The 56903-nt window shown below is 68.9% G+C and carries 52 protein-coding genes and 1 pseudogene (2 of these 53 cut by a window edge); 30 read left to right on the forward strand and 23 right to left on the reverse strand.

Going from position 1 to position 56903, the window contains the following annotated elements; all coding sequences use genetic code 11:
• The 3 genes in view from V9G19_RS20935 to V9G19_RS20945 are tightly spaced (at most 1 nt apart) and all read left to right on the forward strand, a layout consistent with a single transcriptional unit that may run on beyond the window.
• On the forward strand, nt 1–524 hold the 3' portion of the coding sequence (locus tag V9G19_RS20935; protein WP_462287341.1) for an enoyl-CoA hydratase/isomerase family protein. 283 nt of this gene lie to the left of the window's left edge; only the last 524 of its 807 coding nucleotides appear in the window; its start codon lies beyond the left edge, outside the window; it ends in the stop codon at nt 522–524.
• Nucleotide 525: 1 nt separating this feature from the next.
• Nucleotides 526–1353: an enoyl-CoA hydratase/isomerase family protein gene (locus V9G19_RS20940; protein WP_462287342.1), complete on the forward strand. Its 828-nt coding sequence runs from the start codon at nt 526–528 to the stop codon at nt 1351–1353.
• Complete coding sequence (locus V9G19_RS20945) at nt 1353–2411, forward strand: phosphotransferase family protein (protein ID WP_462287343.1); 1059 nt, start codon at nt 1353–1355, stop codon at nt 2409–2411. The genes V9G19_RS20940 and V9G19_RS20945 overlap by 1 nt, the downstream gene beginning before the upstream one ends.
• A 105-nt stretch (nt 2412–2516) precedes the next feature.
• On the opposite strand, the gene V9G19_RS20950 is transcribed toward V9G19_RS20945, so the two are convergent.
• Genes V9G19_RS20950 through V9G19_RS20965 form a run of 4 tightly spaced genes read right to left on the reverse strand, consistent with a single transcriptional unit; the run spans nt 2517 to nt 6289 of the window.
• Nucleotides 2517–3401, reverse strand: coding sequence for an SDR family oxidoreductase (locus tag V9G19_RS20950; protein WP_462287344.1), 885 nt, complete (start codon nt 3399–3401; stop codon nt 2517–2519).
• 6 nt (nt 3402–3407) lie between these two features.
• A complete protein-coding gene (locus V9G19_RS20955; protein WP_462287345.1) occupies nt 3408–4301 on the reverse strand; it encodes an SDR family oxidoreductase in 894 nt (297 codons plus the stop codon).
• A gap of 41 nt (nt 4302–4342) precedes the next feature.
• A complete protein-coding gene (locus V9G19_RS20960) occupies nt 4343–5479 on the reverse strand; it encodes an acyl-CoA dehydrogenase family protein (RefSeq protein WP_462287346.1) in 1137 nt (378 codons plus the stop codon).
• Nucleotides 5480–5488: 9 nt separating this feature from the next.
• On the reverse strand, nt 5489–6289 hold the full coding sequence (locus V9G19_RS20965; protein WP_462287347.1) for an enoyl-CoA hydratase-related protein: 801 nt from the start codon (nt 6287–6289) through the stop codon (nt 5489–5491).
• A 75-nt stretch (nt 6290–6364) separates the two neighbouring features.
• Between V9G19_RS20965 and V9G19_RS20970 the strand changes: the two genes are divergently transcribed.
• Both V9G19_RS20970 and V9G19_RS20975 read left to right on the forward strand, forming a co-directional pair.
• Entirely contained in the window at nt 6365–6721 is a 357-nt protein-coding gene (locus V9G19_RS20970) for a hypothetical protein (protein ID WP_462287348.1), read from the forward strand.
• Nucleotides 6663–7400 (forward strand): MBL fold metallo-hydrolase, encoded by a 738-nt coding sequence (locus tag V9G19_RS20975; RefSeq protein ID WP_462287349.1) that lies wholly within the window; start codon nt 6663–6665, stop codon nt 7398–7400. The genes V9G19_RS20970 and V9G19_RS20975 overlap by 59 nt, the downstream gene beginning before the upstream one ends.
• Here V9G19_RS20975 and V9G19_RS20980 read toward each other — a convergent pair.
• Nucleotides 7390–7896: a thioesterase family protein gene (locus V9G19_RS20980; protein WP_462287350.1), complete on the reverse strand. Its 507-nt coding sequence runs from the start codon at nt 7894–7896 to the stop codon at nt 7390–7392. The genes V9G19_RS20975 and V9G19_RS20980 overlap by 11 nt on opposite strands.
• Before the next feature lie 65 nt (nt 7897–7961).
• Nucleotides 7962–10517 (reverse strand): polynucleotide kinase-phosphatase, encoded by a 2556-nt coding sequence (locus V9G19_RS20985; protein ID WP_462287351.1) that lies wholly within the window; start codon nt 10515–10517, stop codon nt 7962–7964.
• A gap of 257 nt (nt 10518–10774) precedes the next feature.
• Between V9G19_RS20985 and V9G19_RS20990 the strand changes: the two genes are divergently transcribed.
• Nucleotides 10775–12025 carry an IS110 family RNA-guided transposase gene (locus V9G19_RS20990; protein ID WP_462287352.1) on the forward strand — a complete coding sequence of 417 codons (1251 nt, stop codon included), beginning with the start codon at nt 10775–10777 and terminating at the stop codon, nt 12023–12025.
• Nucleotides 12026–12036: 11 nt separating this feature from the next.
• Here the strand turns inward: V9G19_RS20990 and V9G19_RS20995 are convergent, their stop codons facing one another.
• On the reverse strand, nt 12037–13494 hold the full coding sequence (locus V9G19_RS20995) for a 3' terminal RNA ribose 2'-O-methyltransferase Hen1 (protein WP_462287611.1): 1458 nt from the start codon (nt 13492–13494) through the stop codon (nt 12037–12039).
• Between the two features lie 48 nt (nt 13495–13542).
• Nucleotides 13543–15018, reverse strand: a complete 1476-nt coding sequence (locus V9G19_RS21000) for a phospholipase D-like domain-containing protein (RefSeq protein ID WP_462287353.1) — start codon at nt 15016–15018, stop codon at nt 13543–13545.
• 91 nt (nt 15019–15109) lie between these two features.
• Between V9G19_RS21000 and V9G19_RS21005 the strand changes: the two genes are divergently transcribed.
• The 6 genes from V9G19_RS21005 (at nt 15110) to V9G19_RS21030 (ending at nt 22275) form a co-directional block, all read left to right on the forward strand.
• Nucleotides 15110–15562 carry a cobalamin-dependent protein gene (locus V9G19_RS21005; protein ID WP_462287354.1) on the forward strand — a complete coding sequence of 151 codons (453 nt, stop codon included), beginning with the start codon at nt 15110–15112 and terminating at the stop codon, nt 15560–15562.
• Nucleotides 15559–16986 (forward strand): phenylacetate--CoA ligase family protein, encoded by a 1428-nt coding sequence (locus V9G19_RS21010; protein ID WP_462287355.1) that lies wholly within the window; start codon nt 15559–15561, stop codon nt 16984–16986. Before V9G19_RS21005 ends, V9G19_RS21010 begins: the two co-directional genes overlap by 4 nt.
• Nucleotides 16983–17969: a methylmalonyl Co-A mutase-associated GTPase MeaB gene (meaB, locus tag V9G19_RS21015; protein WP_462287356.1), complete on the forward strand. Its 987-nt coding sequence runs from the start codon at nt 16983–16985 to the stop codon at nt 17967–17969. Before V9G19_RS21010 ends, meaB begins: the two co-directional genes overlap by 4 nt.
• On the forward strand, nt 17953–19653 hold the full coding sequence (locus V9G19_RS21020; protein ID WP_462287357.1) for a methylmalonyl-CoA mutase family protein: 1701 nt from the start codon (nt 17953–17955) through the stop codon (nt 19651–19653). Before meaB ends, V9G19_RS21020 begins: the two co-directional genes overlap by 17 nt.
• A 29-nt stretch (nt 19654–19682) precedes the next feature.
• Nucleotides 19683–21407: an L-lactate permease gene (locus tag V9G19_RS21025; protein WP_462287358.1), complete on the forward strand. Its 1725-nt coding sequence runs from the start codon at nt 19683–19685 to the stop codon at nt 21405–21407.
• 142 nt (nt 21408–21549) lie between these two features.
• Nucleotides 21550–22275 carry a FadR/GntR family transcriptional regulator gene (locus V9G19_RS21030; protein WP_462287359.1) on the forward strand — a complete coding sequence of 242 codons (726 nt, stop codon included), beginning with the start codon at nt 21550–21552 and terminating at the stop codon, nt 22273–22275.
• A 522-nt stretch (nt 22276–22797) separates the two neighbouring features.
• Here V9G19_RS21030 and V9G19_RS21035 read toward each other — a convergent pair.
• The 8 genes and pseudogenes from V9G19_RS21035 to V9G19_RS21070 form a co-directional block, all read right to left on the reverse strand.
• Nucleotides 22798–23880: an IS1634 family transposase gene (locus V9G19_RS21035; RefSeq protein WP_462287360.1), complete on the reverse strand. Its 1083-nt coding sequence runs from the start codon at nt 23878–23880 to the stop codon at nt 22798–22800.
• A 124-nt stretch (nt 23881–24004) separates the two neighbouring features.
• On the reverse strand, nt 24005–24715 hold the full coding sequence (locus V9G19_RS21040) for an ExeA family protein (RefSeq protein ID WP_462286564.1): 711 nt from the start codon (nt 24713–24715) through the stop codon (nt 24005–24007).
• Entirely contained in the window at nt 24670–26292 is a 1623-nt protein-coding gene (locus V9G19_RS21045) for a transposase (RefSeq protein WP_462287361.1), read from the reverse strand. Before V9G19_RS21045 ends, V9G19_RS21040 begins: the two co-directional genes overlap by 46 nt.
• An 87-nt stretch (nt 26293–26379) precedes the next feature.
• Nucleotides 26380–26814 carry a hypothetical protein gene (locus V9G19_RS21050; protein ID WP_462283544.1) on the reverse strand — a complete coding sequence of 145 codons (435 nt, stop codon included), beginning with the start codon at nt 26812–26814 and terminating at the stop codon, nt 26380–26382.
• A gap of 406 nt (nt 26815–27220) precedes the next feature.
• Nucleotides 27221–27580, reverse strand: a pseudogene (locus V9G19_RS21055) (IS1634 family transposase); the annotation flags it as partial.
• A gap of 70 nt (nt 27581–27650) precedes the next feature.
• Nucleotides 27651–28448: an IS21-like element helper ATPase IstB gene (gene istB / locus V9G19_RS21060; protein WP_462287204.1), complete on the reverse strand. Its 798-nt coding sequence runs from the start codon at nt 28446–28448 to the stop codon at nt 27651–27653.
• Between the two features lie 19 nt (nt 28449–28467).
• Entirely contained in the window at nt 28468–30042 is a 1575-nt protein-coding gene (gene istA, locus V9G19_RS21065; RefSeq protein WP_462283541.1) for an IS21 family transposase, read from the reverse strand.
• Between the two features lie 135 nt (nt 30043–30177).
• A complete protein-coding gene (locus V9G19_RS21070; RefSeq protein ID WP_462287362.1) occupies nt 30178–30543 on the reverse strand; it encodes a hypothetical protein in 366 nt (121 codons plus the stop codon).
• Nucleotides 30544–30919: 376 nt separating this feature from the next.
• Here V9G19_RS21070 and V9G19_RS21075 point away from each other — a divergent pair, with 376 nt between their 5' ends.
• Nucleotides 30920–31456 carry a hypothetical protein gene (locus V9G19_RS21075; RefSeq protein WP_462287363.1) on the forward strand — a complete coding sequence of 179 codons (537 nt, stop codon included), beginning with the start codon at nt 30920–30922 and terminating at the stop codon, nt 31454–31456.
• 55 nt (nt 31457–31511) lie between these two features.
• On the opposite strand, the gene V9G19_RS21080 is transcribed toward V9G19_RS21075, so the two are convergent.
• Nucleotides 31512–32549, reverse strand: a complete 1038-nt coding sequence (locus tag V9G19_RS21080; protein ID WP_462287612.1) for an enoyl-CoA hydratase/isomerase family protein — start codon at nt 32547–32549, stop codon at nt 31512–31514.
• 5 nt (nt 32550–32554) lie between these two features.
• Complete coding sequence (locus V9G19_RS21085) at nt 32555–33619, reverse strand: nitronate monooxygenase (RefSeq protein ID WP_462287364.1); 1065 nt, start codon at nt 33617–33619, stop codon at nt 32555–32557.
• A gap of 119 nt (nt 33620–33738) precedes the next feature.
• Here V9G19_RS21085 and V9G19_RS21090 point away from each other — a divergent pair, with 119 nt between their 5' ends.
• Nucleotides 33739–34443 (forward strand): GNAT family N-acetyltransferase, encoded by a 705-nt coding sequence (locus tag V9G19_RS21090; protein WP_462287365.1) that lies wholly within the window; start codon nt 33739–33741, stop codon nt 34441–34443.
• Between the two features lie 12 nt (nt 34444–34455).
• Here the strand turns inward: V9G19_RS21090 and V9G19_RS21095 are convergent, their stop codons facing one another.
• Complete coding sequence (locus V9G19_RS21095; protein ID WP_462287366.1) at nt 34456–36735, reverse strand: molybdopterin-dependent oxidoreductase; 2280 nt, start codon at nt 36733–36735, stop codon at nt 34456–34458.
• A gap of 100 nt (nt 36736–36835) precedes the next feature.
• Between V9G19_RS21095 and V9G19_RS21100 the strand changes: the two genes are divergently transcribed.
• Nucleotides 36836–37204 (forward strand): VOC family protein, encoded by a 369-nt coding sequence (locus V9G19_RS21100; protein ID WP_462287367.1) that lies wholly within the window; start codon nt 36836–36838, stop codon nt 37202–37204.
• A 71-nt stretch (nt 37205–37275) separates the two neighbouring features.
• Nucleotides 37276–38283 carry a lactonase family protein gene (locus V9G19_RS21105; protein ID WP_462287368.1) on the forward strand — a complete coding sequence of 336 codons (1008 nt, stop codon included), beginning with the start codon at nt 37276–37278 and terminating at the stop codon, nt 38281–38283.
• On the opposite strand, the gene V9G19_RS21110 is transcribed toward V9G19_RS21105, so the two are convergent.
• Nucleotides 38280–38696, reverse strand: a complete 417-nt coding sequence (locus tag V9G19_RS21110) for a Fur family transcriptional regulator (protein ID WP_462287369.1) — start codon at nt 38694–38696, stop codon at nt 38280–38282. The two genes, V9G19_RS21105 and V9G19_RS21110, sit on opposite strands and share 4 nt — an antisense overlap.
• A 74-nt stretch (nt 38697–38770) precedes the next feature.
• Here V9G19_RS21110 and V9G19_RS21115 point away from each other — a divergent pair, with 74 nt between their 5' ends.
• The gene (locus V9G19_RS21115; RefSeq protein WP_462287370.1) at nt 38771–39739 is read left to right on the forward strand and encodes a helix-turn-helix transcriptional regulator; all 969 of its coding nucleotides are present in this window, start codon (nt 38771–38773) and stop codon (nt 39737–39739) included.
• Between the two features lie 75 nt (nt 39740–39814).
• Here the strand turns inward: V9G19_RS21115 and V9G19_RS21120 are convergent, their stop codons facing one another.
• On the reverse strand, nt 39815–41251 hold the full coding sequence (locus tag V9G19_RS21120; RefSeq protein ID WP_462287371.1) for an aspartate aminotransferase family protein: 1437 nt from the start codon (nt 41249–41251) through the stop codon (nt 39815–39817).
• A gap of 121 nt (nt 41252–41372) precedes the next feature.
• Between V9G19_RS21120 and V9G19_RS21125 the strand changes: the two genes are divergently transcribed.
• On the forward strand, nt 41373–44528 hold the full coding sequence (locus V9G19_RS21125; RefSeq protein WP_462287372.1) for an alpha-mannosidase: 3156 nt from the start codon (nt 41373–41375) through the stop codon (nt 44526–44528).
• Here V9G19_RS21125 and lhgO read toward each other — a convergent pair.
• Entirely contained in the window at nt 44491–45693 is a 1203-nt protein-coding gene (gene lhgO, locus V9G19_RS21130) for an L-2-hydroxyglutarate oxidase (RefSeq protein ID WP_462287373.1), read from the reverse strand. The genes V9G19_RS21125 and lhgO overlap by 38 nt on opposite strands.
• On the opposite strand from lhgO, the gene V9G19_RS21135 reads away from it, so the two are divergent.
• On the forward strand, nt 45659–46564 hold the full coding sequence (locus tag V9G19_RS21135) for a DUF169 domain-containing protein (RefSeq protein WP_462287374.1): 906 nt from the start codon (nt 45659–45661) through the stop codon (nt 46562–46564). The genes lhgO and V9G19_RS21135 overlap by 35 nt on opposite strands.
• 118 nt (nt 46565–46682) lie before the next feature.
• Entirely contained in the window at nt 46683–47159 is a 477-nt protein-coding gene (locus tag V9G19_RS21140) for a universal stress protein (protein ID WP_462287375.1), read from the forward strand.
• A 101-nt stretch (nt 47160–47260) separates the two neighbouring features.
• On the opposite strand, the gene V9G19_RS21145 is transcribed toward V9G19_RS21140, so the two are convergent.
• Nucleotides 47261–47539, reverse strand: coding sequence for a hypothetical protein (locus tag V9G19_RS21145; protein WP_462287376.1), 279 nt, complete (start codon nt 47537–47539; stop codon nt 47261–47263).
• A gap of 68 nt (nt 47540–47607) precedes the next feature.
• Between V9G19_RS21145 and V9G19_RS21150 the strand changes: the two genes are divergently transcribed.
• The 10 genes in view from V9G19_RS21150 to V9G19_RS21195 are tightly spaced (each overlapping or abutting the next) and all read left to right on the forward strand, a layout consistent with a single transcriptional unit that may run on beyond the window.
• A complete protein-coding gene (locus tag V9G19_RS21150) occupies nt 47608–48363 on the forward strand; it encodes an iron-containing redox enzyme family protein (RefSeq protein ID WP_462287377.1) in 756 nt (251 codons plus the stop codon).
• A complete protein-coding gene (locus V9G19_RS21155) occupies nt 48360–49328 on the forward strand; it encodes an EamA family transporter (RefSeq protein WP_462287378.1) in 969 nt (322 codons plus the stop codon). The genes V9G19_RS21150 and V9G19_RS21155 overlap by 4 nt, the downstream gene beginning before the upstream one ends.
• Complete coding sequence (locus tag V9G19_RS21160) at nt 49325–49585, forward strand: phosphopantetheine-binding protein (protein ID WP_462287379.1); 261 nt, start codon at nt 49325–49327, stop codon at nt 49583–49585. The genes V9G19_RS21155 and V9G19_RS21160 overlap by 4 nt, the downstream gene beginning before the upstream one ends.
• Complete coding sequence (locus V9G19_RS21165; RefSeq protein ID WP_462287380.1) at nt 49582–51189, forward strand: amino acid adenylation domain-containing protein; 1608 nt, start codon at nt 49582–49584, stop codon at nt 51187–51189. Before V9G19_RS21160 ends, V9G19_RS21165 begins: the two co-directional genes overlap by 4 nt.
• A complete protein-coding gene (locus tag V9G19_RS21170; protein WP_462287613.1) occupies nt 51189–52352 on the forward strand; it encodes an acyl-CoA dehydrogenase family protein in 1164 nt (387 codons plus the stop codon). Before V9G19_RS21165 ends, V9G19_RS21170 begins: the two co-directional genes overlap by 1 nt.
• A complete protein-coding gene (locus V9G19_RS21175) occupies nt 52349–53473 on the forward strand; it encodes an acyl-CoA dehydrogenase (RefSeq protein ID WP_462287381.1) in 1125 nt (374 codons plus the stop codon). Before V9G19_RS21170 ends, V9G19_RS21175 begins: the two co-directional genes overlap by 4 nt.
• The gene (locus V9G19_RS21180) at nt 53470–54243 is read left to right on the forward strand and encodes a methyltransferase domain-containing protein (protein WP_462287382.1); all 774 of its coding nucleotides are present in this window, start codon (nt 53470–53472) and stop codon (nt 54241–54243) included. Before V9G19_RS21175 ends, V9G19_RS21180 begins: the two co-directional genes overlap by 4 nt.
• Nucleotides 54240–55484, forward strand: a complete 1245-nt coding sequence (locus V9G19_RS21185) for a cytochrome P450 (protein ID WP_462287383.1) — start codon at nt 54240–54242, stop codon at nt 55482–55484. The genes V9G19_RS21180 and V9G19_RS21185 overlap by 4 nt, the downstream gene beginning before the upstream one ends.
• The gene (locus V9G19_RS21190; RefSeq protein ID WP_462287384.1) at nt 55481–56572 is read left to right on the forward strand and encodes a hypothetical protein; all 1092 of its coding nucleotides are present in this window, start codon (nt 55481–55483) and stop codon (nt 56570–56572) included. Before V9G19_RS21185 ends, V9G19_RS21190 begins: the two co-directional genes overlap by 4 nt.
• Nucleotides 56554–56903, forward strand: the 5' portion of a protein-coding gene (locus V9G19_RS21195) for a thioesterase II family protein (protein WP_462287385.1). 439 nt of this gene lie beyond the right edge of the window; only the first 350 of its 789 coding nucleotides appear in the window; it begins with the start codon at nt 56554–56556; its stop codon lies off the right edge, out of view. Before V9G19_RS21190 ends, V9G19_RS21195 begins: the two co-directional genes overlap by 19 nt.

Below are 56903 nucleotides of genomic sequence, written 5' to 3' on the forward strand. Positions count from 1 at the left end.
GCCTGCATGCGCTACGCCACATCCGAGTGCCGTTGATCGCCGCGGTCAACGGGCCGGCTGCCGGCGGTGGGTTCTCCCTCGCGCTCGCCGCTGACATCCGAATCGCCTCACCCACAGCGCGCTTCAATGCCGCATTCGTGAAAATCGGACTGACAGCAGGGGATTTAGGTGTGTCCTGGCTCTTGCCGCGGTTGGTCGGCCCTGCCCGAGCCAACGAGATCGCGTTCACGGGAGCTCAAGTGGACGCCGAGGAGGCCGAGCGGATCGGCCTGGTCAACAAGGTCGTCCCCGCCGATCAACTCATGTCCGAGTGCCTCGCGATGGCCGAGCTGATCAAGGCCAACTCGCCCGGCGGGGTCCAACTGTCCAAGCGGGCCATTCAAAACAACCTGGAGGTTGCCTCGTATGCCGCCGCGATCGAGTTGGAGAACCGCGGCCAGGCACTGTTGACTCGCAGTGCCGATATGCCCGAAGCCCTGGCCGCCTTCCTCGAGAAGCGCCCCGCGAACTTCACCGGAGAATGACATGTCCGACACCCTCGCCAACTACGAGCCCGCGCAGCTGGAGACGCTGACCCTCGACGTGCTGCCCGGCAAGATCGCGGTCATGACGATCAACCGGCCAGACCGGATGAACTCCAACACCGTGCGGATGTTCTCCGAGTTTGGCCTGGTCGCCGATGCGTTGCGCGACACCGATGCTCGCGCCCTTATCCTGCGCGGAGCGGGCGATAAGGCGTTCTGCGCAGGCTTTGATCTCGACGAGATCGGCGTCATCACGACCATGGGCGTGCGCCAGTTCCTGAAGTTCCAGGAGACCGCGACTGGCGGCATCCAAGCCATCCGCTTCCTGCCGTTCCCCGTGATCGCCGCGATCCACGGCCCCGCCGCAGGCGGCGGCCTCGCCCTCGCCCTGGCCGCCGATATCCGACTGGGCGACCCACGGGCGAAGTTCAGTGCCGCCTTCGTCAAGGTCGGCCTGTCCGCGGGTGAGTTGGGGACGTCATACAACCTCGCCCGGCTCATCGGTCCCGCACGCGCGGCCGAGATCTGCTTCACCGCACGCTTGGTCGATGCGACCGAGGCCGAGCGCATCGGCCTGCTCAACCACGTCCATCCGACCGAGTCACTGATGGACGAGGCCGTGGCACTCGCCCACCGGATCAGCGCCAACAGCCCTGGCGGAGTGCGGTTGTCCAAGTCCGCGCTGCAACGCAACACCGAGAACGTCTCCTACGCCGCAGCGTTGGAGCTGGAGAACCGGGGCCAGGCCCTGATGACCCGAACGACGGACATGCCGGAGGCCCTCACCGCCTTCTTGGAGAAGCGCGAGCCGAAATTCACCGGCCAGTGATGAGCGAGCAGTGGACGTGGTCACCCGCGCAGCTCGACCGGCTGCGGGATTTCCTCGACGAACACGACGTTTTGCACGGGTCGCTGACCCTGCGCCCGATCGGTGACGGGCACTCCAACCTGACTTATCTCGTCACCGACGGCGAGCGCGAGGTCGTCCTGCGTCGGCCGCCGCCTCCACCGACCCCGCCGGGTGCCCACGACATGCTCCGTGAAGCCCAACTCATCGGCGCGCTGGAAGGCAGCGAGGTCCCGGTTGCCCGGGTGCTTGCGGTGGCGCAACGGGACGACGTCATCGACGTTCCCTTCTATGTCATGACCTATGTGCGCGGCCCGGTCGCGACGACAGGGTCGCCGCCGCACCTGGCCAACCCCGCCGAGCGACGCCGCGTCGGGGAGTCCCTGGTGGCGACGCTCGCGGCTCTACATGCGGTCGACTGGCGCGCCGCCGGACTGGAGAACATGGGTAAGCCGAAGGGCTTCAATCTGCGTCACGTCAAGCGGATGGCGGCGCTCGTGGCCGATGACGACGGCAACCCCCCCGACGATTTCGCGCCGGTCGACGCCTGGCTGCGCGCCAACGCTCCGGCGGAGTCGGGGGAGGCGATCATCCACAACGACTTCCGGTTGGGCAATGTCATCCTCGGGCCGGACACACCCGGTCGGGTCGTCGCCGTCCTCGACTGGGAACTGGCGACGATCGGTGACCCGCTGTTCGACCTCGGCTACTTCCTGTCGTCGTATCCCGTTGCAGGAGAGGAACGGACACCCACCGAAGATCTCGGAACGTCGCTCTTGGAGGACGGTTATCCGACGCGTGACGAGATTGCCGCAATGTATGCCGCTCGCACCGGCGCCGATCTGTCCGCGCTGCCTTGGTATGTCGCTATGGCGCAATGGAAACTGGCTGTCCTCTACGAATACGGCCATCGCCGAGCCATCGCCGGCGTCGGCGACCCCTACTATGCCGACCGCGGGCTCGTCGTGTCCTTCCTGCGCGCCGCCCACCGGGCAGCCGGTCTGCCCTGGTCGCGAGGAACTTCTGCTAGCAGCAGTTAGTCAACGTCTCCATAGGTTGCTGCCTATGGGGACGTCGACCACCTTGCGCTAAGTCGGCCGCAGCCGGCTCCGCGGCGGCCGGCGTCAGCTGCTCGGCGGCCGGGTTCAGGTCCTTGCCGTGGGATCCTCCTGGAGGATTCGGGGAATCGACCCGCGGTGGAAGCCCAAGAAGGGCTCGGTCTTGCCGCCCGGGGGGATCTCCCAGCCGCCGCGCCAGTTCGGCGTTCCGCCGTCGACGCGAAGGCAGGTGCCCGTGACATAGGCGGCAGCCGGCGAGAGCAGATAGACGATCCCTGCCGAGATCTCCGCCTCGGTGCCGAACCGCTTGAGCGGGATCACTGGCATGGCCTTCTCCTGGATCCAGCGGGTGCCGGCCTCGTCATAGGTGTCGAAGCCCGACGACGCGATTCCGCCGGGCGCGAGCGCGTTGACCCGCACCCCGGATTCGGCCCATTCGCAGGCCGCAGTCTCGGTCAATGTCCACGTGCCGCCTCGGGAGGCCCCCGAGTGGCCCATGCCGGGCCAGCCGCCCCAGATGTCCGCGATGATGTTGACGATGGCGCCGCCGTGCTCCTGCATCCACTGGGTGTAGGTCTCGCGCATCATCACGAAGGTCCCAGTGAGGTTGTTGCGCACCACGGCTTGAAAACCGTTGGTGGAGATGTCCTTCAAGGCGGCTCGATACTGACCGCCGGCGTTGTTGACCAGGCCGTCGATCCGGCCGCGCTCCTGCACGACCGCGGCCACGGTGGCCCGCACCGCGTCCTCGTCACGGATGTCGCACGAGTATGCCGATGCCGACCCGTCGTCCTCGGCGATCTCGGCGAGGACGGTGTCTAGCTTCTCCTGACTACGCCCGGTGATGACGACATGTGCACCGAGCGCGGCTAGCTCGTGGGCGGTGCAGCGCCCGAGCCCGCTGCCACCACCGGTGACCATGATCGTCTGCCCCTCGAAGAGCCCAGGCGCAAATATCGATTTGTAGGTCACGGGAAGTCACACACCTCGCTGGGTCTTGGCCGCTTCGCTGGCGGCTTGGCTCTTTGCCCGGGCCTCGGCCCAGTCGTCCTTCGTCATCGACGTCAAACTGGCGAATGTGCCGGGACCAGCGAGCATTTGGCCACCATCCATGGCAATCGTCTGACCGGTCAGGTAGTCGCACCCGTCGCCCATGAGGAAGATCGTCAGGTGGGCGAGTTCCTCGATGCTTCCCATCCGGCCCATCGGCACCGCATCCTCCTGCGTCGCGCCGGCGGACGAGGTATCCGTCGGGTTGAGCATCGCCCAGGCGTATTCCGTCGGAATGGGACCGGGCGCAACGGCATTGACCCGAATGCCATAGCGACCCCACTCGGCGGCGAGCGACATCGTCATCGCGTGCACGGCCGCCTTCCCCATTGCCGAGGGAACAACGAAGGCTGACCCCGTCCACACCCAGGTCGTCAGCGTCGACAGCACACTTCCCTTGTCGCCGTTCGCGATCCATCGCTTCCCGGCGGCAAGTGTGGTGAGGAAGGAGCCGTCCATCACGGTGGAGGAGACCGCCTCGTAGGCGCGCGGGCTGAGCGACTCCGTAGGCGCGATGAAGTTGGCCGCCGCATTGTTGATGACTCCGCTCAACGGCCCATGCTGGCTCCAGATCTCATCCATCGCGGCGTCGATCAGGTCGGCTTTGCGGACATCGACGACCTGCCAATGCACGACCCCGTCGCGACCGCCGGCCGCCTCCGCCGCTGCTTCTTCGAGCACGGCTGGCCGACGGCCCCACAAGTGGACCTGCGCACCATGTGAAACCAAGTGCGCGGCAACACCCTTGCCGAGGCCGGTGCCGCCCCCGGTGATCAGAATGCGTTTTCCGGCGAGGACATCGGTGCGGAATGGGCTCGTCACTTTGGCTCCCTGGTCGGTCGTGTGCGCGGTTGCCTCGGCGGTCACAGGCCGAGCGACTTGACGATGATTTCCTTCTGCACTTCGTTCGAGCCACCATAGATCGTCGGGGCCAGGTTGAAGCGGACCTGCTCTTCCATGCCGAAATCGCGGGCGAAGCCATAGCCGCCCATGAACTGCATGGCCTCCAAGACCGTGCGCTTGGCCACCTCGGTGCACTTGAGCTTGGCCATGGCGGCTTGGGCCTCGATGGCGTCCTCGAGGCCGTGGTCGATCTTGTCGGCGATGTCATAGACGAAGGCACGGCACACGGCGATCTCCGTAGCCAACTCGGCGAGCCGGTGCTGCACGGCTTGGAAAGAGCCGATGGACCGGCCGAACTGCTGCCGTTCGGTGACATAGGCGACGACATCGTCGAGGGCGCGCTGCGCGGCGCCGGTGGAGGTCGTCGCGATGATCAGCCGTTCGACGGCCAGCCCGCGGGTCAACGCCCGCCAGGCGTGGTCGCGCTCCCCGACGATCGCCGACGCGGGGACGCGCGCATCCGTGTAATAGACGTCGTTGACCGTGCGCGGCTCCATCGTGACGATCTCGCGGATCTCCACGCCGGGGGTGTCGGTCGGCACCATGAACAAGGTCAGCCCGTGGTGCTTGCGGCCGCTGGAGTCGGTGCGCGCCAACAGCAGCATGTGCTCGGCGATGTGGGCCACCGAGCACCACGTCTTCTGGCCGTTGAGGACGTAGTCGTCGCCGTCCTGAACCGCCTTGAGCCGCACCGCGGCCAGGTCGGATCCGGCCCCCGGCTCACTGAGCGAGATCGCCTCGACCTTGCCGGCGACGATGTTGCCGACGATGGTGTGCTTCTGGTCTTCGTTGCCGCACTTGAGATAGGTCTGCACCGCGACGAGACCGGTCGAGTAGCCCTTGATGGGGACCAGGCCGCGGGCGGTCTCTTCGAGGAAGATGCACTCATCGACCATCCCCGCCCCGTGCCCGCCATACTCCTCCGGAAGAGAGACACCGAACCACCCGTGGTCGGCGATCTTGCGGAACATCTCCGGGCTGTTGGCGATCGTGCCGCCTTCGGTCAGGGCGTCGCGCTGGGCCAGGGTCTTGCAGTGGCTGTCGGCGAACCGGCGAAGTTCTTGGCGGAAGTGCTCTTGCTCCTCGGTGAATCGCATGACCGGGCCCTAGTTGCCGCGGTAGGCGGAGAAGTCGGGGTGACGCTTTTCGTTGAACGCCGTGATGCCTTCCTTGGCCTCGTCGGAGTCGCCGAACATCTTCAGCGCGGTCGTCGCCATGTGGCCGATTGCCGCAAACTGCTCGGTGTCCATGTTGAAGGACTGCTTGAGCATCTTCAGGGCCGTCGGTGAGAGCTGGACGATCTCGGCTCCCCAGGCCTGGGCCTCGTCATGGAGCCGGTCCGCCGGAACAACCTTGTTGACCAGGCCCCATTCATAGGCCTCCTGCGCGGAGTAGCGGCGGCAGAGGAACCAGATCTCCCGAGCGCGCTTCTCGCCGACGACGCGGGCGAGGTAGCCGGTGCCGAAACCGGCATCGAAGGATCCCACCCTGGGCCCGTTCTGTCCGAAGACGGCGCTCTCGGCGGCGATAGTCAGGTCGCACAGGACGTGCAGGACGTGACCTCCGCCGATGGCAAACCCGTTGACTGCGGCGATGACCGGCTTGGGGACATCACGGATGACCCGGTGCAGGGCCTCGATTTCCAGCCATCCGCTCAGCGAGGGTCCGTAGTCGCCGGTCTCCATCCGTTGCTTCTGGTCGCCTCCGGTGCAAAATGCCTTGTCCCCGGCTCCAGTCAGGACGATGGCACCGACGTCGGCGCCGATCCAGGCGCGCTTGAACGCCTGGGTGAGTTCATCGACCGTCTGGGCGCGAAATGAGTTATAGCGCTCCGGCCGGTTGATCGTGATCCACGCCAGACCGTCGACCACCTCATACGTGATGTCGCTGTAGTCAGTGCCAGTCATTCCCGCCGCATCCTCTCGTTTTGGTCCAATCATACGCATGATAGACGACGTGCGGTATGGGGAGAGGATGGGGTCATGACGACGATCACCAACGAGCAGGCGTGGCGGGAGTGGCATCGGACCAGTCCCCAAGAGGTGCAGCCTGGAATTGCCCGGATCCCCCTCACCCTGCACATGGACGGCCTGAAGGCGGTGAACGTCTATGCGTTGACCGATGGCGACGGGGTGACGCTCGTCGATGGCGGGTTGGCGCTGGATGACGCGGAAGAGGAGTTGGTCGCCGGGCTAGCGAGCATCGGCGCCGGCCTTCGGCGACATCCGCCGCATCCTCGTCACCCACTTTCACCGAGACCACTACACCCTGGCCGCTCGCGTGCGCAGCAGGTTCGGCACGACGGTGTTGCTCGGCGAGGGCGAACGGGCCGGTTTTGAGGACATGCTGGCGAAGGCGCCGCCACCGGAGATCCCGCAGACTCCGTACTTGCGTCGAAGCGGGGCACCGACGCACGTGGTGGACGCACTGCGGCGGATGGGGGCGAACATCGACCTGAGCGTGTGGACTAGACCCGACGGCTATGTGGCCGACGGGGAGGTCGTGACGGTCGGGGACGCGCGCCTGACCGCGCGGCATACCCCTGGGCACACGCAGGGGCACTTCCTCTTCCACGATCTCGAGCGCACGCTGATGTTCACCGGCGATCACGTGCTCCCGCACATCACCCCATCGATCGGCTTCGAGCAAATCATTGCCGCCTCGCCGCTGCGCGACTATCTCGCGTCGCTGGAGCTGGTCCGGTCCTTCCCCGATGCCCTGCTCTTGCCCGGGCACGGACCGATCGGGCAGAGCGTGCACGACCGGGTGGACGAGCTGATCGCCCACCACGGCCAGCGCCTGGACGAAACCCTCCGGGCGGTCGATCGCGGAGCCGATACGGCGTATGCAATCGCCGAGCAGCTCACCTGGACGAGCGGCCATCGCCGGCTCGGCGAGCTGGACCCGTTCAACACCATGCTCGCCGTCTTGGAAACGCTGTGGCACGCCGAGTTGCTTGCCGAACGGGGACATGTACAAGCGCACGACGTCGGCGAGATCCGCCATTTCACCCGATGACGGCGTCTCGCAGGCGAATCACCTTGCCGGTGGGGGGCTGCCAGCTCGTGCGTCCCCGCGCAATCACGCGATCGACCCGCTCGGCGATGTCGAGCGGCATCGGCGCCGGCCGACGCGTGTCCATTCCGACATGCACGGCAAGGCTTTCGAAGGTTGCCGCCAATGAACCGGTGCTGAGGTCAACGACATAGGCCATCGAATGGACGGCCCTCGCCGAGCGGCCAACCACGTGCGCGTGCGCCTCAGCTTCCTGCCCGGCCAGCAACTCGCCGAAGTAGGCCAAGTGGTTCTCCGCGGTGAAAAACCCCAGCCGCCGATCCCGTCGATACTCGTCGGTGATCCCGAATTCGACGAAGAGCGCGGTGACCGCTCGTGAACCGAGGTCGAGATAGTGGCGGATGTTCACGTGTCCGTTGGCGTCCTCGAACTCCGGCGGAACCGTGAACGGCGGCACCTGACAGGGGAGTTCGCGGATCTGTCCCAAGCTCGGCTGCATGGGCGGAGCATATGGCCAGGCCGGCCGGACCGGCCCGTTGCCGCCCGCTGACTCGGTGTCGAGTCCTACAGCCGCGGGTCCACCGGCTCCGATTCGAGGGCGAGCACGGCAAAAACCGGCTCGTGAACCCGCCACAACGGCTCGCCCTCGCAGAACCGCGCGAGGGACTCCAGCCCAAGGGCGTACTCGCGCAGGGCCATCGACTGTTTATGTGCCAGCCGACGCGCCCGTAGTCGGGGAAGCTCGGCGAGATACTCGGGCCCGTAGACTATCCGTAAATACTCACGTCCGCGGACCTTCAGGCCGGGCTGGACGAGCTTGCCACGGCTCGTTCGCACCAGTCCGGCACGCGGCTTGACGACCATGCCCTCACCGCCGGCGGCCGTCAGGTCGAGCCAGCACTGGGCGGCACCGGCTCGCGACTGCTCGTCGTCCAGGTCGACGAAGCGCCGCTCGGTCCGCCGGAGCAAGCCCGAGTCCGCGGCCACGAGCCGATCGATCAGCCCAAGGTGCCAGTCGTGCGGGCGCTCCTCATGGGTGGCGCCCTCGCTCGCGAGGATCTGGAACGGGGCAAGCTGCACTCCGTCGAGTCCCGTTGTTGGCCAACAATATCGGCGGTATGCCGTGGTGAACGCGGCGGCGTCGTGCCGCCGCCGCGTGCTCCGCTCTCGCAACTCGCCGACATCGATCCCGCGCGCCCAAGTCGCCTGGAGGATCTCGTCGGCGGCGCGCAACGCCCGCCGGGCGCTGGCGCCGACTGCGGCATACTGCTCCCGCAGCAACCCCTGGGCCTTGAGCGACCACGGGAGGAGTTCGGCGTCGAGAATCAGCCAATCCGAGCCGAGTTCGTCCCACAAGCCGGCGGCGTCGGTGGCCGAGCGAAGCCGGGAGAGAAAGGCCTCCGTGCTTTCCTGATCAAAGAACGATCGGCCGGTCCGGGTATACACGGCACCGGAGTCGCCGGTGAAGGAGTGGAATCGACGGGCCGCCACATCGACTCCCCGGCACAGGACGACGACAGCGCGGCTGCCCATGTGCTTCTCCTGGCAGACCAGCTCGCGAACGCCGGCGCTGGCATAGGTGGACCAGGCCTGATCCGGGTGCTCCAGGAGATCGTCGTGAGTGGACGTTGGAACAGGCGACATCGTGGGCGGTAGGTAGGCCAGCCAGCGCGGCGCGATGGCGTAGCGGCTGATCACTTCCAGGGCGCCGGCTCCCTGCTCGGCGCGAACGGTGACGCGCCCGAGGTGACGGGTCTGGACGGCGTGCTGGCCAAGCACGTCGGCGACATCGAGTTCGTGGTCGCCCAGACCGGCGCGCGCACGCGACGGCTCCCCGGCCGGAAGGAGGGGGCGCACTGGCTCGTACCACACGCGCTCGGCCGGGACCTGGATGGTCTCCCGCTCGGGATAGCGCAGCGCGGACAACTGGCCACCGAAGACGCAGCCGGTGTCCAGGCACATGGTGTTATTGACCCAGTCGAGGGTCGGGGTGGGGGTGTGGCCATAGACGACCATTGCTCGTCCGCGATACTCCGATGCCCACGGATAGCGCACCGGGAGACCGAATTCGTCGGTCTCGCCAGTTGTGTCGCCATAGAGCGCAAAGGATCGCACGCGTCCACTGGCGCGTCCGTGATAGGCCTCCTTCAGGCCGGCGTGCGCCACCACAAGCCGACCGTCGTCGAGAACGAGGTGAGCGATCAGGCCGCGTAGCCACGCCCGCACGCTGCTGCGGAATTCCTCGCTCTCCCTGCCGAGTTGGTCCAAGGTCTCCGCAAGGCCGTGGCTGACCTGCACCTTGCGGCCGTCCAGGGCGCGCTCGAGCTTGTTCTCGTGGTTTCCGGGGATGGCCAAGGCATGCCTCGCTGCGGTCATCCCCATCACCAGCCGCAGCACTCCGGGCGAGTCCGGACCGCGGTCGACGAGATCGCCAAGGAAGATCGCCGTCCGGCCGCTCGCGTTGATCGCATCGATGGGACGACCGTGCTCGTCGCACCGCACGTCATAGCCCAACCGGCCAAGGAGCGTCAGCAGCTCGCCAAGGCAGCCGTGGACGTCGCCGATGATGTCGAACGGGCCGTGCAGATCCCGTCGGTCGTTGAGCAGCGGCGTGCGCACCACCGACGCCGAGTCGATGTCCTCGACACTGCGCAAGACATGCACGCTGCGGAAGCCTTCCCGCTCCAGCCCCCTCAGGCCGCGCCGCAGATCACTGCGTTGCCGCCGGATGACATGGTCGCCGAAGTCGCGGTCTGCGCGTTGATGGTGGCGTTGCAGGGCAACGGATTCCGGCACGTCGAGCACGATCGCGACCGGCAAGACGTTATGGTCCTTGGCCAGTTGAATCAGCGGGCGACGGTTCTCACGCTGGAGGTTGGTGGCGTCAACAACCGTGAGCAGCCCACGCGAAAGGCGCACCCCGGCAATGTGATGCAGCAGATCGAAGGCTGCCGCGCTGGCGGACTGGTCATTGACATCGTTGCTGACGATCCCGCGGCAGTAGTCGCTCGAGATGACCTCGAAGGAACCGAACTGCTCGGCGGCGAAAGTCGACTTCCCGGATCCGCTGGTGCCGATGAGGACAACGAGGCTTGTGGCAGGAATGCGTAGCTCGCTCACTGGTCTACCTTCCTTGTGTCAGTGATCGCCTGATCGCTGATGCACCCGTGGTGCCACCAGGCCATCGCCCTGCTCGCTCGACGCGTTGGATGTCCAGCATGAGATCTGCGGGGTCTGGTGGTTACCCGGGACGTACGGACCGTCGACAGGGCTGAGCGCCTCCGAGCGCCGATCAGTGAGCGAACCGGCAGCTGCGTCCCGGAACCATCGGCACATGCGGGTGCCTCCCCACTGGGATTAGCAGCGAGGAGGCTGACGTGAAGTCTGCCAGTAACACCCTGCCCGATACACCCCCGAACGCGGTGACCGCGGGCATTGATTGGGCCCGCGATGACCATGCCGTGTGCATCGTCGATGACCGCGGCCGTCAACGGGCCCGCACCATGGTCGACCACACCGCCTCCGGCCTGAGTGCGTTGGTGCGGTTCCTGGGCCGCCACGGCGTCGGTGAGGTCGCCATCGAACGCCCGGACGGGCCGGTCATCGACGCCCTGCTGGCGGCCAAGCTGACCGTTGTGGTGATCAGCCCGAACCAGGTCAAGAACCTGCGCGGTCGTTACGGCTCGGCTGGAAACAAGGACGACCGGTTCGACGCCTTCGTGCTCGCCGACACTCTGCGCACCGACCGGCCCCGGCTGCGGGCTTTGGTCCCCGACACCGAGGAGACGGTCGCGTTGCGGCACGCGTGCCGCGCCCGCAAGGACCTGGTCAATCACCGGGTTGTGGTCACCAACCAGCTGCGCGCCCACTTGCGCAACGTCTTTCCTGGCGCGGTTGGCCTCTTCGCGGCCTTTGACTCGGCCATCAGCCTCGCGTTCATCTCCCGGTTCACCAGCCAAGCCCAGGCCGACTGGCTGACCCCCACCCGGCTGGCCGCCTGGCTGGCCAAACACGGCTACTCCGGCAAGAAGGACCCCGCCGTCCTGCACGCCCACCTGACCGGCGCGCCCCGCGGCCTGACCGGGCCGACCGCCAAGACCCAAGCCGGGATCACCCGCGCCTACCTCGCCGTCGCCGCCACCCTGGCCGAGCAGATCACCACCCTCACCACCCAAATCGAGGCACAACTGGCGGCGCACACCGATGCCCACATCTTCACCAGCCTGCCGCGCTCCGGAACCGTCCGCGCCGCCCGGCTGCTCGCCGAGATCGGCGACTGCCGCGGCAAATTCCCCACCCCCGAATCCCTGGCCTGCCTCGCCGGCGTCGCCCCCTCCACCCGCCAATCCGGCAAGGCCCGCGCGGTCACCTTCCGCTGGGCCTGCGACAAACAACTGCGCGACGCCGTCACCGACTTCGCCGGCGACTCCCGACACGACAACCCCTGGGCCGCACAGCTCTACAAACGCGCTATCGACCGCGGACACGACCACCCCCACGCCGTCCGCATCCTGGCCCGAGCCTGGCTCTTCGTCATCTGGCACTGCTGGCAAAACAACACCGCCTACGACCCCGACCGACACCAAGCGCTCCAACGACTCCTCACCCAACAAAACAGGGCGGCTTGACACAGGGCTTCTCATGCGACACCGCCGCGGACAAGCTGGTCGCGCACGAATAGGCCTAGCTGCGTCGGTGGTCCGACTTCGGGGTCGCTGTCGCCAACTGGCCGGAACTCGACCGTGTAACCATGCTCTGCCGCAACGCTTTGTGCCCAGGACTGGAATTGGGCGCGGCTCCACTCAAAGCGGTGGTCGGGGTGGCGCAGGTCGCTGTGCCCGAGCCCCTCATAGCGGACGTTGTATTCCACATTGGTGGTGGTGACCACGACGCATCCGGGCCTGGCATGGACGAAGACCGCCCGCACGAGCGCCGGCAGCCGCTCAGCATCCACGTGCTCGATCACTTCCATCAACACGATGGCGTCGTATGCCGCCAAGCGCGCGTCGCGGTAGGTCGCCGACGTTTGCAGCAGGGTCAGCCGGGCCCGGTTCCGGTCGGACATCGTGTCCAACCGGAGGCGGCGCTCGGCGAGGGCGAGCGCACCTGCGGACACATCAGTCCCGACGACTTCGGTAAAGGTGTTGTCCCGCAATAGCTCATGCAACAGCGATCCGCTGCCGCAGCCAAGGTCGACAACCCGGTGAGCGCCGGTGTCGCGCAAGGCCTGGAGGACCGCGTCCTTGCGCCGCCGCACCAGGGGAACGGTCTTAATCGCCTCTGCGCCGATATCGTCGTTCCCGGTCGCTTCGCACTCCACGGGATCGGCAGCGACATCACTCGCCTCCGGGGCCTCGTCGTCGAGAGCGGCAAGGCGGGTCAGGGCATCGGTCACGAACTCGCGTTTGTGCGCGAGGTAGCGACGGGTGATCCAGGCCCGTTCCGGATGCTCAGCCAGCCACGTTCCGCCGCGACGGAGGAGCTTGTCGATCTCGTCCGGGCCCACCCAATAGTGTTTGCTGCCGTCGAGGACCGGCAGGAGCACGTAGAGGTGGCTCAACGCATCCGCCAGCCGCACGACCCCGGTAAGGGTGACATCGACATAGCGTGAATCACCCCACTGCGGGAAGGCATCGTCTAGCGGAATGGGGGCGGCCTCGACCGACCAGCCAACTGGCCCAAAGAGGCGTTCGACCTGGCCGGGACCACCCCGGCACGGCAGGACCGGCACGTGCACGGTCAGCGGTAAGGCCGCGTCGGCGAGGTCCTCGTGGCCGACGCAGGTGCCGCGCATCGCCGTGCCGAAGACCTTGCCGAGCGCGACCGCGAGGAGCGAGCCGGCGGCATACGGCCGATCATTGACATAGTGTGCGAGCGTGCCATGGTCGCTGAACCGGCGCCCACGAACGACCTCCACGGGATCGACCTCCAGCAGGAGCGCGACCGTGCACCGCTCGGCGCTCGCCTCGGGATAGAAGACGTGCGCCCGCCCGACAGAGAGGTCAAAGACCTGGGCACGACCGGGGTGTTTATGCAGCAGGAAGCCAAGTGCGGACGCGTCTGGGGCAGTGGAGGTCAGGGTCAGCAGCACCGGCATATTCTGCCTGGCCATCGGCCGCAGCGGCAGCGGTTTGCCGGCGGGCGCTCAGCCGTCGACGAGCAGGCCCCGCACCGGGCCTTCGAGACGGTCCATGCGGCGAGAGAGGCCCTCGATCCGGCGGACTCGATGGACGGGGTCGTCGCCGCGAGCGGAGACGGCGTCCTGGAGGTCGCACTGAGCGCGCCAGATGGTGTCGATGACTTCGGCCGGTGGGCCGTCAACCGCGTTCTCGGGCAGATGCAAATGTTCGCTCCACAGCCGGATCCGAGTCGATCGCGCCAGTGCAGGATCGAGGGTCAGGACGTTCATCTCGGAGTCGTTGAACAGGGAGTGCGTGTTGAGGTTCGCCGACCCGATCGTCAGCCAGTGATCGTCGATGATGCCGACCTTGGCGTGGACATACACGCCTGGGCTGGCAGCCGTCGGCCCGAGAAGTGTCGTGGCGAGCAGCCGGCCGCGGCCGGAGTCGGCGTCGATCAGCTGGGCAAGTTGGCCGCGCGTGGTGTCCTTGCCATTGCTCGGCCGTCTCGGCAAAACGAGCAGCACGCGGAAGTCGGGCTGGGGCGGATTGTCGAGCTTGTCGGCCAGCACATCGGCGACCTCGGGCGACCAGAGGAATTGATTCTCCAGATAGACGAGCCGCTCGGCGCCCCGCAGGGCCTGGAGGTAGGCCTCCAGGACGGTGAATTCACCGCGGGGAAGGAAGTTGTAGGACTTCTCCGGAACCGTTCGCAACACCTGGAGGGCCACGGTGCCAGCGGACTGGGGCGGGACGGGATCGGGCAGCGCGCGAGCGGTCACCTCCCGCCAGCGGTTGGCGAAGTGTTGCGCGATGTCGGCGACCGCCGGCCCGCGGATCTGCACGGCGACGTCGTGCCAGCCCAGCCGGTCGGCGTGTGGATGTCCCTGCGCGTCGTTGCGGTTGCCCTCCAGCGCCGTCAGATCGAGCCCGCCAATGATCGCCACGTCGTCATCGGCCACCACGATCTTTTCGTGGTGGCAGTGCATGAGGTGCCCGTGGGTGTCGAGTTCACACTCGAGTCGCGACCCGCGCAGGAACTCCTCGCGATCGCGCCGGACGCTCGACCGGGTGGGTTCCACGATCGGGATCGGTGCTCCACCCCACATCAGCAGCCGCACGTTCACCCGGTCGGCTGCATCGGCAAGCACGTCTCTCAAGAGCGGTCCGGTGGGGGTGAGGCGGAAGCCCGGGCTCGTGTGCCAGCCAGCGATGTGGACATGACTCGTGGCCGCGGCAATTGCCGCGGAAATGCGCTCGCACGTGGCTGCGCCGTCGATCAACACCTCGACCGCGTTGCCTGGCCGCACCGGGACCGCTGCCGCCCAGGCCGGCGCTCGTGGTGACCAATCTCGGTGTGGAGCAAGGGCAAACCCCCACCCATGGCGGCTCAATCGGCGCCGGTGGTTGAGCGCCACCGCCCGGTCGATCAGGTCGCCCACACGCGTGTCGAGGCGCGCACCCACGGCCCGCGGCGACAGCGACTTGGTTGACGGCGGCACGCCAACACTGTGTCAGTCCCGGGGCGCAAGCCGGCGGAAACAGCCCGGTCAACTACTTGTCGCCCTGGGCAAACCACGCTATGGTCCGACCATGGATGAACAGACCATAGTTATGGATCGTGACGCTCCGATCCGCGTGATGCTCGCCAAAATTGGCCTCGACGGCCACGACCGTGGCGTGAAAGTCGTCGCCCGCACCCTGCGGGATGCGGGAATGGAGGTCATCTACACCGGCCTCCACCTCAGCCCGGCCCAGGTCGTCGAGGCGGCGATCCAGGAGGACGTCGACGTGCTCGGCGTCAGCCTGCTCTCCGGGGCCCACATGCCGATCTTCGGCAAGATCTTCGAACTACTCACCGACCGCGACCACCGCTTCGTGCTGGTCGCCGGCGGTGTCATGCCGGACGAGGACGCCGATGCCCTCGTCGAGCAGGGTGTCTATGCCGTTCTCGGACAGGACACTCCGCCCCAGAAGATCGTTGAAGTCGTCGAGGCCGCCGCCGCCAAGGCGGACGAGGCCGACACGGCACGGCTGGGGTCGTGAACACCGCGGCGACGGGGCCCGAGCAGTGGTCGTGGCCACCCGCCCCGGACAACACCTATCTGCCCGACCCGGCCAGCCCCTATTGGTTCCCTCACCGCGAGACCATGCCCCCCGAGCAGCGCGACGAGCTGATCCTCGGCCGCATCCAGCAGCTCATGGCCTATGCCTGGGAGAAGGCCCCGTTCTACCGGCGCAAGTGGACCGCGGCCGGGCTCGAGCCCGGTGACATCAAGACCCTCGCCGACTTCGAGCAGGTCCCGGTCATCGTCAAGCAGGAGTTGCGGGAGTCGCAGGCCAACCATGAACCCTATGGCGACTATCTCTGCGTCGACGAGGCCGAGGTCAAGCACATCCACGGCACCTCCGGGACCACCGGACGGCCAACGATGTTCGGCCTGAGCGAGCCGGACTGGCAGCACGTCGCCAATGCCCACGCCCGGGTGATGTGGTCGATGGGCATCCGTCCGAGCGACACCGTCTTCGTCGGCTCGCTGTTCAGCCTCTACATGGGGTCCTGGGGTGCACTGATCGGCGCTCAGCGCCTCGGCTGCCGCGTCTTCCCGTTCGGGGCCGGTGTCGCCGGGCAGACCGCCCGCGCGGTCAACTGGCTGCGGCAGAGCAAGCCCACGGTCTTCTACGGCACCCCCTCGTATGCCCTGCGCATCGCCGAGATCGCCCGCAGCGAAGGCATCGACCCGCGCGAGTTCGGCCTGCGCGTCATGTTCTTCTCCGGTGAGCCCGGTGCCGCCGTCGCGTCGGTGCGCAAACTGCTCGAAGACTCGTATGGCGCCGCCGTCCGGGACAGCGGATCCATGGCCGAGGTCTCCCCGTGGATGAACCTCGCCGAGTCCGACGGCAGCCGCGGTCCGCTGCTGTGGCAGGACATCGTCTACACCGAGGTCTGTGACCCCGACACACTGCACCGAGTCCCGTATGGCAGCGAGGGCACCCCGGTCTATACGACCCTGGAGCGCGCCAGCCAGCCGATGATCCGGCTGCTCTCCAACGACCTGACCCGGTGGGAGGACGGCCCGAGCCCATGCGGCCGCACCTACCCGAGCCTGCCCAAGGGCATCTATGGCCGCATCGACGACATGCTCGTCATCCGCGGCGAAAACATCTATCCCAGCGCCATCGACGACGTCCTCAACGCCACCCCGGGGTATGGCGGAGAGCACCGCGTCGTCGTCTCCACCGATCGCACCATGGATCAGTTGGTCGTCCGCGCCGAGCCCGAGCCCGGTATGCCGCAGGCGGCGCTGCCGCAGTGGTGCGAGTCGGTTGCCGAGGCGCTGCGCCGGGTGCTCGGCGTGCGGGTCGAGGTGCAGCCGGCTCCGCCGGGGAGCATCGAACGGACCGACTTAAAGGCCCGCCGGGTCATCGACGAGCGCGACCTCGCGGCGGAGAGCCGAGTGCCATCGTGACCACCACGGTCTCACCCGGCATGGCCATCGCCGACCGGGTTCTCAACGGTGACTCGGCTGCCGTCGGGCGAGCGATCACCTTCATCGAGCGCGGCTCGGAACACGTCGCCCCGATGCTCCAGCGGCTCTATCCGGCCTCCGGCAGCGCCCGGGTCATCGGCGTCACCGGCCCACCCGGCGCCGGCAAGAGCACGCTGATCTCGGTCCTCGTCACCCGCTGGCGAGCGGCCGGCCTGCGCGTCGCGGTTCTCGCGGTGGACCCGAGCAGCAGCCTCACCGGTGGAGCCCTGCTCGGGGACCGCATCCGGATGAGCGAACTCGCCACCGACTCAGGCGTCTTCATCCGGTCGATGGCTACGCGCGGAGCCGTCGGCGGCCTTGCCCGCGCGGCGATGGACGCCGTGACCGTTCTCGATGCGGCCGACTACGACATCGTCGTGGTCGAGACCGTTGGCGTCGGGCAAGCCGAGGTAGACGTCGTCACCCTCGCCCCCACGGTCGTCGTCGTCTCCGTTCCGGGTCTGGGCGACGGCATCCAAGCACTCAAGGCCGGCCTGCTGGAGGTCGCCGACATCCACATCGTCGGCAAGGCCGATCGAGACGGTGCCGACCGGACCGCAAAGGACCTCCTCGAATCGCTTCGGCTAACCCGGCGCACCGCCGGCCAGTGGAATGTGCCGGTCCAACTCGTGAGCGCCAAAACCGGTGACGGAATCGAGGAATTGCTCGCGGCGATCGACAAGCACCGCAGCTGGTTGGAGACCTCCGGCGAGGCCAGCCGGCGACGACACTTGAGCGCTCGGGAGCGGCTGCTATGGGCCGCTGCGGACGAAGGCGTGCGCCGCGTTGCCCAATCCCCGGATCTCGCTGGGCTCATCGGGCGCGTTGCGACCCACGACATCGATCCCCTGACCGCGGTGCGCGCGCTCCTCGACCACGCCACCTCGACCCCACCACAACCGGCTGATGAAAGAGGCAACTGACATGACCACCCAAGAAGAACTCATCCAGCAGATCGCCGACCAGGTCCGCGATTGGGAGGCCCACGAAGTCGCCGACTTCGTGGCCCGCAGCCCGGAAAGCCGGGACGACTACCGCACGGCATCCGGTATGCCGCTGCAGCGCACCTACACCGCCGCGGACGTCGAGTCGACACCGAGCGAGATCGGCCTGCCGGGCAAGCCGCCGTTCATGCGCGGGCCCTATCCGACGATGTACCGCGGCCGCGTGTGGACGATGCGTCAGATCGCCGGCTTCGGTCAGGCCGAGGAGACCAACAAGCGCTTCCGCTATCTGATCGCGCAGGGCCAGACCGGCCTGTCGATCGACTTCGACATGCCCACCCTTATGGGCCTGGACTCCGATGACGAGATGAGTCTCGGCGAGGTGGGCCGCGAGGGGGTGGCGATCGACGTCCTCCCCGACATGGAGGCCCTCTTCGACGGCATCGACCTGGAGAAGATCTCGGTCTCAATGACGATCAACCCCTCGGCGTTCATCCTGCTCGCGATGTATATCGCCGTCGCGGAGGAGCGCGGCCTGGACCTGAACAAGTTGTCCGGGACGATTCAGAACGACATCCTCAAGGAATACATCGCCCAGAAGGAGTGGATCTTCCCGATCCGCCCGAGTGTGCGCATCGTCCGCGACGCGGTCGCCTACACGACCCCGCGGATGGCACGCTACAACCCGCTCAACATCAGCGGCTACCACATCAGCGAGGCCGGCTCCAACGCCGTCCAAGAGGTCGCGTTCACGATGGCGGTCACCCGCGAATACGTGCGCACCTTCACCGAATTCGGTGTCAACGTCGATGATTTCGCGCCGCGCCTGTCCTTCTTCTTTGTCTCCCAGGCGGACTTCTTCGAGGAGATCGCCAAGTTCCGTGCGGTGCGGCGCTATTACGCGAAGATGATGGCCGAGGAGTTCGGGGCCACAAAGCCAGAGTCCGGGCGGTTGCGCTTCCACGCCCAGACTGCAGCGGCGACCCTGACCAAACCGCAGCCGCTCAACAACATCATCCGCACCACGCTCCAGGCGCTCACCGCCGTGCTCGGCGGGTGCCAGTCGCTGCACACCAACGGCCTGGACGAGGCCTACACGATCCCGTCCGAGCTGGCGATGAAGATCGCCCTGCGCACCCAACAGATCATCGCCGACGAGTCCGGCGTCACCTCGGTTGTCGACCCGGTCGGCGGCTCCTACTTCGTCGAGGCACTCACCGACGAGATCGAGCGCAAGATCGGCGAGGTCATCGCGCACGTCGACACCCTCGGCGGGGTGATCCCCGCCATCGAGCAGGGATACTTCCAGCGCGAAATCGCCGACACGGCATACGAATATGCCAAGCGCAAGGCCAGCGGCGACCGGCCGGTGATCGGGGTCAACAAGTATGTCGACTCCGGTGAGGACCAGAAGGTCGAGGTCCACAAGCTCGACCCCGAGTCTGAGGCCCGCCAAATCACCCGGCTCAAGCAGGTCCGCTCCGACCGCGATCAGGCGCGGGCCACAGCCGCCATTGACGAGTTGCGCCGGGTCGCCCAGGACGAGAGCGCCAACCTCATGCCGGCGACCATCGAGGCCGTGCGCGCCCACCTGTCCATGGGCGAGATCACCGGTGCCCTGCGCGAGGTCTTCGGTACCTACCGCGACAACCCTGTTTTTTAGTCACCCCATCGTTCTCAACGGAGAGACACATGTATCAGCAGGACTACTCCCCACTGGGGTCGCTGGCGCTCAGCGCGCTGGTTGCCGCGATCCCCTTAGGAGGGCTCTTCGTCCTCCTCGGGGTCGTCAAGATGAAGGCCTGGATGGCCTCGCTCATCGGGTTGGTGAGCGCCCTGATCGTGGCGATCTTCGCCTATGACATGCCGGCCGGCACCGGGCTTGCGTCGGCGTCCCAAGGTGCCGCCTTCGGCCTGTTCCCGGCGATGTGGATCGTGGCGAACGCCATCTGGATCTACCAATTGACCGTCGTCAGCGGGCATTTCGACGTCCTGCGGCGCTCCTTCGGCCGGGTCAGCCCCGATCACCGGGTGCAGGCCGTCATCATCGCCTTCTGCTTCGGTGCGTTGCTCGAAGCGCTGGCCGGCTTCGGTGCGCCCGTCGCCGTCACCGCGGTCATGCTGATCGCGCTCGGATTCCGCCCGCTCAAGGCGGCCGCGGTGGGCCTGCTGGCCAACACCGCCCCGGTGGCGTTCGGTGCGATGGCGCTGCCGATCATCACCTTGGCCACCGTGACCGGGCTGCCCGAACGCGAGCTGGCGAGCATCGTCGGTCGTCAAGCTCCGATTTTGGCGCTCTTCGTCCCGCTCGTCCTGGTCTATGTCGTGGACAAGGGGCGTGGGGTCCGCGAGGCGTGGCCAGTGGCAGCCGTTGCCGGGGTGTTCTTCGCGATCGGCCAATTCCTCATGTCGAACTACGGGCCGGTTGCGCTCGCCGACATCGTCGCCTCGCTCATGTCCGCCGGTGCTGTGGTGGTCTTGCTCCGGTTCTGGCAACCGCCGGCACACCGCGGCCCGGGCGAGGCGATGCTGGGTGACGACGAGGACGACGTCCCGATTCTCGCGACGGTTGGCCACGCGACGGCGGGTTCGGCGGGTCATGGGCCGGGCGAGCGGACGACGGCGTCCTCGGGGGCAGGCGGCGCGAGTGCCGTCGACGACGCGCATGTGGTCGACTCCCGGCGCGATGTCTGGCTGGCCTACTTCCCCTACATCCTCATCGTCGCGGTCTTCTCGGTCGCCAACATCCCGGCGGTCAAGACCGCGCTCGGCAAGACGACCAAGCTGATCCACTGGCCGGGGGTGCACGTGCAGAACCCATCCGGTAAGGAGCTGACCAGCTCGATCTACAAGTTCGACTGGCTGGCCAATATCGGCACGCTGCTCTTCCTCATCGGCATCGTCACCTTCCTGGTGCTCAAGATCAGCCCCGCCGAGGCGGTTCGGACTTATGGCCGCATGCTCAACCAGCTCAAGACCGCGATCGTGACCGTGATGGCGGTTCTGGCCCTGGCCTATGTGATGAACTCCTCCGGACAGACCGTCACCCTCGGCCTCTTTCTCGCGCAAGTGGGTTCGATCTTTGCGCTGGTCTCGCCATTGGTCGGCTGGATCGGCGTGGCCGTCACCGGATCGGACACTTCGTCGAACGCGCTCTTCGGCCTGCTGCAGGTGCAAGCGGCCCACGGTGCCGGGCTCGATCCGACGCTCACCGCTGCGGCCAACACCTCCGGCGGCGTCCTCGGCAAGATGATCTCGCCGCAAAACCTTGCCGTCGGTGCCGCGGCTGTCGCCATGGCCGGACGAGAGGGCGAGCTGTTCCGCAAGGTCATCGGGTGGGCCATCGGACTGCTCGTCGCCCTCTGTCTCCTCGTCTATCTCCAGTCGACTCCCGTCCTGAGCTGGATGCTGCCGTGAGGTTGACTATCGGTAACCGGGCCGCCGGGATCGAGTGATGGCGGCGCCCGACGGACTCTCGCTAGAATCGGCTCCCGGTCGATCAGAAGGGGAGGTCGTGGGCGCTAGCAACGGCAATTGGCGTCCGTTGACGCGTGCTCGCATGCACGAACAGGTGCAGGAGCAGATCGAGCAGCAGATCATCAACGGCACGCTGCGGTCCGGTGATCGGCTGCCCAGCGAGCGCACGCTCACCGAGTTGCTTGAGGTGAGCCGGCAATCGGTGCGGGAAGCCCTGCGCATCCTCGAATCGATCGGTGTGATCGAGGCAACGGGGACGCGCGGGGCCGACGCCGGCTGGGTGGTCTCGGACGACACCTCACCGGCCCTGGGCCGGCTGCTGCAACTCCAGATGGCACTGTCCCGCTTCGATCTCACCGACTTGATGGAGACGCGAATTCGGTTGGAGCGGTGGGCAGCCCAGCTGGCCGCCGCCAACGCGGACGAGGACCGGATCGGGGCCGCGGAGCGGCTCGTGGACGCGATGGAGGACGAGGCCCTGGCGCCACGCGACTTCAACCGGCTCGACACCGAGTTCCACCAGGTGATCGCGAAGGCCTCCGGCAACCGCCTGCTCACCAGCTTGATGCAGGCGCTGCGCGACGCCGTCGAACGCGAGATGGTGTCCACGGTCGAGTCCATCGACGACTGGGAGGACGTCGTCTACCGGCTCCGTCACGAGCACCGCGCACTGATCGATGCGATCAGCGCCGGCGACGGCGACGAAGCGGCCGATCTCGTGGAGACGCACATCCGCGAGTTCTACAAGCAGGAGATGAACAACTTCCTGCACCCTAAGGGCGAGGCCGGCGCGCCGCGCCGTAGCTAGGTGGAGTGAGGACACTTCGGTGGGGTGTCCTGACGAGGCTTCGCCTCTGACCGCCGAGTGGGGGGCTGGCTTGGTGGGGTGGCCTGGGCTCATGCTGGGGGATGGCTGTGGTCGGGGTGGCGCAGGAGTACCAAAACGTGTTCGCCGCTCACCAGCGTCATTCCTCGCCCGGTGGTGGGGTGCCGTGGTTCACCTTCACCCGCGTCCAACGGCGTAACGGCGGGTGACGTGCTTCTACTTCAACCTGTGGGACGAGCAGTTCGGTCCGGCGTTCATCGAGGCAGGGGGTGCGCGATGAGCGCACCCTTTGCAGGTCGGGTCACCCGCCCGGATTCGCCCCGCGGGTGCTCAACCCCCGCACTCGCCCGAACAGCACAAGGTTTGCTCGGCCGGTCAGGACCGGTGCCACGCGTGATCCGGCGCCGCGCCCCTCACTAACACTAACCCGAAGTTACGGCTGGTTGACGTGGCGAACCCCCTGCTGGGCAGGGGGTTCGCTGGTTTGGGTGTTGGTGGTTCTGTCTACTTGCCGTTGATGGTTAGGGGGATGGGGGCGTTTAGGAGGGCGAAGGTGTGGCGTTGGGTGGGGGTGGGTTCGGCCAGGGTGGGCACGAGGGGTGTGGTGTGGTCGGTGCCGTAGCGCAGGTCGTTGCGGGTCAGGGTGGCGAGGTGTTTGAGCAGGGCCGGAAAGGACCGCACGGGCTGGTCGTGGTCGTCGGTGTGTCGGGAGGCTTTGCGGTCCGCGGCTGGGGAGCGGTGGGCGGGGGCGACCGGGTCGGCGGGTGTTGGCGGGTGTTCGTCGGTGTAGGTCAGGGGGGCTAGGGTGGCGCGTAGGTGCCAGGTCAGGTAGGCGGCGAGCATCACAATCAGGACGTGGGCGCGGACGCGGTCTTCGAGGCGGTGGTAGATCGGGCGCAGGTCGAGGTCGGTGGCTTTGATGCTGCGGAAGTCGCGTTCGACGTGGGCGAGGTTTTTGTAGGCCTGGACGATGCTGGCGGGGGTGAGGGTCTCGGCGGGCGTTGGGGTGCGTAGCACGTAGATGCCGTCGAGGGCAGCTTCGGCGGCGATCTGGCTGGTTTTGCGGGTGATCACCACGGTGGTGTCGGTGATGGTCAGGTCGAAGTGTTTGGCCATCCGGTATTTGTTGAGGAGTTTGCCGACCCGCAGGCCGATCGTGTCGGCGCCGGCTAGCCGGCCCTCGGCCACTGCTCGCTGGGTGGGGGCCAGGGCGGTTTCGGTGGCGGTGAGCAGGTCCTCGCGTTTGCGGGCGCGTTCGGTGGCCAGGAACGGGTTGCGGCAGGCGATCAGCCGTTCCCCGGGGTAGTCGGGGTGGCTGATTTCGGCCAGGTTGTGTTCATCGAACAGGGTTGGTTGAAGCGGGCCGCCCTCGGCGGCAAGGGTTTTGATCGCGGGGGCGCGGAGCGCGGTGATCCAGCCGAGGTCGGCTCGGGTGGCCGGGTCGGTGTTGGTGTGGCGGATCGCGGTGATCCGGGCGGTGGTGATCATGCCGCGGTCGCCGACCATGACCATCTCGGTGAGTTTGAAGGTGTCCCGCACCAGGGTGACGGCCTCGATGAACGCGGTGGGGTGTTGACCGTCGCTCATTCTGCGGATGGCGGCGTCATCGGGTTTGCCGATGGTCTGGGTGTGGAACGGCCCCGTCCGCGGTTGGCGGGCGGGGCCGTGGTCGGCGTGGTGACGGGGTGCTCGGCGTGGTGACGGGGGTTGGTTAGTCCGCGCCGGTTTCGGAGATCGCGATGCGGGCGGCTTTCTCGTCGACGATGTTGGTGTCTTTGGCGAATGCGGCCATCAGGGCGTTGACGGCGAGGTTGTTGATGGCGCGTGGGTATCCTCGGGAGGCGTTGTGGATCAGGGTGATCGCGTCGTTGCTGAAGAGGGTGTCGGTGCGTCCGGCGATCTTGACGTGGTGGGTGATGTAGTCGCTGGTTTCGTCGGGGGTCATCCCGGTGAGGGTGTATCGGACGGCGATGCGTTGGTCGAGGGCGGCGAGCACGCCGAGGCGGAGTCGTTGGCGCAGGGTGGGTTGTCCGACTAGCAGCGCGGCGAACGGGGCGCCGGAGTCCATGCCGTGGTTGGTCATCATGCGGACGGCTTCGAGTTGGGGGTTGTCGAGCAGGTGTGCTTCGTCGAAGACCAGGACGGGGGTGCGGCCGCGTTCGGCGTGTTCGGCGGCGAGGGCCTCGGCGGCTTGGGGGACCAGGGTGGCGGTGTAGAAGGTGGGGGTTTGCCCGAGGGCGGAGGTGATGTGGTGCAGCATGCCGCGGACGCCGACGGAGGGGTTGGGCAGGTAGATGACCACGTGTCGGGAGGTGTCCAGGGCGGCGGTGGCGGCGCGGATGGCGACGGTCTTGCCGGCGCCGACCTCGCCGGTGATCACCCCGAGGGCGTGTTGGCTGATGCACCAGTCGATGCGGGCCATGGCCTCGGCGTGCCCGGCGTGGCGGTGCAGCATCGAGGGGGCCAGGGACCGGCCGAACGGCATGGCCGTGAATCCCCAGTAGGATTGCAGGCGTTGGATACTCCCCGGGCCGCGTCCTGCCGCGAGGTGGTGTCGGTGAGCATTTCATCGAGGGACAGTTGCCCGGGGATCTGCTCGGTGGTGGCTTCGGGGCTGTTGGCGTAGAGGGCGTGGAAGCCGATCCGTTCGTCGTCGGCGACGTGGGTGTGGTGGGTGTCGGTGAGCAGGTTCAGGTAGTTGATCCCGGTCGTGGCGGGGGCTGGTTCGGGGGTCTCGGGTCGGGCCTTGGGGTGGGTGTGTCGGGTGATCACGTGTGGGACGGCTTGGCCGTAGGAGCGTCCGCTGTGGCGGACCTCGATCTGTTCGAGGTTGAACGGGGAGAAGACGAGTTCGACCTTGCGTCCGACCAGGGCGGGTTCGACCTGGTAGGTGTTGCCGTGCAGGCTGATGGTGGCGGTCTTGGTGACGGTGCGCAGCTGGGACCATAAGAACGCCTCGGTCAACGCGTCCGCGGCTGGCATGGTCGGGCCGTGCCCGGCGGCCTGCCAGCCGTCGTTCCAGCGGGTCAGTGGGCTCTGACCGGTTTCGGAGTGCACCTGGTGGTGATAGAGCGACTCGACCCAGGCGGTGAACTGCGCGTTCAGTTCCAGCAGCGCCGCCGCGGCGGTGGTGGCCTGTTCGGCCAGGTCGGCGGCGCTGGTGTCGGGGACCTCGACGAGGAACTGCTCGCGTACGGTGCGGAAAAATCGTTCGATTTTGCCTTTGCCTTGGGGTCGGTGTGGGGTGGCGTGGATCAGCCGGATACCGAGCTTGGCGCAGGCTCGCAGCAGCCACGCATCGACGTAGGCCGAGCCGTTGTCGACATAGCAGGCGCCGGGCACCCCGCGGCAGGCCAACGCGCGCTCCAAGGCGACGGCCAGTCGGATCACGTCCTCGGCGAACCCGAACCGGTAGCCGACCACCAGGCGGGAGTGATCGTCCAAGAAGGCGAACAGGTAGGTCTTGCGCCCGCCGATCTTCGGCCCGTGCAACGCGTCCCCGACCCACCGCTGGTTCGGCGCGTCGGCCTCGTACCGGCCGAACACCGGCGCCTGCCCGGTCGCTGGGCCGATCAGCTCGTGCCGGTGGAAGAGCCGCAGCAGCGTCGACTCGGACGGGGAGTACCCCGAGGAAGCCCGCAGGATCCGCGCGACCTGCGCCGCTGTCCGGGCCGGGTTCTCCCGTTTGAGCGCGACCGCCAGCTCCAGCACCGCCGTGTCGATCCGGGAACCCGGCTGACGCAGCGAGGGCGTCAACGCCTCGAACCCGCCGGCGCGGTACCGGCGGATCCACCGATCCAATGTGTCCCGCGAGTAGGTGTGCTGCCCACCGAACGGGCCGACGTGGCTGCGGGCCGCGATCGCGCGCACCACCTTCCCGCGGGCCTTGCGCGACAAGCCCGGATCCAGGGCCGGACTAATCAGCTGGTAGCGGAACAACGCCACCAGCTGCGCGCGCTCACGCCGCTTGTGCGCCTCCTGCTCGGGTGTGCACTCCACGACAACTCCTCTGAAGCAAGGGGAATACCTGACCGCGGCACGGTCAGGGACAACCCTTACGACGATGCCGCCTGCCCGGGCCAGGCGTCAGGGGCAACTCGTGTTGCCGCCCCGCCCCGGCCAGACCGGCGGCCACCCCGGCGCCAACAGCCGACCACCGGAACAGGCGACGGCGACCTGCCAGCCCGTCACCGGGCCGAGCACCCCATCCCGGCCGAACCGGCCCGTGACCGCCTCGCTCGCCGCGGCCAGGGCAGCCAACAGGTCCCGCCACCGACACCCCTGCGCTTGGGGCACCACCCAGTCCACCCCGGCCAGGGCCGCGACCTGCAGCAACCACGACCGGACCGGGTCAAGCCGGGAGCCCATCACCCGCAGCCAGCCTCGGACCGTCGCCCCCGGCACCCCCAACGCCTGCCCGATCGGCCGGTGTCCCAACCCCCTCGCGCGAGCGGTCAGCGCGGCACCGACCACCCCGGCCGCGTACCCCCGCCGCAACAACAGCGTCACCGGCAACAGCACGTGCGTCAGCAAACACCCCGGACAGCGAGCCCGCCGCGGACGCACCACCGCCTCGATGCCATGCACCCGCCGCGGCCGCGCCCACCCCCACGGGCGCAGCTCTCCAGAACACCCCGGACAACCGATCTGTCCGGACACCAACCGCGACTCGACCCGAGCCTGATCACCTTCTACTGTGAGCACCGATGCCTCCGCGCATCCGGCACGGCCCTCCCGCGACGTCTTCCACGACACCTCACGCGCGAGGGCCGTGAACGTCCAATACCCCACCCATCTTGCCCGAGCCCGGCACAGTGATGGCGCCGAGGACCACGAACACCACACTCAAACCAATGCGACCGCCCGTCGGCAACCTCGATGACAGATCACGGCCCCCACGTCGTCACCCAGAGCGACGGTCAACAGTGGGGTCGGCGGTGTTGCCGGGGAAGACCCGGATCGCGACCGGGCGACCGGCCGGGTCGGTCAGCAGCCCGTACTCGATCTGGGTGCGGTTCTTCTTCCCGTCGCGGGAGTAGCCGCGCCGGGCCAGTGGGCAGTGGCTGCCTTCCATCCACGAGGACGATAGGTCGAACAGCGCCATCCGGGCGGGGTTGGCGTCGGCGGCCAGGTGGCGCCGGGCCAGCTGCTTCTCGATCGCGTCCTGGCGCCCGAGTAGCCAGTCCATCGCCGCGTAGACCTCGTCGGTGGAGGCACCGGCCAGGTCGAGGTTGACGCCCAGGGTGGTGTCGGCCCACCAGGAGATGGTCGCCAGCTTCGAGCCGGGTGCTGAGTTTGGCAGCCTGATTTGGCCCCACTGTGGCGGCTTGAACTGGCCCCAGGCTGGTGGTTCTGTCTTAGTTCTTGCGGGTGTGGGCGAGTCGGTAGCTGGTGGTGCCGGTTTGGATGATGTGGCCGTTGAAGGTGAGGCGATCGACGATCGCGGCACAGAGGCGCGGGTCGGTGAATGTTGTTGTCCAGGAGGAGAATGGCTCGTTCGCGGCGATGGCGATGGAGGCCTTTTCCTCGCGTTCGGTGAGTAGTTGGAAGAGGAGTTCGGCGCCGTGGCGGTCGAGGCTGAGGTAGCCGAGTTCGTCAATACAGAGCAGGTCGAGCCGGCCGTAGCGGGCGATGGTTTTCGCGAGTTGGTGCTCGCTGGCGGCTTCGGCGAGTTCGTTGACCAGTTTCGAGGCCAGCACGTAGCGGACCCGGTGGCCTTGTTCGGCGGCGGCGGTGCCGAGCCCGATGAGCAGGTGGGTTTTCCCGGTGCCGGAGTCCCCGATCAGGCATAGCGGGGATCCGGTGGTGATCCATTCGCCGGCGGCGAGGGTGTTGATGGTCGCGGGGTTGATCGCGGGGTTGGCGTCGAAGTTGAACTGTTCCAACCGTTTCGGTCTCGGGAACCCGGCTTCGCGGACGCGGCGGGCTTGCCGTCGGGTGGCGCGGTCGTCGCATTCGGCGCTGAGGAGGTCGGCGAGGAATCCGGCGTAGGAGAGGTGTTCCCGTTCGGCGGTGGCGAGGTGTTCGTCGAGGTCGTCGCGCACGGTGGGCAGGCCCAGGGTGCGGGCGGCGATGGCGACGGGGGCGATCGCGGCGGCGTCGCCGCCGCCGATGCTGCTGGTGCCGCGGGCGTGGGTGGCAGTTCGTGCTGGCATGAGGATTCTTCTTTCTGTCTCAGTGTGTTTCGGTGGTGGTGGCGGGGTTGAGCAGGGTGTCGTAGGCGGTCAGGTCGGGTACCGGGCGCGGGTCGGTCTCGATCCGGGCGGGGAGGGGGATGACGATCCCGCTGTCCGGGGCGGTGGCGGCGTGGCGGGCTTGGACGGCCACGACATCGGGATTGGTGGCCCCGATGGCCAGGGCGGCCTGGATCCCGGCCAGCACGGCCGCAGCCGGGAGGTTCCGGTGCAGCAGGAGCACCTCGATCATGGAGCGGGTCGCGGCCGCGTCGTCGTCGGGGTGGGCGCGGCGGGCCGCGTCCCACCAGGCGTCATGGGTGGAAGTGAACACCCCGGAGGTGCGGGCCTGGGCCAGCGCCAACGCGCCGGGCAGCGCCCCGGGTTTACGGGCCAGCACATCGAGGTAGTGATCGAGCACCAGCATCTGGGAGCCGCGATTGGTGGAGCGGGCATGGACCGCGACCAGGGCTTGCCCGTCATAGACACTCACGTGCTCGTCGTCGAGGACCACCCGCACGCGCCGCCCGACCAGCCGGGCCGGGACGGAGTAGGAGACCTGCCGCACGCTGACCCGGGCGTGTCGATCAACCCGCGGGGTCAACGTGGTCGCGACCTCATACGGTTCAGCCGGCAGCGGCCGCAGCAGCGGCTTCTCGTGGGCGAAGTCGAACCCCACTGTGCTGGTGCGCGATCCGACCCGCCGGGCATCGTCGGCGGTGTCGTACCCGGCCAACAACGCGTTCAGCTCCCCGACACTGGTCACCGCCGGGACCGGGACCAGATGGGTACGGCGGAACCGGCCGCCCTCACCCTCGACACCGCCCTTCTCGTGGGCGCCGTCGCGGCCAGGACGGCAGTAGAAGGCGTCGAAGCCGTAGTAGGAGCGGAAGATCGTCCACCGGTCGGTTTCGACCCTCGAGCGGCCCTGGCAGATCTTCTTCACCGCGGCCGAGAGATTGTCATACCGGATCGCGCCCACCGGGACCCCACCGAGCTCGGTGAACGCGGCAACATGCCCAGCCAGGAAAGACTCCTGCGACGCGGACTGGTACACCCGGTGAACCGCTTTGCCCGAGTACGACATCCGGAACGTGAACAAATACCACTTGACCCGCTGCCCCTGGCAGTCAACCCACAAATCAGCGAAGTCGACCTCGGCCTCCGCGCCCGGTTCGTGCCACTGCGGCACGAACACCTCATCCAGACTGCGGCCGGCCTCCGCGGCGATCCGCGGCCGCGCCACGCGGACATAATCACGGACCGTGGAATACGAGATCACCAGCCCGTGCTCGGTCACCAGCCGGTCCCGGACCCGGACCGCGGTGTGCCGCTGCTTCCGCGGCGCGGTCAGGTCCGCGGTCAACATCGCGTCGATCAACTCCCGCGCCCCATCCAGCACCGGAGCCCGACGCTCCGCCAATTTCCGTTGCGGCGGAACAGGATCCGCCAACGCCGCCCGGACCGTACGGCGATGGACCCCATACCGATCCGCGAGCCCCCGGATCGAGATCGACTCATCCAGCCGCCTATCCCGGCGGATCTGCTCGAACAACTCCACCCTCGACCTCCACACGACCCCGCGCCCCGCTTTCGACTCGACGACACCTGTCACATCGAGCCAACCCGGGTGGGGCCAAATCAGACCGTCACGACACCCCCACACAGACACACAGGTGGGGCCAGTTCAAGCCGCCACAGTGGGGCCAAATCAGGCTGCCAAACTCAGCTGTGCCAGCACTCGGGCGATGATCAGCCCCATCGCCAGGTCCCGGGCCCGCCCGGGCGGCCCGAGTAGCCCGGGTAGGCCCAGGGCCCGGGCTTGGGCCCACACCGCGGCCACATGCCCGTGCGGCAGGGAGCGGGTGATGGTGGCGGCCTGGTCGGCCGGGATGAACGCCTGCCCGGCCAGGCAGGCCCGGATCACCTCGATCAGCTCGGCCGGCAGGTGGGAGAGGTTCGCGACCGTCTCGTTGCGCACCTTGCCGTTCTCCCGCCAGGAACGCCGCAACAGGTGGGTCTCGTAGTCCCGGGCCACCCCGTCCTTACCAACATAGTGACGACGGTGCGTGGTCACATGAACCGCTCCACCACGTTTCGCCATACCGCCAAAATATCACACCGTGCCGGATCGATCGATCCACTTTAGTGACGACACACCGAGGGGTTAGAAGCCGCATCACTGCAGGTCAAAACGGGGATCAGCCCTCAAACCACTCGCAACTTCGGACTAACCAAGGATCGTGTAGGTCATCGGTCGCCCTGGCGACCGATGACCTACACGATCTTGGGCCGAGGCGGGAGCGATCGGCGGCCGCGAGCGCGGGTTCGTTCCACCGACGCTCCAGCTACAACGGGTTGTTGCCGGAGAAGCACGTCGCCGTCCTCGGGGCCGGGGCGTCTTGCTCAACCCGCGCACCGGCAACATTCTGCCGGCGTGGATGAGAGACGAGATGGACGACGATCGCCTGCTGGGGATCTTGGGGTCGAATGGCGCGGGCAAGACCACGCCGATCCATGTGCTGGTGTGCGCCGACTTCCCCTACCCGGTGCCGCTCCCGCTGACTGCCGCGGACCGGGACGGCGGGTACTGGTGGCCGCTGTCGATGCGTCAGGTCGAGACCTGCCGCACCATCGTGTTCGACGCCCCCTCGCCGTGCCCGCACCCCCGACGTGTCGGGCAGGGTTGTGTCCTTGCGAGCCCAGCCTTTGAGCGGGTCGCACCGTCCATCCTCACCGAGGATGGCAGGAGGTCGCCCGCGCTACGGTTCGGAGATCTTCGGGTCATGGCCCTGCTCGGCGCCCTGTGCGTGTGCCTGACCGTCCTCGGATTCACCAATCGGAGCTTGCGCGCCCGGGTGAGCCATCTGCTCGGCGTCGACTACACCGTCAACCAGATGAGCTACGACCTGACCCGGCTTCGCATCAACGGCCTCATCGACCGCGTCACCGACGCTACCCACCACGCCCGCCTCGCAAACGCCGTCTGAAAACTCAAGACAAACACCAAAGACCCGCAACCAAGGGAACTATGCGCAAGGGCCCCTAGCGCGCTGACGGCAACTCGAGTTCGTGCTCCAGCGGCTGGAAGTGTCTATCCACCAACGAGTCCGGCACGTCCGAGGGGTTAGCGGGCGACCAGGTCGGCGGGCGAGTTCGATCGATGACCCGCGCCCGGATGCCTTCGGCCGGATCGGTGCTGTCGAGGAAACGCAACATCACGCGGAGGTCCTGGCGCAGCACTGCGGCAACGTCATCGGCAGCGCGGGCGCGACGCACCGCCGCCAAGGAAACCGCCAACGCGCGCGGCGGGAGCGCGGCGAGCGCCGCCACGGCTTCCCGGGCCGCGTCTTCCGGTCGGCTCGCGAGCCGGGCCAGGACGTCGGGGAGTCTGGGGGCGGCATACGCGTCATCGATCCATGGCCGGGCCGAGTCCCAGGTGCAGGGCGGCAACTCCACGGCCAAGGAGGCGCTCATGGCGTCGGGACCGTCGGCGGCCACCCGCTCGACAACCTCGCCGAGCCGACTCTCCTCCACGAGGACGTCGGCGAGACCCAGGTGGACGGCGTCCGCGCCCCGTGCCTCGGCGGCCGTGAGCGCGAAGTGCTCGCCCAGCCGGCCGGACATCCGGCCAAGCAGCAGTGTGCCGGCAACATCGGGGGCCATCCCGATGCGGACCTCCGGCATGGCCAGGCGGGACGAGGCGGTCACGACGCGATGACTGGCGTGGGCACCCAGCCCCATCCCGCCGCCCATCGTGATGCCGTGCATGACGGTGACCACGGGATGCGGATAGGTCGCCACGGTGTAGTCGAGGGCATACTCCTCCCGCCACAGCTCCTCGACGATGCCATGGTCGTGGAGCAGGCTGTCATGGACGACCTTGATGTCCCCGCCGGCGCAAAAGCCGCGATCGCCGACTCCATCGACGACGACGGCCCCGACCACACCGCGCCATTTGTCCAGGTGGCGGCGCACGGCCCGGATCATCGGCAGATCGAGCGCGTTGAGGCTCTCCGGCCGGTTGAGCGTCAGTCGTCCGACCGGGCCGACCCGGGAGGCGATCACCAGAGCCGATTCCATCGCGGTCACCGGGCCAGCCCCTCGCCAGCGAGGCGGCGCAGGATTTGCGCGGCGGGGTCGGGGCGGGCCTCGCGATGGCCCGTGCCTGCCCACACATTGATCGCGTCGATATCGCCCGCCTGGGTGGCTGCCCGCCGAATCGGGCTGGTCAGGAAGTGGATCGCCGGATAGCCGAGCGGCGCCAAGCTGGTGAACCCCTCGGTGAAGGCATTGCGCAGCGCCCGCGCCGGCCGGCCGGAGAAGGCCGTCGTGAGCACGGTGTCCCCCTCGCCAAGCTCCGCCAAAGCACGTTTGTATGCCGCGGACGCGCCGCTCTCAGGGCTGCGCACCAAGACCGTTCCGACTGCCACGGCCTCGGCGCCCGCCGCAATCGCCAACCGGACCTGCTCGGGGGTGACGATCCCGCCCGCGGCCCACACCGGCAGGTCGCTGGCCCGGCGAACGTCGGCCAGCAGCTGCTCGATCGCGATCTCGGCGACCGGCTCGGCGGGCGTGGTCGTGGCGGAATGGCCGCCGGCGGCATACGACTGCACGACGAGGGCATCGACCCCGCGCTCGGTCGCGAGCGCCGCCTCGGCGGCCGTGGTCACCGATTGCGCCGTCAGCGTGCCGACGGCGTGCAATCGGGCGACGACCTCGGCGGAGGGGATGCCGAAGGTGAAGCTCACGACGGGAACGGGCGCACGCGTCAGCACGGCGAGCTTGGCGTCCCACGAGTCGTCGTCCCGCTCGCTGGTCTGCCATTGCGGCAACTCGACCCCGTAGCCTCGCGCCAGCGGGAGCAGCGCCTCGCGGTAGCGGGCATAGGCATTGGCCGAGACCGCGGTGGGGTTGGGCGCGAAGAGATTCACTCCGAAAAGGCCGGTCCGGCGCCGGACCTGCGCGATCAGCCCCGCGAGCTCGTCCGGGCTGGTGTATCCGGCCGCGAGAAAGCCGAGGCCACCGGCGTCCGCAGCGGCGACCACAAGCGCTGGAGTGCTTGGGCCCCCGGCCATCGGCGCGGCAACCAGCGGGATCTCGGCGCCCAGGGAGGCAAGCAGCCCGGTGGCCGTCAGCTGAGTGTCGGTCATGAAGGGAGGCTATCGATGCCGCGCACAAGGCGGCGTGACGCAGGCCGCTTCCGCTCGCTCGGGGTGCGCCGGCGCGGATGCCCCTACCCTGGTGGTGTCCCCGACGTCACGGAGCCGACATGATGACCGAGACGCCGCCCCTCGGCGCCTACGCCGAGCGCGTCGCCAAGCAATGCCGGCCGGTGCGCCTGCGCGACGGCCGGATGGGCTGGATCGGCCCGCTACTGCCCGACGACCGCGACAATCTCGCACGCGAATACCTCACGCTGTCGCGCGAATCTCAGTGGCGCCGGTTCTTGACAGCCGTTCCCAACCTGACGTCGGACATGCTCGATCGCCTCGTCGACAACGTCGACGGGGTCAACCACGTGGCGCTCGTTGTCTTTGTGCAGGACGGAACCGACTTCCAGCCGGTCGCCATCGGCCGGATCGTCCGCTATGAGGGCCTCCCGGATGCCGCGGATCTGGCGGTGACCGTCAAGGACGACTGGCAGGGACACGGCATCGGCAGCGCACTGGTGGCCGCCCTGGTCGAGCACGCCCCCGCGGGCGTCACCCACATCCTGACCGAGATCGCCGTGGGCAACGCCCCGTCCCTGGCCATGCTCCACCGGGTCGGCGAGGTGCAGACCCACTTCGCGGGTGCCGGCGTGCTCGACGTCGAGGTGGACATCACCGGCGAGGGCCTGCGCCACGAGCGGCCGGCCGAGGGAACACGGCTGCACCCCGTGCTGGCCGACACCGCGAGGGCCGAGGCCAAGCTGCGCGACCGCGTGTGCGACGAGCTGGACCGGCTGGCCGAGCAAGTCGACTTCCGCAGATGAACCCGGGTCCACTCAGGCGGGCTCGATGCGTGCCGGGACGTGCTTGTGCCACGGCGTCCCGGCGAACTCGTCACGCCAACCGATGTCGGTGAGTGTGTTCAGCGCGACCCCGCTGCGGGAGAAGCCGGTTGCCGTCGGCAGGTCGATCCCATAGCCATTGGGCAAGATCGCGTGGCCGGGCTGCATCCGCGGGTCGACCTCCACGGCGGCGGTGGCGTGACCGCGGGCGGTCGTGACCACCGCCGTCGCGCCAGTGGCCAGGCCGAGTCGCGTGGCGTCGTGCGGGTTGAGCCGCAATGCACCTGCGCCGTCGCGGCGTCGCCAGCCATCGCTGCGGAAAATAGTGTTGGCGCTGAACGACCTTCGCTGCCCCGCCGCCAGCACGAAGGGGAACTCGGCGCTGGTCTTGGTCGGCGATTGGGTGGCCAGTGAATCCAATGGCGCGATCAGCTCTGGGATGAGGAGAGGGATTCGCTTGCCGGGGTGAGTGACATAGTCCCAGGAGTGCTTGGCCTGATCCTTCGTAAATACGATGCCCGACCGATGCTCGAGCATGGCGTCGAATAGTGCTCCGGCACTGCGATGCCCGGCCCGGCGCATCCCCGATCGATGGGTGACGGCCACCCGCTGGGCCAGACCCCACAGCAGCGCCGCGGGCTGTGCTCCCTCGGGCAGCGTCGGCCCCAGGGTGTCGTGGAGCAGCGTGGGCGCCAGTCCCCGCACGCGCTTGTCACTCGCGGCCAGGGCCGCGAAAGCGGAGCGGTATGCCGCGCGGCCGCCGCGCGCGGCAAGGGTCAGGGCCCGCTCGGCTCGTTTGGGCACGACCCCCAGCTCCCGCACGATTCTGGAGTAGATCTCGCCTTCGGTCAGCGTCCCTGGAAGCGGCTCGAAGAGCGGTGCACGGAGCTGGAAAACGTTGTGCGGGTGCTCGGTTGTGAAGAAGGTTGCTTCCCACTTCTCGAACTGCGAGGCGCAGGGCAACACGTAGTCGGCGTGGCGAGCGGTCTCGGTCATCGCGACGTCGAGGACGACGACGAGGTCGAGCGCCGCCAAGGCATCGGCAAAGCGCTGGGTGTCGGCAAGGGAGTGCGCGGGGTTGGCCGAGTCGACCCACATAGCGCGGAATCGCCTCGGGTGATCGGTGAGGATCTCCTCGGGGATGACATTGCAGGGAACGATGCCACCGAGCATGCGGGCGCCCGTCACCGGAGTCGTCCGATAGGCCGTCGTCCACTTGGCCAACGGGGCGACCCACGAGTGTCGTTGCATGGCACCGGGTTTGGCGAAGTTGCCGGTGAGCAGCCAGATCAGCTTGTGCAGATAGGACACCAGGGTGCTGTTGGGGCCGTGCTGGACGCCGAGGTCCTCATAGGAGGAGACGCTGTCCGCTCTCCCGATCACCCGGGCCGTCTCACGGAGGCGGTTCTCGTCGATACCGCAGGCAGCGGCATACGCACCGACGTCGATCGAGTTCAGCTGGGGGAGGAGTTTGTCGGTCCCTGTCGTGTGCTTGGCGATGAACTCGTGATCGACGAGGTCCTCCTGCACGAGCACGCCCAAGAGCGCTGCGAGACACCAGGCATCGGTGCCCGGGCGGATCTGCAGATGGATGTCGGCGAGGTCGGCGGTCTCGGTGCGCACTGGGTCGATGACGATCATCGTGCGCCGGCGGTCCTTGGCGATCCGTTGCAGGACGGTGCGGGCGCGCGGGACGCCATGAGACTGCCAGGGGTTCTTGCCGATGAACAGGGCGACCTCGGCCCGCTCCCAGTCCCCGACCGTGTGGCCCTGGACCAGGTGCGCATCCACCCAGGCCTCGCCGGTCTTTTCCTGCCCGAGCGCGTTGGAGGAATACCGCGCCCCGACGGCGTGCATGAGCGCGCCCTTGTGCGCTCCCCCAAGGTGGTTGCCTTGACCGCCGCCGCCGTAGAAGAGGATCGACTCACCGCCATGCGCCCGCTGGATCGCCCGCAGCCACACCGCTATCTCGCGGATGGCGGTCTCCCAGCTGACCGGCGAGTGCGTCCCGTCCGGATTGCGGCGCATCGGCGTCGTCAGCCGCTGGCCGCCGTTTTGGTAGTGGTCGAGCCGCAGGGCCTTGTTGCAGGTGTAGCCGCGGCTGCCCGGGTGATCCTTGTCGCCACGGATCTTGGCCAGATGCCGGCCGTCGAGTTGCACGATGAGGCCACAGTTGTTCTCGCACAGGATGCACGCCGTCTTGTGCCACGTGTTGTCGATCACCCGCCGGTGCCGGAAGCCGCCCGGGCGCGCCCCGGTCTGGTTCGCCGTCATGCCGCACTATGACATAGGGCCTTTCCGGCAGGCGCAACGCCTGGATCAACCGCTAGCATCGCCTGGACCAGAGGACCTGGACCAAACAGAGGCGGACGCCATGGCGCACGGCGACATCACCCACATCGACATTCCGGTGACCGACAACGAGCGTGCGGCCCGCTTCTACAGCAGCCTCTTCGGCTGGCAGATCTCGGCGCCCCCCGGGTTTGAGGACTACCCGATGTGGCGGGCGCCCAATCAGCTCAGCGGCGGCGGGCTCGCACCGCGCGGCGACGGCTTCACCCAGCCTCGCTCCTATGTCGAGGTCGATTCGATCGACGACACCCTCGCGCTGGTCGAACGCGGGGGCGGACAGGTGGTCATGGGCAAGTCGCCGATCACCGACACCAGCTGGTGGGCGATCTTCACCGACCCCGACGGCAACACCCTCGGGCTCTACGAGGGAGTCACCGAGGTAGGTGACTGAGCGAGAGCAGCTGAGCGCGAGGAGTGAGCGGGACCCCCGACCGAATGGGCGGGACGGCATACGCTGGGTCGATGGCCGACCTCCTCCTGACCGCCAATGCCGGCGACGGCACGATCAGCGTGCTGCGGCTGCACCGCGAGCCGCGAGCCCACCTGGAGGTGGTCACGACCTCCGGCGAGCTGCCCGGTTGCGGCACACTTGCCGTGGACACCGAGCGGGGCCTGGTGTTCGCGGCATACAAGGGCGACCCCGCCGGCATCGCCACCTTGCGCCTGGACCGCGAGAGCGGCGAACTGACCGAGATCGCCCGCCGGGAGGTGCCGGGCTCGATGACCTATCTCAGCCTGACCGACGACCACTGCGCGCTGCTCGGCGTCTCCTATGGCGGCGGCTTCGGGGCGGTGTGGCCGGTTGCCGGCGAGCGGCTCGGCGAAGCGCAGTCGCGCTTCGAGTATCGCAACCTGCACTGCATCGTCAGCTCCGGCGAGAGCGTGTATGCCGTCTCCCTCGGCGAGGACCTGATCGTCCAGTTCCGGCTGGTCGACGGGGCCTTGGCGCCGCTCCAGCCGTCGGTCGCGGCGGCCCCGACGGGCTCGGGCCCGCGGCACCTGATCATCGACGGCGCCAACGCCTATCTGGTCACGGAATACTCAGGCGAGGCGATCCGCTATGACCGCGCCGACGACGGTGCGCTGACGCCGGCCGAGTCGTGTTTCGTCGTCGATCCGGAAGCAGGGTTGTCGCACAGCCGGTTTGGCGCTGATCCCGAGAAGGAGCACCTGATCTGGGGTGCCGACATCCACCGCGCTGGGGACTACCTGCTCACCTCGGAGCGGATGTCCTCGCTCATCACGACGAACCGCCTGTTGCCCGGCGGCCGGCTCGGCGATGTCGTTGCCTTCACTCCTGGCGAACGCCAGCCCCGCGGCTTCGCCGTCTCCCCAGATGGCGCGTATGCCGTCGTCGTCGGCGAGAAGTCGACGCACGCCGCGCTTTTCGAGATCGACGGTGACGGTCGCCTGCATTCGCTCGACCGGGTCCCGATCGGCGCGGGTGCGAATTGGGTTCGGTTCGCCTAGCCCGAACAGTCGGGGCACAGGCCCCAATAGACGACCTCGGCCTCGTCGATGGCGAAGCCGTGGTCGTCGGACGCGGTCAGGCAGGGTCGCTCGCCGACCGCGCAGTCGACGTCGACGATGGTGCCGCACGAGCGGCATACCAGATGGTGGTGGTTGTCGCCGACGCGCGCCTCATAACGAGCGAGCGACCCGGGCGGCTGGATGCGGCGGACGAGCCGGGCATCGGTCAGCGCCCGCAGGACGTCATAGACGGCCTGGTGCGAGACCGCCCCTAACTCGCCGCGAACCCGAGCGATGATCGTCTCGGTGTCGGCATGGGGGTGGGCCCGCAGGGCCGCGAGCACGGCCACCCGTGGGCGCGTGACCCGCAGGCCCGCCTCCCGCAGCCGATGCTCCTCGGTGTCCGGTCCCACGTCGCGCTTCCCCATCCTTTCTTGATCCAGTCCAGTCTACCGGCACCGGGCGCGCGGCGGTTAGCCTGGACGGTATGCCGCGCGAGACCAGCCCGACCGCCCGGGCGCTGCGGGCCTTGGAGATCCTCCAGGCCCGTCCCGGCATCACCGCCGACCACCTCGGCGACCGGCTCGGGGTGACCGAGCGCGCGGCCCGGCGCTATGTCGCGATCTTGCGGGAGGCCGGCATCCCGGTTGAGTCGATCCGGGGGCCTGCCGGCGGCTATCGGCTCGGCCGCGGGCTGAAGCTGCCGCCGCTCGTGTTCACCGCCCCGGAGGCGCTCGGGCTGGTGATGGCCGCGCTGGACGGCCACCACGCCGCCGCCGACTCGGCCGATCCCGTGGGGTCGGCGCTCGGCAAGATCATCCGGGCCCTGCCCGAGGCCGTGGGCCGGCCCGCCGCCGTGCTGCGCGAACACGCGACCGCGGCGCCCGATCGCTCGAGTTCTCGTCCCCATCCCGAGATCACCACCGCGCTGGTGACCGCCGTGGCGGCCGGGCGTCGCATCCAGGTGCGTTATCGCGGCGCGCGCGACCGGGAATGGGAGACCAAGGTGGATCCGTGGGCGGTCGTTGTCCGCCACGGTTACTGGTATCTACTCTGCTTCTCCCACGCCGCCGGCGCCATCCGCACCTATCGCATCGACCGGGTCGCGGCCGTCACCGAGCTGGCCGAGTCCTCCGACGCGCCGGCCGATCTCGACCCGGTCGCCCAGCTCGAGGAGCACCTCGGCAGCGGCTGGGAGTTCGAGACCCGGGTGGTATTCGATGCCCCGCTCGGGACCGTCGCGCACTGGGTGCGCGGGCCGATGGGCCGGCTCTCGCCGCTCGATGACGGCGAGCGAACCCTCCTGACCGGAACCACAAGCGATGCCGAGATGTATGCCGCGGAGTGGCTCGCCGGCATACCGCTGCCGTTCCGTGTCGAGGGCGGCCCGCAACTGGTCACCGCGATGACCGCCGTGGCGCGCAAGCTCGCGGCGAGCGTTGCGACGCAGGGCTGACCGACGCTCGGCCGCGCATGGCTGACCGGCGCTCAGGGGCGCACGGGCTGACCGGGGCGCCGTGCTGACCGACGCTCAGGCGCGCAGCGCCGTTGCCAATTCGCGGACGTCGGCGACCAGCACGTCCATGTCCGCCTGGGTGTGCGCGAGCGAGACCAGCCACTGCTCGTCCAGGCCGGGCGGGGTGAGGATGTGCCGGTTGACGCCCCACAGCCAGGACAACTCGGCGAGGCGGAAGTCGGTGGCCTTGTAGTCGCGGTAGTTGCGCACCGGGGTCGTCGACCAGGTGATGCAGCCCTTGACGCCCATGCCGACGGTGTGCGCCGGGAGTTCGAATTCGGTGATCACGGCATCGATGGCGTCGAGCGTGGCGACGTTGATGTCCTCGGCAGCGGCGAGCGCGTCGTGGGTGCAGACCTCGTCGACCGCCCTGGCGGCCGCCATGACGAGCGGGTTGCCGTTATAGGTCCCGAAGTGCGCCATCCGGCCGTCGACGACCACCTGCATGACCTCGGCCCGGCCGCCAAAACATGCGAGCGGCAGCCCACCGCCGATGCTCTTGGCGAGCGTCACCAGATCGGGCCGCACGCCGAGGCGTTGCGAAGCGCCGGCATACCCGGCGGTCAGTCCGGTCTTGACCTCGTCAAAGACGAGCAGCACGCCATGCGCGTCGCAGGCCGCGCGCACGCCGGCGAGGTAGCCCGCGTCGGGCACGACGATCGCGAGGTTCTCGATGACCGGCTCCATCACCACGGCGGCGATCTCGCGGCCGTGCTCGGCCAGAATCCGCTGCAGATAGGACAGATCGTTGTAGGGCACGACGTGGACGGTCCCGGCCTCGACGTCGAACGGAACCTCGGGGATCGGGGCCTCGGCCGGCCCGATGTCCGCCAGCGCGGGTTTGACCGAGACCTGCAGGGCGTCGTAGCCGCCGTGATAGCCGCCCTCGATCTTGACGATCGCCTTGCGTTCGGTGAACGCGCGGGCCGCGCGGATGGCATACATGAGGGATTCGGTGCCGGACTGGGTGAAGCGGAGCAGGTCGAGGTGGAAGCGCTCCTGATAGCGCTCGGCGATCTCGGTCGCGGTCGGTGAGGGCGTGACAAAGAGCGTGCCGACCTCCTCCAGTGCCGTGCGAACGCGCTCGACGACAACGGGATTCAGGTGTCCGACGAGCATCGCACCGAAGCCCATCGACAGGTCGAGCAGGCGTCGCCCATCGACGTCGGTGAGCCAGGCGCCCCGAGCCGAGGCGATCGAGATCGGATAGGGCTCCCAGTGCTGGAAGGAGGAGGTCACGCCGAGCGGCAGCGAATTGCTCGCCCGCGCGTTGTGTTCGCCCGACTCGGGCGTGGCGTCGGTGAAGCGCTGCCACTCGCGCGCGAGCAGCGCCTCGACCCGGTCGGGATCGACCGGGCGCGACCGCTCCGGGAGCCAGCGGCGGGTCTGCGGGTCGTGGGCCGGCCACTGCCTCGGTGTGGTCGAGGGGGAGGCCGGTGCCTGGTCGCTCATCTGGTCGCTTTCTGGCTGAGGCTCCGCGCGGGTGGCGGCGTGTACCCCATCATCGCTCACGACCGCGAACGAACCGGCCGGTGCCAGGATGGAGGCAATTCGGAAGCGAGGACGGGAACGGATGGAACCTCGGATCGGGCCGATCGAGCGCATCCTGCGGCGTGGCCGGCGCGCGCTGAGCGAGCGCATCGCGCCGGCGGCATACAAGATCGTCGGTGCGTTGGCGGCGAGCCGGTGGATCCCGGAGGACCGGACCGGCTCGATCGAGGCTGCTCTCGCCGCCCCGCATACTCCGGTCGCCGTCGGCGACCGCTGGGGTGCGCCGTGGACGACGACCTGGTTCCGATTTGAGGGCCGGGTCGGTGAGCTGGTCCCACGCAGCGGGCTTGAGGTGGTCATCGACCTCGGTTTTGACGACGCCATGCCCGGCTTCCAAGCCGAGGGACTTGCGTATGCCGCCTCCGGCCGCCCGCTCAAGGGCGTCTCGCCGCGCAACGCGGCGATCCCGGTCGCCGCGCTGATCGAGCCGGACGGCCGGCTGGTCCTCCATCTCGAAGCTGCCGCCAACCCGACGGTGCTGCCCTTTGGCCGTGGGGCGCGCTGTGCCTTCCGTCCAACCCGTCTCGGCGACCGCGACGGGCACTCCGAGGAGCCGATCTATCGACTGGACCGTGCCGACCTCGTTCTGCCGCAACCGGATATCCTCGCCCTGCGGCACGACCTGGAGGTGCTTCTCGGTGTGCTCGCCGAGCCACGCTGCGACGAGGGACGGCGCCAGCAGATCGCCCGGGCGGTCGATCACGCCCTCGACGCGCTCGAACTCAGCGACGCCGCCACCGCTGCCGGGGACTGCCGTGCTCGGCTGGCCGCGAGCCTGGCCGCGCCTGGCGCCGCCAGCAGTCACCGTGTGCTCGCGGTCGGGCACGCCCACATCGACAGTGCGTGGCTGTGGCCGCTGGGGGAGACGCGCCGCAAGTGCGCCCGCACCTTCGCCAATGTCACTGCGCTCGCAGCGGATTTCCCGGAGCTGGTGTTTGCCTGCCCGGCGGCGCAACACCACGCGTGGGTCAAGGAGGACCACCCGGCGATTTGGGACCGGGTCCGCGCGGCCGTGGCCGCCGGCGCCTGGGTCCCGGTGGGCGGGATGTGGGTGGAGTCCGACGGCAACCTCGTCGGGGGCGAGGCGCTCGTGCGCCAATTCGTCCACGGTCAAGGGTTCTTCCTGCGCGAGTTCGGCAGTGCGTGTGAGGAGGTGTGGCTGCCCGACTCCTTCGGCTATTCGGCGGCGTTCCCGCAGATCGCCCGACTCGCCGGGGCCAAGCACTTCCTCACCCAGAAGCTGTCCTGGAACGACACCAACCGGCTGCCCAACCACACCTTCGACTGGGAGGGCATCGACGGGACGCGGGTGTTCACCCACTGCCCACCGGTCGACACCTATAACGCCGAGATCACGCCCGGCGAGCTGGCGCATGCGGCTGCGAACTTTGTCCGCGACGACTCCGGGTCGATCTCGTTGCTGCCCTTTGGTTTTGGCGATGGCGGCGGTGGGCCCACGCGGGAGATGATCGAGCGCGGCCGGCGGCTGGGCGACCTCGACGGCGCCGTGCGCGTGAGCTTCGGTAGCCCCGCCGAGTTCTTCGCCGCCGCCCGGGCCGAGTTGCCGTCACCGCCGGTGTGGGCGGGCGAGCTCTATCTCGAGTTCCACCGCGGGGTGTTCACCTCGCAGGCAGCGACCAAGGCCGGCAACCGGCGCAGCGAGCATCTCTTGCACGAAGCCGAGCTGTGGGCTGTTACCGCGGATCTGGCTGGGACGCACCGCTATCCCGCGGCCCGGCTGGCGTCGGCGTGGCAGCGCGTGCTGCTGCTCCAGTTCCACGACATCCTGCCCGGCTCCTCGATCGGGTGGGTGCACGACGAAGCCGCCGAAACCTACGCCGAGGTGGCCACCGAACTCCAGTCACTCACGGGCGACCTGTTGACCTGTGCCGACGGACGGGCCCAACCCGCAGCAGCCAATGCCGGTCCTTTTGGCCGAGGAGAGGTCGTCGTCGGCTCCGCACAGGAGTGGGGCGAGGGGGTGGCGGTTCAGCCACTGGCAAACGGCCGGAACGCCATCTGGGCCGAGGTAGATGCGTTGTCCTGCAGCACTATCCAGCCGCCGACAACGCCGATAGCGCCCGTCGTTGTCGAGTCGAACACGAGCGGCCACGCGCTCGACAACGGCCTGATCCGGGTGACCGTCGACGCGCGTGGGCTGCTCGTCTCGGCGTTCGACCACCGATCCGGCCGCGAACTCATCCCCCCGGACCACGCCGCCAACCTGCTGCAGGTGCATGGCGACCATCCCTCGGAGTGGGACGCGTGGAATCTCGACGTGGAGTACGACCGCTCGGGCCTCGACCTGACCGCGGTCGAACACCTCAGCGTGATCGCGTCCGGGCCGCTGCTCGCCGAGGTTGCCGTCGAGCGGCGGCACGGCGCAACCACGCTGACCCAGACGATCACCCTGCGGGCGGGCAGCCGCACCGTCGACTTCGGTCTCGACATCGATTGGCAGGAGCGCGAGCGGCTGCTCAAGGTGGCCTTCCCCACCGACCTGCGCGCGACCGAATCCCGGGCCGAGGTTCAGTTCGGGCACGTCAGCCGCCCGATCTCGACCAACACCAGCTGGGACCGGGCGCGGTATGAGCTGTGGTGTCACCGCTGGGTCGAGGTCCGCGAGGGCGACTTCGGCCAGGCGCTGGTGACGACCGCGACGTATGGCTACGACGCCCGCCGCACCACCCGGCCCGATGGGGGCACGACGACGACCGTGCGGCTCAGCCTCCTGCGCGCGCCGCAGTATCCGCAGCCCAACACCGACCGCGGGCGGCACCGGCTCGACTACGCCCTGGTCGTGGGCGGGACGGCGGAGGAGGTTCTTGCCGCCGCATATGCCGCCAACCTCCCGATGCGCGTTGGCCAGTTCGCCGAGCGGCCGGCACCCGTGGCCGTGGACGGCGTCGGGATCGTCGTGGAGGCGGTCAAGCTCGCCGAGGACGGCTCGGGAGATCTGGTCGTTCGCCTCTACGAGTCGCGTGGCGTGCGCGCCTGCGGCACAATCCGATTCGCTGTCCCGGTCGAGGAAGTGAGCGTCGTCGACCTGCTCGAGCGGCCGCTGCGCGAGGCCGCGCTGCGGCCGGTGTGGCGGCATACCGGCGAGGGGGTGGAGGTGACCATGCGCCCCTTCCAGATCGTCACCCTGCGGGCGCGCCGGTCATCCGGTCGACGATGAACTCGGCGATCGCCAGGCTCGACGTGGCCGCCGGTGACGGCGCATTGCGCACGGTGGTGATGCCGTCCTCCTGACCGATCTGGAAGTCGTCGAGCAGCCCGCCCGCGCGGTCGACCGCTTGGGCGCGGATCCCGCATCCGGCCCGGGCGACGTCGGCCGTGGTGATCGCCGGAACATAGCGGCGGGCCTGCTCCAGGTATGCCGTGAGCGACAGGCTCCCGCGCACCTCCCGCACCCCGGTGCGCCAGTGCCGCCGGGCCATCCGCCACGACCCGGGCCAGGTCGCGATCGCGGCCAGATCGGCGAGGCTAACCTCGGCCCGCCGATAGCCCTCCCGTCGCAGCGCCAGCACGGCGTTGGGACCGACCTCGAGCTCGCCGGTCACCCGGCGGGTGAAGTGGACCCCGAGGAAGGGATAGCGCGGGTCGGGCACGGGATAGACCATGCCGCGCACCAGGTGCTGTTTGGCCGGGGTGACCCGCAGATACTCGCCGCGAAAGGGCACGATCCGCGGGCCGTCGACGCCGTCGGCGAGGCGGCAGACGCGATCGGCCTGCAGCCCGGCGCACACGACGAGCCGGTCGACGCGGTAGCGGCGCGACGCGGTTGCCACCTCAACCCCGAAGTGCTGGTGCCGGATGCCGGTCACCTTGGTGGACAGCAGGATTCGGCCGCCAGCGTTCGTGATCTCGCGGGCAAACGATCCGGCGACCGCGACATAGTCGGTGATCGCCGTTGCGGGGGAATGCAGGGCGGCCAGGCCAGCGGCATACGGCTCGAGGTCGCGCATCTCCCGCGGACCGACGCGGGTCAGGCCCGGGACCTGGTTGGCCGTCGCCGTGCGCTCTAGGGCATCGAAGCGCCCCAGCTCCTCCGGCTCGACGGCGACGACCAGTTTGCCGCAGCGGCGATAGGGCAGCCGGTGCTCGGCGACATAGTCCTCGAGGAGCCCTCGCCCGCGGGTGCACAACCGCGCCTTCAGCGAGCCGGGCTGGTAGTAGATCCCCGCGTGCACGACCCCGGAGTTGTGGCCGCTCTGGTGGGGGGCGAGCCGGTCCTCTTTGTCGAAAACGACGACCTCGACCCCGTCGTGTCGCCGGGTCAGCTCACGCGCAACGGCGAGCCCCACGATGCCGCCGCCCACCACACCAATCCGCTGGGGCATCGGCCACACCTTCCCTTCGCGCGCAGCCTATCCCCGGCTCGAGTGCCGAGCCCGGCTGCCGGCCCCGGCGCCGGGACGGGCGGCTAGCCTGACCGGTATGGGTGAGGCGGCATACGACTGGGCAGGAATCGTCGCGGATCTGAACCGGTTGCTGCGGCTGCGGACGACGCCGGTGGGCCTGAAGCGGTTCGCGACCGGCGAGGACATGGACGCCGTGCCCAAGCTGCGTCGCCCGGACGCGGTGCACACGTTCGACCAGATCGTCGCCATGGCGGCTCGGCTGGGCTGGACGGTTGGCGCCAGCGCGGACGATCTGGTGATGGAGCAGTGCTCCGCGGTTCTCGGCCTGACTCCGCGCAGCCAGGAGTGGCTCGCCGGCAAACCGCTCGCGGGGGTGTGGTTCGAGACGATCGCCGACTCCGCGGCCCACCAATGCTCGATGCACACTGCCCCGTATGCCGCGCACGCCGGCGTCGTCGTCTCGCCGCTCGCCTCCGGCCGCCTCGACCCGCCCGATGTGTGCCTGATCTTTGCCACGCCCGGGCAGATGATCCTGATGGTCAACGGGCTGCAGTGGTCGGCCTATCGCAAGCTGGAATGGGGCTCGGTCGGGGAGTCGGCGTGCGCGGACTCGTGGGGCCGGGCCCTCGCGACCGGCGAGCCGTCGGTGTCGATCCCGTGCTATGCCGAGCGCCGCTACGGCGGGGTATCCGACGACGAACTACTGCTCGCCACGCCGCCGCGGTTCCTGCCGACGATGATCGCCGGGCTGGAGGCCCTCTCCCGCAACGGCCTGCGCTACCCGATCCCGCCCTATGGCATCCAGGCCGATGCCCGGGCGGGGCTGGGAGCGAGCTACGGCTCGGGCTAACTACCCGTTGGGAACCCTGTGACCCCGGCCATGGCGCCACCCGCCGAAACCGACCAGAATTAAGGTGCATCGGACATCCGTTGCCGATGCCTCGTCAGGCCGGCCAAAGGAGTTCGACATGCCTGGCTCGGGCAAGCCCAAGGACAAAAAGGGCACCAATCGCGTCGTTGTGGGCGTGGACGGATCGAAGGCGTCCGAGCGGGCGTTGCGGTGGGGCCGGTTCATCGCCGACAACGCCGACGCGACCCTCGAAGCAGTGATGGCCTGGCAGCACACCGTCGAGTGGGCACCGGTCATCCCGCTCGAATTGTCGATCGATGTCGACCAGGGCGAGCACGCCAAGCAGGCCTTGCACGCCTGCACCGAGCGCGCCTTCAAGGGCAAGCCGCCCAAGAAGCTCAAGCTCCACACCGGCGAGGGCTACCCCGCCAAGGTCCTGATCGACCGGTCCAAGGAGGCGATGATGGTCGTCCTCGGCAGCCGGGGCCACGGTGGCTTCAGCGGCTTGATGCTTGGCTCGGTCAGCACCCTCGTCGCCCGCCACGGCTCCTGCCCGGTGCTCATCATCCACGGCGACGAGGAACCGCCAGCCTAAGCTCGCTTCCCGGCGTCCGGATGGTGAGATTTGCGCCTGCCGTCGGGGCTCTCACCGCTCTTCCCTAGCAGCCCGCGCTGCCACCAGCAGGCGGGTGGTCATCACCACCCGACCATCAGGGGAGAGCCGTGTCCGTCACCATCGCCGCCGCCGTCGGCTATCGCGCGCTTCTCGACCGGGCCGGGCCGCTGGCGTGGGCCGAGCGGGTCGAGTCGCTGCTCGACCGGACTGCCGACGACCTCGATGCCGTCCTGCTCCGCACGCCCGAAGGCGACGACCTGCGCGCGTCGGTGACCGACGTCAATGCGCTGCGAGACCTGGGCAGCGACGAGGCCTTCCACGCCCAGCAGCAACTGCTCGCCCGCCTGCTCGCCCTGCACACGACGCTCGATGCGCCGCGGTATGCCGTGCGCGGCGAGCGCTCGTCGCCCTCGCCGAGATCCTGCGGATGCTCGAAGACGCGACGCTGGCTGCCGAGGACGCGCAGCTCGCGCGCACGGATCTCTGCCTGGCAGATCTCGACACGGCCCCCGCCGACGGCTTCGTGCCGTGGCTCAAGGACCGCGTCCGCCGCCACCGCGCGTTCAAGCACCCGTACTACCGGGAGTTCATCCGGCACGAAGCCAGCCCCGCTGACCTGCGCCGATATCTCGTTCAGGAGTCGGTGGTCGACGGCCGGTTCGATGACCTGCTCGCGCTTTTGCAACTCGGCACCGACGGCACCACCAAGCTGGAGATCGCCGAGAACTACTGGGATGAGATGGGCAATGGCGACCCCGAACTCGTCCATACGCTGATGTTCTCCCGCGCCCTGGACACCCTCGCGATCAGCGATGTCGAGATGCGCGAGGAGATGAGCGCCGAGGGCCTGTTGTCGGGCAATCTCGCGATGCTGCTGTCCCGCTACCGCGAGACCTTCCCCGAGGCGGTCGGTTTCCTCGCCGTCACCGAGTGGCTCGTTCCGGATCGGTTCAGCAATGTCCTCGCCGGCTGGCGGCGGCTCGGCCTCGACCCGGCCGGGATCGAATACCACGATGGCCACATCGCGATCGACGCCCGGCACGCCTCCGGATGGTTCACCAATGTCGTCAAGCCGGGAACGGCCTCGGCGCCTTTCCGCCGTGGCGTGACCCGCGGCGCCCTGTGGCGGCTGAACTCTTCGGCCCGCTATCTGGACGCCAACCTCGCCCGGGCACGGCGATGACCGGCCGCCTCGGCTGGGCCATGCTCGGCGCCGTCTACCTCTTCTGGGGGTCGACCTTCCTGTCGATCCGGGTCCTGGTCCAACAGGCCGACCCCCTCGCCGCCGCCGGCGTCCGGTTCGCGATCGCCGGCGCCCTGCTGCTCCTCGGTCTCGCCGTCGTCAAGGGCATCGGCGCCATCCGGTGCGCTCGGCGTGACCTCGGCATCCTCACCGGGCTCGGCCTGCTGCACTTCCTCTTCGCCAACGGCCTGGTCAGCATCGCCGAGCAGAGCCTGGCCTCGGGCAGCGCCGCCCTCCTCTTCGCGACCGTGCCCCTGTGTGCCGTCGGGATGCAACTCGGCGGCGGCGACCCGGCGCGAGCGTTCGTCAGCGCCGGGCTCGGCCTGACCGGGGTCATGCTCGTCGTCGGCGGGCCGCTGCACACCTGGGGGCGGGCCGAGGTGATGGTCCTGGTCGCCGCGGCCGGGTGGGCCCTGGCCGGCATCCTCGCCCGCCGTCTGGTCGGCCCGCACATCGGAGCCGCCCGCGCCAGCGCCTATCAGATGCTCACCGGCGGCCTCGCCCTCCTTCTCGCCGCGATCGCCCGCGGGGAGAACCTCGCCAGCGTCGCGCGGCTCGACGGCGCCGGGATCGTGGCGATGACCCACCTGGTCCTGCTCGGCTCCCTCGCCGGCTTCTTTGCCTACCAGTGGTGCCTGACGACGCTGCCCTGGCCGGTCACGACCTCACACGCCTATGTCAACCCGATCGTCGCCCTGATCCTCGGTGCCGTGGTCCTGCACGAACCGATCGGCCGCGGCACCGCCGCGGGCGCCCTCGTCGTCTGCCTCGCCGTCGCCCTGTGCCTGCCCACCCGTCCGGCGCCGACGACCGCCGTCAAACCGCTGAACCGCCCGAGCGTGCGCTCGCTGACCTGGAGCCCCGCCGCACCGCCCCGCCTCGACGCCAAGGAGTCCCTCCGATGACGACCCTCCGCTCCCAGCTGATCGCCGTGCTCGCCACAATCAAGCCCACCGTCGACGTCGCCGCCGTCCTGGAGCGCACCGACGACTTCATGCTCGGCCTCAACATGGACTCCCTGGACGCCGTCGAGTTGACCACGCACCTGAGCGAGGACTTCGGCGTCGAGTTCGGCGACGACCCGGACGACCTCGATGGCCTGGTCAGCCTCAGCGCCCTGGAGTTGCTGATCGAACGCCGACGTCCCGCATTCGCGGCATGAACGCCCGCAAACGCCCGATCATCGACATCGTCGAGCGGATCGACGCCGCTGCCGCGCGCGCCCCCAAAGCGCCCGCGCTCACCGCCGGGCGCACGACGCTGACGTATGCCGATCTGGTCCGGGCCTCCTGGCAGGTCGCCGACGACCTGGTCGCGTTGGAAGGCGATGGGTCGCTTCGCCCGGGCAGCCCGCAAGACCCGTCGGTCGTCGCCGTGGTCGGGCTGAAGACCCCGGAGGCGGTCGCCGGCCTGCTCGGTGTGCTGCGCTGGGGCGGCACCTTCGTGGCGCTCGATCCCCGCGCCCCGCTGGCGCGTCAGCGCCAGCTGCTCGGCGACGCCGGCTGCGAGGTCGTCCTCGCTCCCGCGGGCAGCGACCCCGCCCTCCTGGAAAGGCTCGCCGCGGACGGCCGGCAGGTCATTCCGGTGCGCTCCGGCAAGGACGACCTCCACGAGCAGCGCACCCGCCGCCGGCGCCGCGAGACCGGCTGGTATCGCCGCACCCACGAGGCCGCCGCCTACTGCCTGTATACCTCCGGCAGCACCGGAACCCCCAAGGGCGTCCTGATCCCCCACCGCGCCCTGGCTGCGTTCTTCGATGCCATCCCGACCGTCATGCCCGCCACCGAGGACTCGGTCTGGCTGAACACCTCGGCGTTCCACTTCGACGTCAGCGTCGTCGACACCTGGTATCCGCTGACCCTCGGCGCCCACGTCCATCTCTCCTCGGCGGTGCTGTTGCCGGGCAGCATCCTCGGGACCATCCAGCGGGAGCGGGTCACTCACCTGGCAGCGGTCGGATCCACGCTGAGCCTCCTGGCGCAGCGGGGCAACGGGCTGGCGGCATACGACCTGAGCAGCGTGCGACGGATCATGACCGGCGCCGAGGTGCTCAACCCGGCCACCGTCGCCGCCTGGCTGGAGGCTGCGCCGGATGCCGTCGTCGTCAACGGCTATGGCCCGACCGAGGCGACCTGCCTCGTCCTCGCCCACGAAATCGACGCCGCCCACGCCGACCCGGCCAAGGTCATCCCGATCGGTCGCGAACTGCCCGGCACGACCGTGCGGTTCCTGCTCGACGGCTCCGGGGCGGTGGCGCCCTGCGGCCCGGGCGAGATCCTCATCGGCGGACCCCAGGTGATGACCGGCTATCACCGCCGGCCCGACCTGAGCGGGGTTGCGTTCTTGCACATCGGAGACCAGCAGTTCTACCGGACCGGCGACTACGGCCGCCGCGACGGCGACGGTGTGGTGTGGTTCGACGGGCGGCGCGATGAGCAGGTCAAGATCGGCGGCCACCGTGTAGACCTCAGCGAGATCCGCGCCGCCCTGGAGAGTCATCCCGGTGTCGTCTCGGCCCTCGTGTGGCCCGAGCAGGACAGCCGGGGCAAGGACATCCTGGTCGCCTCGGTGGAGATCCGCGGCGAAGCGGCAGCGACCACGACCGACGAGTCGCTGCTCGCCCGGTGCCGCGAGCGGCTTCCCGCTCACATGGTGCCGAGCTGGGTCACCGTCCAGGCCGCGTTCCCGCGGCTGTCGTCGGGCAAGGTCGACGTCGTTGCCGTGCGGGCCGCGACGCGCGCTGCAGGTGCCGAGGAGGCTGCGTGATGCAACAAATCGAACGATTCACCGAACGCCACGAGGAACTGGCCGACCGGTTGGACGACTACCTCGATGAGCATGTCATGCCGGAGGTCGAGGGCTGGGAGGCCGCCGGGACGATGCCGCTGCGCGCCATCGTGCGCGACTTCGGCGCGCACGGCTTCCTCGGTGGCCGCTTCGACCGCGCTCAGGGCGGCGGTGGCGGCGATATCTGGGATCACGTCGTCCTCGCCGAAGCCCTGGCCAGCGTCCCCAGCGGCGGCTTCGGCATGGCGCTGACCGTCCACAACGACATGGTCGCCCCGATGCTCGCCACCCACGGCAGCGAGCTGGCGCGGGCCGTGCACTTGTCGCCGGCCCTGCGCGGCGATCTTGTTCTCGCCCATGCCGTTTCGGAGGCCGACGCCGGCTCCGACGTGGCCGCAGTGGCGACCCTCGCCGAGCGCACCCCGCGTGGCTATCTCCTGCGCGGCACCAAGACGCTCGTCGTCAACGGCAACGAGGCCGGCGCGTATGCCGTTCTCGCCCGCCTTCCCGATGCTCGCCCCCCGTTCGGCTTCGTGATGCTGTCGGTGGCCCGGGACCTGCCCGGAGTCGTCGTCGGCGAGCCCGCCAACACGATCGGCGTCGGCACGGCATCGGTGACCAGCGAGGTTCGCTTCGAGGATGTGCTCGTCCCCGAGGATTTCCGCCTCGGCGGCCACGGGATGGGGCTGGTCGTCCAGCTGCGCCAGTTTGAGGAGGAGCGGATCATCTCGGCCGTCCGCGCGTGCGCCACGGCCCGGGACCTGCTCGAGATCGGCTATGCCTGGATCGACAGCCGCTACGTCGACGGCCGCCCGCTGCGCTCGCGCCAGACCGTGGCGCACCGCTTCGCAGAGCTCCACGTCGGTGTCCGCGCGATCACCGAACTGACCTACCGGGCGGTCGACGCCTGGATCGCCGGCGAAACGCTCAACGTGTGGTCGCCAGCCGTGAAACTGAAGTCGAGCCGGCTGGTCCGGGACGTCGCCGATGCCGTCAGCCACGCCTTCGGCGCGGCCGCCCAGATGACCGGACATCCGGCCGGACGGGCCCGCCGCGACGCCCGCCTCTATTCCATCTCGACCGGATCGGACGAAATGATGCTCACCGCGATCGCCCGCGCCGCCTTGGGGGTTGCGGCATGAACGCCATCCGGCCGTCGTGGTTCCCCGCCACGCTAGGCGACGCCGCCACCGATGCCGTCGTCGACGGTCTCGCCGCCGATTGGGCTATCGCCGAACCCGATCCGCGTGACGCCCTGCACACGCTGGCTCATCACGGCGTCCTGGCTGCCGTCGCCGACGCCCCCACGTTCGGTGACCGGATCGCCCGCAGCGCCGCGCTGCACGAGCGGCTCGGGCTCGCCGGGCTTGGCGCGGTCGGCGCCGCCGCCCTGACCCACCTCGAGGTCGGCGTTGCTCTGCTGAATCGCTTCCAGGCCAACCCGGTTGCCCGGCAGATCCGCATGCAGGCTGTCGCCGGTCTGGCCGTCCCGGCGCTCGCGGTCACCGAGACCGCGGGCGGCACCGATCTGTCGGCGATGACCACCAAGGTGTCGGTGGGCGACGACGACCTGGTGGTCGACGGCCACAAGAGCGTGGTCAGCGGCGGCCCGATCGCCGACTACTTCCTCGTGTTGAGCGCCGACCCCGATGCCGGCAATGCTTTCGGCAGCCACACCCTGGTGGCAGTGCCGGCGGACGCGCCCGGGGTCACCGTCAACCGGCTCGACTCGGCCAGCCTGTCCGGGATGCTCGCCGAGGTCTCCTTCGACCAGGTGCGCCTTCGCCACGGCCACCTTCTCGGCCCACGCGGCGGCGGCCTGTTGCCGTTGACCCGGCACTGGTCGCACGAGCGGGTCATGGTCTCGGTGCGCCTGGTCGCGCTCTCGGCCTTCGTCTTGGCCAAGACTGTCGGGTATGCCGCGACCCGCCGCACCTTCGGTGCCTCGCTGCTCTCCCGGCAGGCCGTGCAGTTCTCGCTGGCCGGTCACGTCGCCGACATCCTCACCGCCAAGACCTATGTTGACAAGGTGTTGCGGGAGATGAGCACCGGAAGCCTGCCCCCGGCCGCCGCGGCGGCGTGCAAGCTGCTGGCCGCGCGGACCGCCGAGGCGGTCAGCGACTCGTGCGTCCAGTGGCACGGCGCGACCGCCTATGTCGACGGCCACCCGGTCGGCCGGGTCTGGCAGGACGCGGCCGGGCTGGCCATCGCCGGCGGCACGACCGAGTTGATGCTCGACCTGGTGGACCGGGGCGTCAAGTGATCCAGAGCGCGTCGCGCAACTGCCGGACCTGGGACGCGACGGGATACAACGAACGCTTCGGCTACGTTTCCCGGTTCGGGGCAGGAGCCGTGGAGCTCGCCGCGGTCCGTGCCGGCGAGGTGGTGCTCGACCTCGGCTGCGGCACGGGGACGCTCATGCAGCAGTTCCACGTCAACGGCGCCGTCGTCAGCGGGATCGACGGTGACCCAGAAATGGTGCGCACGGCCCGGGAACTGTTGCCGGAGCTAGACATTCGCGTCGCCGATGGCCAGAGCTTCACGGTGCCGGCACCGGTCGACGTCGTCTTTTCCAATGCCGCTCTGCACTGGATGACCCGGCCGAGCGAGGTCGCGCGCTGCGTGGTCGCCGCCCTCCGGCCGGGTGGCCGGTTCGTCGCCGAGATGGGTGGCGCCGGCAACGTCGCGACGATCATCGAGGCGGTGAGCGCCGAGGGCGACGCCCGCGGTGTCGCGGTGACCTCGCCGTGGTATTTCCCGACGATCGCCGAGCACAGCGCGGTTCTCGAGGCGGCCGGCCTGCGGGTGTGCTTCATGGAGCACTTCTCCCGGCCTACACCGCTGGCCGGGCCGGACGGCGTGACCGGCTGGTTGCGGATGTTCGGCGACCGGCTGCTCGACAGTTTCCCGTCCGAGGAGCGCGCGGACGTGATCGCCGCCGCGGCGGACCGCACCCGCGCCTTCCTGCACACCCCGCAGGGCTGGATCGCCGACTACTGGCGGCTGCGCTTCGTGGCGGAGAAGCCCGGATGAGCAGCGCCCTGGCGGCGATTCCGCGCAGCGCGGCAGCGGATCAGCCAATCCCGGTCTCCGGCGCCTGCCTCCGGTCACCGGAAATCGCCCGGGACCCCTACCCAACCTATGCGCACCTGCGCGAGCTGGGCGACATCGTCCGGCTCAGCAACGAACGGTGTTATGCGGCAACGACATACGAGAGCGTCACTGCCGTCCTGCGCAGTCGCCAGGCAACAGTGGAGTCGCCCTTTCGCGCCTCACGGGTCCTCTTTGGCCGCACCGTCATGGACGTCGACGGCGATGAGCACATTCAGCTGCGCGCGCTGAGCAGCCGGGCGTTCTCGGTGGCCGCGGTCCCGGCATACGAGGACACGATCGTCGCCGAGGCCGTCCGTGCGGTGATCGACGACCTGGACGGACGCCCCAGCTTCGACGCCGTCGCCGACTTCGCCGACCGCGTGCCGATCGCCGTGATGAGCGCAGTCATCGGCGTACCCCGGGAGCTGCGCGAGCCGTTCCGGGCATGCAGCGAGGACGTCATCGCCTTCCTCGACACCGCGACCCCCGAGAACCGCGACCGGGCCCGGACGGCGCTCGCCCGGATGTCCGCCGACCTCACCGAGGTGATCGCCGCCACCCGCGCGCGCCCCGACGGCACGCTGATCGGGCAGCTTGTCACCGGCACCGGGTCCAAGGGACCGCTCACCGACGAGGAGATCCTGCGCCACATCGGACTCCTCATCCCGGCCGCCATCGACACCTCGAATCGCTTGCTCGCCAATGTGATTGCCTGTCTCGTGACTCGGCCAACACTGCTTGACCAGGTGACCGCCGACCCCCGCCTGGTCCCGGGCGTCGTCGACGAGACGCTCCGCTTCGAGCCGCCGATCCACTCCACCGTGCGCATCTGGACCGGCACCGAGGTCTGCGGGGTGACACTTCCCCGGGGAGCCCTCATCACCGTCCTGCTCGCGTCAGCCAACCGGGACCGGGCTGTCTTTGCCGACCCGGACAGCTTCGACCCGACACGTGACGCCTCCCGGCACGTGTCCTTCGGTGCCGGCCGCCACCGGTGCATGGGGCGCGCGATGGCCCAGGTCGAAGTCGTCGGGGCGATCACCGCGCTGCTGCGGCGCTGCCCCGGCCTGCGCCTGGCCCCCGGCGCCGGCACCGCGATTACCGGCACGGCATTCCGTTCTCCCACAACCCTGCCGCTGGAATACACCCCGACGGAACACCCCCACCTGGAGAGGCCATGACCGCCGCCCTGGAACTCCCCGTCCCGATCGAGATCACCCGGCACCTGTCCACGCGCACCGGCCGCCGCTGGGAGGCCGTGGACAGCGTCTACTACGACTGCCATGTCGTCTCGCTCGCCCAACTGCTGCCGCCGGAGCTGTTCGGGTCCTTTCTGGCGGTGACCGCGCGACCGGTGATCGACGCCGCGTGGGGTGGGCTGCGTTGCCGCAGCATCCTGGACAGCGAGGCCGCCCGCGACGTGGTGTTGATGGATCGGTGGGGGGTGTGGAAGTCCCAGGTACCGGTTCGCGACGACGTGGCGAGCGCGCTGCGCGACGCGGTCCGCACCCACGGCTACTGCATCGCCCGGGTCGACTCCTACTACCACGAGCACTTCGAGGAGTACTACCTGCGCGAGCACCGCACCAACGGCCACAAGGTGACGATCATCGACTACGACGACGACTCCTACACCGGGATCGACAATGTCGGCGTCAAGAACCTCGTGCTGCGCTTCGACCGGCGGCTCTTCGAGCACGCGATCCGCTCCAACCTCGTGCACGTCTATGAGAAGCCGGACACGCTCTATCATCTCAACCTCGGGCAGGACACGCGCGCCGCGCTCGCCTCCGGCCGAGTCGACCGCGACACCGAGAGCGCCGTCGCCGCCTATCTGCGCGACCAGGTCGACCTGCCCGCCACCCTGCAGCGTTATCGCCAGTGTCTCGAACGCGACCTGGCCGGCAGCGCCGGCGCCGGGTTGGACGTCGACGGCTATGCCCAGCTGCGCAATTCCTACACCGCCGCCCTGCTCATCGAGCGCTCCGAGACGGCGATGATCCAGGCGTCGCGGTTCGCGCCGACCGCGTGGGAACGCACGCTCGGCGATCCGACCCGGCTGGTCGCCGCCGTGGAGCGCGCCGCCAAGGCGTGGCAGTTGTTCAAGCTGCTGTGCAACTCCGGCCTGTCCCGCAGGGCGGTCCGCGTGCCCAGCGTGTTCACCGCGCTCGACCGGGTCATCGCCGCCGAGGCGGCGGCTGCCGACATCGCCGCCGGGGCCGACATCAGCGCCACACGAGGATTGCAGCCGTGGATGCAGCCACGCTGAGCCTTCCGGCCCACGCGTCAAGCCATCGGGGTGCGGAACTCGCTCGGCCCACGGCAGCGCTGATCCCGCGGATCGACGGCCTCGGCCCGGACGACCGTGTCCTGTTGTGCCTGCCGCCCGCCGGAGTCGGCGCCGCCTTCTATCGCCCGTGGACCGACGCACCATCTGCAGGCACTCGGGTCGTCGCCGTCGAGCTGCCCGGCCACGGCCGCCGCCTCGGCGAACGGGCCTACGACGACTTCGACGCGCTCGCCGACGACCTCGCGCGGGAGGTGACGACGGCCGCGTGGCCGCGCTGGGCGGCATACGGGCACAGCATGGGAGGTTTGCT

Origin of the sequence: Nostocoides sp. (assembly GCF_037045025.1) — a bacterium.
Lineage (GTDB): Bacteria > Actinomycetota > Actinomycetes > Actinomycetales > Dermatophilaceae > Nostocoides_A.

Bases quoted from the DNA above. Each gene is read 5' to 3' on its own strand.
- V9G19_RS20940 (WP_462287342.1), top strand. From the start codon at position 526: ATGTCCGACACCCTCGCCAACTACGAGCCCGCGCAGCTGGAGACGCTG.
- V9G19_RS20945 (WP_462287343.1), top strand. From the start codon at position 1,353: ATGAGCGAGCAGTGGACGTGGTCACCCGCGCAGCTCGACCGGCTGCGG.
- V9G19_RS20960 (WP_462287346.1), bottom strand. From the start codon at position 5,479: ATGCGATTCACCGAGGAGCAAGAGCACTTCCGCCAAGAACTTCGCCGG.
- V9G19_RS20965 (WP_462287347.1), bottom strand. From the start codon at position 6,289: ATGACTGGCACTGACTACAGCGACATCACGTATGAGGTGGTCGACGGT.
- V9G19_RS20970 (WP_462287348.1), top strand. From the start codon at position 6,365: ATGACGACGATCACCAACGAGCAGGCGTGGCGGGAGTGGCATCGGACC.
- V9G19_RS20980 (WP_462287350.1), bottom strand. From the start codon at position 7,896: ATGCAGCCGAGCTTGGGACAGATCCGCGAACTCCCCTGTCAGGTGCCG.
- V9G19_RS20995 (WP_462287611.1), bottom strand. From the start codon at position 13,494: ATGCCGGTGCTGCTGACCCTGACCTCCACTGCCCCAGACGCGTCCGCA.
- V9G19_RS21005 (WP_462287354.1), top strand. From the start codon at position 15,110: ATGGATGAACAGACCATAGTTATGGATCGTGACGCTCCGATCCGCGTG.
- V9G19_RS21020 (WP_462287357.1), top strand. From the start codon at position 17,953: ATGAAAGAGGCAACTGACATGACCACCCAAGAAGAACTCATCCAGCAG.
- V9G19_RS21025 (WP_462287358.1), top strand. From the start codon at position 19,683: ATGTATCAGCAGGACTACTCCCCACTGGGGTCGCTGGCGCTCAGCGCG.
- V9G19_RS21030 (WP_462287359.1), top strand. From the start codon at position 21,550: ATGCACGAACAGGTGCAGGAGCAGATCGAGCAGCAGATCATCAACGGC.
- V9G19_RS21035 (WP_462287360.1), bottom strand. From the start codon at position 23,880: ATGAGCGACGGTCAACACCCCACCGCGTTCATCGAGGCCGTCACCCTG.
- V9G19_RS21040 (WP_462286564.1), bottom strand. From the start codon at position 24,715: ATGGCCCGCATCGACTGGTGCATCAGCCAACACGCCCTCGGGGTGATC.
- istB (WP_462287204.1), bottom strand. From the start codon at position 28,448: ATGCCAGCACGAACTGCCACCCACGCCCGCGGCACCAGCAGCATCGGC.
- V9G19_RS21075 (WP_462287363.1), top strand. From the start codon at position 30,920: ATGGACGACGATCGCCTGCTGGGGATCTTGGGGTCGAATGGCGCGGGC.
- V9G19_RS21080 (WP_462287612.1), bottom strand. From the start codon at position 32,549: ATGGAATCGGCTCTGGTGATCGCCTCCCGGGTCGGCCCGGTCGGACGA.
- V9G19_RS21085 (WP_462287364.1), bottom strand. From the start codon at position 33,619: ATGACCGACACTCAGCTGACGGCCACCGGGCTGCTTGCCTCCCTGGGC.
- V9G19_RS21090 (WP_462287365.1), top strand. From the start codon at position 33,739: ATGATGACCGAGACGCCGCCCCTCGGCGCCTACGCCGAGCGCGTCGCC.
- V9G19_RS21095 (WP_462287366.1), bottom strand. From the start codon at position 36,735: ATGACGGCGAACCAGACCGGGGCGCGCCCGGGCGGCTTCCGGCACCGG.
- V9G19_RS21100 (WP_462287367.1), top strand. From the start codon at position 36,836: ATGGCGCACGGCGACATCACCCACATCGACATTCCGGTGACCGACAAC.
- V9G19_RS21105 (WP_462287368.1), top strand. From the start codon at position 37,276: ATGGCCGACCTCCTCCTGACCGCCAATGCCGGCGACGGCACGATCAGC.
- V9G19_RS21115 (WP_462287370.1), top strand. From the start codon at position 38,771: ATGCCGCGCGAGACCAGCCCGACCGCCCGGGCGCTGCGGGCCTTGGAG.
- V9G19_RS21120 (WP_462287371.1), bottom strand. From the start codon at position 41,251: ATGAGCGACCAGGCACCGGCCTCCCCCTCGACCACACCGAGGCAGTGG.
- V9G19_RS21125 (WP_462287372.1), top strand. From the start codon at position 41,373: ATGGAACCTCGGATCGGGCCGATCGAGCGCATCCTGCGGCGTGGCCGG.
- V9G19_RS21135 (WP_462287374.1), top strand. From the start codon at position 45,659: ATGCCGCCGCCCACCACACCAATCCGCTGGGGCATCGGCCACACCTTC.
- lhgO (WP_462287373.1), bottom strand. From the start codon at position 45,693: ATGCCCCAGCGGATTGGTGTGGTGGGCGGCGGCATCGTGGGGCTCGCC.
- V9G19_RS21140 (WP_462287375.1), top strand. From the start codon at position 46,683: ATGCCTGGCTCGGGCAAGCCCAAGGACAAAAAGGGCACCAATCGCGTC.
- V9G19_RS21150 (WP_462287377.1), top strand. From the start codon at position 47,608: ATGCTCGAAGACGCGACGCTGGCTGCCGAGGACGCGCAGCTCGCGCGC.
- V9G19_RS21155 (WP_462287378.1), top strand. From the start codon at position 48,360: ATGACCGGCCGCCTCGGCTGGGCCATGCTCGGCGCCGTCTACCTCTTC.
- V9G19_RS21160 (WP_462287379.1), top strand. From the start codon at position 49,325: ATGACGACCCTCCGCTCCCAGCTGATCGCCGTGCTCGCCACAATCAAG.
- V9G19_RS21165 (WP_462287380.1), top strand. From the start codon at position 49,582: ATGAACGCCCGCAAACGCCCGATCATCGACATCGTCGAGCGGATCGAC.
- V9G19_RS21170 (WP_462287613.1), top strand. From the start codon at position 51,189: ATGCAACAAATCGAACGATTCACCGAACGCCACGAGGAACTGGCCGAC.
- V9G19_RS21175 (WP_462287381.1), top strand. From the start codon at position 52,349: ATGAACGCCATCCGGCCGTCGTGGTTCCCCGCCACGCTAGGCGACGCC.
- V9G19_RS21185 (WP_462287383.1), top strand. From the start codon at position 54,240: ATGAGCAGCGCCCTGGCGGCGATTCCGCGCAGCGCGGCAGCGGATCAG.
- V9G19_RS21190 (WP_462287384.1), top strand. From the start codon at position 55,481: ATGACCGCCGCCCTGGAACTCCCCGTCCCGATCGAGATCACCCGGCAC.